Genomic DNA, 57,671 nt, shown 5'->3' on the forward strand with positions numbered 1-57,671 from the left:
GTGATCATCGACGATGGATTTAACGATACTGAGGCCCAGCCCCACACTGCCCTCTTCCTTCTGCTTCTGGCTCACCGAGTAGAACGGCTGGAAGACGTTTGCGAGCTCGTCATCCGGTATGGGCTCTCCGGGATTGTCGAAGGTATAACGAACGCTTCCGTCCACACGCTCAGCCTTGACGGTAATTTCCGATTGGGCGGCACTATATTTGATGGCATTATCCAGAAGATTGATAAAGAGCTGGCGCAGCCGATCAGGCTGGCCAATCACGAAGGAACCTTCCTCTGCTTCGCAAACGATGCTCTTTTTATAGCGCTTGGCCCGGAACGACATGGAGTCAACTACATCGCGCAGAATTTTTCCCGAATCCACAAGCTCTACATCCTCTTCTCCAGCGTTGTGCTGCGATACTTCCAACAGCCTTAGCACCATGCCATGCAGACGTCGACTCTCTTCAACGATGTGATTCATGCCCTTATCGAAGAACTCCCGATCATCATCCCCTTTCTCCCGAATGATCTCGGCATAACCCAGAATGGAGGTGAGCGGCGTTTTGAGTTCATGGGTCACATTGTCAAAAAAACGTTTCTCCTGCTCATTTAGCTCCTTCAAGCGATCCCGGTCACGCTCAATCGTGGATATCTGGCTACCGATCCGGTCGATCATGTCATTGAAATTCAGAGCCAGTTTGCCAATTTCATCTCTTCGCCGGAATCGGATTCGAACATCCAGGTTTCCGTTCTTTACTTCAGTGGAAGCGCGGGTAAGCTTCACTAGCGGTATGGTGATATTCCTGGACAGCAGGTACGAGAACAGGAACGCTGCTCCGAATATGGCAAGCGCAATGTAGAAAATAATGTCCATGATCCGGCCGCTTTGTTCGTAGAGCAGGGTAAAATCCTTGGTAAACCTCAATATGCCCACCTTGACTCCATCGATGATAACCGGATATGAATAGAGAACAGTTCCGCTGTTTCGACCATAGGTGATGGTATAGGCCGTCTTTCCCTCGATCGCTTGGCGAAGATCCGCATCCGAGGGTCCCGAGAATCTTCTCTCGTCCGATGAGAACAATAACTTGCCGTCGACGGTGTACGCGCTGACATGGCTAGAGGTAGCATGCTTCAAATCATTCACCATTTCCTCGGCCATCTGCCCGAAATAAAGCTTATTGTTCGTAAAATGATTGATAAGGAAAGCTTGCCTTACATATACATTGCTGTTGTTTTTAAGTCCAACCAGATCGGAAGTTACGATCTTCTGGTTGCTTGTCCGAATGATCTCCTTGACGGTTTGATTGAGTACGAGGAACGACAGACTGAATATCACAAAAAAACCAACAATAAACTTGGCTCTGATGGTCCGGATCATCTCTTATTCCGCCTGCTTCTCGAATTTATAGCCGATGCCGAATACGGTTGTGATCAAATCGCCGGCATCCAGTTTTTTGCGGAGCCTCTGAATATGCGTATCCACCGTCCGCGTATCCCCCATGAAATCATAACCCCAGACTAAATCCAGCAGTTCCGAGCGGGTATAAATCCTCCCCCGGTGACCGTACATGGTCATGAGCAGGTCGAATTCCTTCGGCGTAAGATCAACCGGCCTTCCGTCTTTCTTGACCAGTCGCTCTTCCATAACAATCTCGATGCTTTTAAATCGAATAACAGTCTCTTCTGCCCCTTCTCTATCCCCATGATTCGCTTGATCAAGCCGCCGGAGGATCGTACGTATTCGGGCAACAACTTCCCGCAGGTCAAACGGCTTCGTGATATAATCATCGGCACCAAATTCAAGCCCGAGTACTTTATCCGTAATGTCGGATTTAGCCGTTATCATAAATATGGGTATGTTATAATTAGCGGTAACTTTTTTGCATATATCGAGTCCGCTCTGGTCGGGCAGCATCCAATCCAGCAGGAGCAGATCGGGATTGAAATGCTCAATCTCCCTTAACCCTGCAGTCCCATTGGCTGCCGTCCGAGTCTCAAAGCCTTCCATCGTGAGGCCATAGGCAAGTAAATCGGCGATCGGCCCCTCATCTTCGATAATGAGAATTTTCGTTTTTTTCATGAAGTCTCCATTCCTAATTCACGAGCTATTTGATGATTCGATTTTAGCATATCCCCATAGGTATGATAACTGATCACCTACAAGCAGATTATGTCTGTGATTCAGGCAAATGCAGCAGATCCGGTACGGTGACAAAAGAATACCCTTGATTCTTCAAATCAGGTATTAACAGTGTAAGTGCCTCAATGGTGTTGGCAAGATGGTTCTGTCCGTTTGCGGAATGCTGAAGAATGATGCCTCCAGGCTTCAACTGATTGTGGATGATCCCCATGATCTCCTGAGTAGGCACACCTGACCAATCCATCGTATCTACAGACCAGTTCACAATGGCTAGATCCATATTCTGGATGGCTTGCTCCATGTCCTCATCCAAAGCGCCATACGGCGGCCTAAACAAGGATGGACGATAGCCGATAATGTCGTTCAGTTCATCCTGTGTATCCATGACCTGCTTCATCGCTTCATCCATAGACAACTCCTTAAAGTTGGGATGTGACCAGGAATGATTCCCTATGGCATGGCCTTCCTCAACAATCCGCCGGGCAATCTCAGGATGAGCCTTAGCCCGATCTCCCAGCAAGAAAAAGGTGGCTTTAATCTCGTTTTCCTTCAAAATATCTAGAATTTGGGGTGTAACTATGGCATCGGGGCCATCATCGAACGTTAAAGCTACCTGTTTGCCGTCTTTCGCTGAACCATTAAAATACACCTTCTTCTCTATGGACCGAATTCCGCTTTGAGGGGTATCGGGTGAGCTTTCTTCATCTAAATCACCCGTTTCTTGATGTTCGAGCGAGAGCTCCCGGATTCCCCAAAAATATTCTTTGAGCCCATCGACAATAGCCTGTGCGGCAAGGTCTTGTCCATCATCGCTCAGCAGGAAACGCTCATCCTCCGCATTGGTAAGATATCCAACTTCAACAAGCACTGCGGGCATCCTGGGTGTACCTAACACTTTTAGTTGTTCTTCCTTTACGCCGCGATCACGGAGTCCAATTCCCTGCGCCAAATGCGTCTGAACGGCTTGGGCCAATGGAATGCTGTCCTGGTTTCTGTATAAGGTTTCTGTTCCTGATACCATCGTATCCGTATAGGTGTTGCCATGGATGGAGATGAAAGCATCCGCATTCCATTCATTCGCGATCGCTCCCCGCTCCTCCAATTCTATGAATTGGTCATCCGTTCGTGTCAAGAGAGGCTCAAACATAGGATCCTCCTCAAGGAGGGCAGCAACCCGTCCGGCAAGGGACAGATTGAACGCCTTCTCATATGCGCCGCTGACTCCTGTAGCTCCAGGATCCTTTCCCCCGTGGCCTGGATCGATGACGATTCGAAATGTTTCTTGATGATTAGGCACAGCAGGGAGCGTCTTATAGTTCTCTGCAACTCTAGCAGACGATGCCGGCATCAACTCTACCGTTGATGAACCGACGTGCCATGCCAATTTGAAGCCGACAATAAGCAGGATTGCAATAAATAGAATATAGAAGATTCTCGTAAATTTCTTTCTTTTCTTGTGATAGACCATGGTTCCTCCTTCTTGGTGATCGTGCTGGATACGATTCCTTGAGAAGAATATAATCGCCGGATGTGACAACGATTTTACCAAGATGTCAACAACTTGTGTCCAAACGTGACTCTATGTAAATGACAGGAGTTTCATAGACATATAGACGTTCCTCGAATCCTGTTCTAGAAGCAAATCTTTCGATAGCTGCATTCTATACCTTACCTTTAAGCTTTATGATAGATATCGATCGGCTAGATTAGTAAAAAAAGAAGCAGGCTGCCAATGCAGCTTGCTTCTATCTTAACTTTACGATTCATTAATCGGCCCACCCTAGCCAGATTGACGGTTACACGTTCAACGAATAGGACGAGCGAGCGATTTCCGTGGCTTGAACCATGTTACGAAGGGATGCGACCGTTTCTTCCTTGCCGCGTGTTTTGAGGCCGCAGTCCGGATTGATCCAGAACAGCTTCGGATCCAGGACCCGCAGTGCGCGCTCGATCATGCTTGTCATTTCTTCCACTCGAGGTACCCGCGGACTGTGGATATCATATACGCCTAGTCCGATCCCTAATCTGTACGTATTGACCTCGAAGCTATGAATCAGCTCGCCATGACTGCGCGAAGTTTCAATCGAGATGACATCGGCATCCATCGCCTCGATTGAATCGATCATGTCATGGAATTCGCAATAACACATATGCGTATGAATTTGCGTAGTCGGCTGAACCGTGCATGTGGTCATGCGGAAGGCTTTAACAGCCCAAGCGAGATACTCCGCTTGATCTTCCTCCTTGAGCGGCAACCCTTCGCGCACCGCTGGCTCATCCACCTGAATCATCCCGATGCCCGCCTGCTCCAGCGCCTCTACTTCCTGTCTTAGGGCATAAGCCAGTTGATAGGCGATCTGTTCCCGCGAGATATCTTCGCGGACGAACGACCAGTTCATAATCGTAATCGGGCCGGTTAGCATCCCTTTCACGGGCCGGTCCGTCTTCGATTGTGCATATTTCGTTTCCTCCACCGTCATCGGTTTCTCGAATGCCACATCCCCGAAGATCACAGGCGGTTTCACGCAGCGTGAGCCGTAGGACTGAACCCATCCAAACTGAGTGAAGGCAAAACCTCCAAGCTTCTCTCCGAAAAATTCAACCATATCCGTTCTTTCGAACTCCCCATGCACAAGCACATCCAGGCCAATCTCTTCCTGCAGCTTGATCCAAACATCGATCTGCTCTTGAATGAAGCGCTCATACTGCTCATGGCTCCACTCTCCCTTACGCCACGCCTGACGTGCCTTGCGCACCTCGGCTGATTGCGGGAAGCTGCCGATTGTCGTGGTCGGGAAAATCGGCAGCTGCCATTTGTTCTGTTGAGCGACATGACGCTCCGCAAACGGCAGACTGCGAACCGGATTCTGTGAACTAATCTCAGCAACTGCCTGCTGAATGTCATGGCGATTCCGCTCTCCGGATTGTTTCAGCGCCTGAAGCGCAGCATCGCATGCTTCCAGTTCCTTGGAGATTCGGGCTGCTCCCGTGGAGATTGCTTTTGTCAAAAGAACCAGTTCATTCAGCTTCTCGTCTGCAAAGGCGAGCGCCCCTTTCAATTCTGGCTGCAATTTCGTTTCGCTGCTCACCGTCACCGGAACATGCAGCAAGCTGCACGAAGATTGAACGATCAGGCGTTCAGGGGCTACGTATTTCGTCAGCTCTTCCAATTGTGACAGCTTCTCTCGAAGAGACGCCTTCCAAATGCCCCGTCCGTCGATTATGCCGGCGCCCAACACCTTATTCGCAGGAAACCCTGACTGTTTAATGGCTTGCACATTGCCTTGGTATCCGTGCACCAGGTCAAGACCGATGCCGCTAACCGGAAGCTGGATAATATCCTGATAGTTTTCAACGGATTCAAAATAGGTTTGCAGCATGATGTTCAATCCCGGTGCCGAAACCGCAAACGTTTCATAAATGCTGGTTAACCGCTTAAGATCGTCATCGCTTAATTTTGTAACGAGTATCGGCTCATCGATCTGTACCCATTGAACGCCTTCTTGGGCAAGCTCTTGAAGAATCTGTACGTAGAGCGGTAACAATTTTTCCAGCCAAGCATCCGTCTCCGACGACTGATACCCTTTGGACAACTTCAGGAAGGTGAGCGGGCCCACAATAACCGGCTTGCCTTCTATTCCGAGTTTCTCCTTGGCCTCCCGATAAGCTGCCAACGGTCTGTTCTCCGTCAGAACCGGAGCAGCCCCATCCAATTCAGGCACGATATAGTGATAATTGGTATTAAACCACTTGGTCATTTCACTTGCCGTAGCATCCTTCGTTCCGCGTGCAATGCCATAATACACAGACAATGGCACAACGCCGCCCTCATAAGAGAAGCGTTTCGGTACGATGCCAAACATCGTCGCCGTATCCAGAACATGATCATAGTAACTAAAATCATTAACCGCAATAAGATCGATCCCGCTCTCCTGCTGCTTCCGTAAATGACTCAAGCGAATCTCCTGCAGCTGCCTGTGAAACTCCGATTCTTCCAGCTTGCCTGCCCAGAATGCTTCCAAGGCTTTCTTCCATTCCCGATCAGCGCCAATACGCGGATATCCCAGTACACTGCTTTTTGCCATCTATGTAACACTCCTATACAAATTGTTACAAGAAAGATATCATGTATTGGTCGGTATAGTGTAACTCATATAAGCTATATCTAGTTATAGCCTATGGCTATATCAAGATTGGTATGCCTGTAATGCTTGTCTCGCTTCAAGTCTCTTTAGCCATATCATTAAGATAGCAATTGTTACGCATGTTGAAACACCCTATAATTAAGTTTACTTCGGACTGTAAAGGAGCTTATCTATGAAAACAATTGGACTAATCGGGGGAATGAGCTGGGAATCCTCCATTGAATACTACAGAATGATAAATGAGCAGGTGAGAAGCCAATTGGGTGGCCTCCACTCGGCCAAATGCCTGATGTACAGCGTGAACTTCGAAGAGATTGAACGCTATCAAGCCGAGGGGAATTGGAAAAAAGCCGGTGAAACATTAGGTGAAGTTGCACTTTCATTAGAAAAGGGCGGCGCCGATTTTATTGTGATATGTTCCAACACGATGCACATGGTACTAGATTTTATAGAAGAAAGAATAAGGATCCCTGTGCTGCACATTGCCGATGCTACGGCTAATCAAATCCATGAACAAGGGATTCGTACCGTAGGCTTGCTTGGAACCAAATATACCATGGAGCAGAATTTTTATAAGCAACGATTAGAAACTAATGGTATTCAAGTGCTCATCCCCAATGAACAAGATCGAGGGATCGTAAATAAAGTGATATACGAGGAATTATGTCTCGGTAACATCCAATCAAATTCAAAAGCTTACTATAAAGAAGTTATTGAACGGCTGATTCAGGATGGAGCCGAAGGTATTATACTGGGATGTACGGAGATTGGATTGTTAATAAAACCCGAGGATTCCAATGTTCCCCTCTTCGATACTACCTCCATACATGCCAGTGAAGCTGTTCATAAATCATTGGGAGCAGACTCTTAATTCAAGAATCGGATATCGTTACAAGTTATCTATGCTGTTCAGCACTAGAATCAGCCCGGCAATACACAATACCCATGATAGAATCGATCCGGAGCTCTTCGCGATTGTCAGGCGCAGCTTCTCCAGCGGTCGCTGCATCATGCGTCCGAATACGAGGTGTAATCCAAGCAGTAGGATTGGAGGCAGCACCATCACGATATTGTATGCAGCCAGGATGGGCATCCATTGAACCGTTGTTAACTGAGCCGTAGTCATCAGCCCGATAGCCGCAAAGTACGGAAGGGCTGTTGCTACCTCCAGCAGGGACGTTGTGAACCCAAGGCCGATCATGGCTCCGAAGCTTTTGGATTTTGGACGGCGCGGCTCGGATGTTTTTTTCGTGGGGATAAAGAAACTGGCGACAAACAGGACAGCGCCGACAATGGTCATGATCCAGCTTACCGTTCGATTTTGAAAAATGCCGGTTACGGATTGCAGAACAGCATCCAAACCCAGCATAAGCGCAGCGCCTACCAAGAAGTAGAAGCCTGCCACTGTTAATAAATAAATGAATAAACGGGGGATTAACCGGTCCCGTTCGGTCAAGAGCAAATACACCGTTACGCCAAGTGTAGCTGGACTCAGCATGTCCAAGAGGGATAAGGCTCCAATGGAGAGCAGCAGTTCCAACGTCAAGATGTCTCCCCCTCTTCTACTTGTTCTTTGTCCTTGCGTAATACATAAATTTCGAATGCCTGTTCCATGAAATGAAGAAGGGCATCCTCGATGGGATATAATCCCATCTGCTCGGACTGCGCCGGCGATTTACGGATTTCCCACAGTTTATCTATGAAGGGATCTTCATCTTCAAATACCTCAAGTCGTTTCTCATCCATCCGTCGGACAATTCGCTGCACATCCGGTGAATCGGGACCGTCCTGCATCCGCCTTTTGAGCTGCCCCAACAGAGCGATCCACTCGAGAGAGTCGGGATCCGTGCTGTTCATATTAGGGAGTAGACTTAACAACTCTACTTCGCGCTTCTCAAACATCTGCTGCCTTATCGAGTGCTTTAACGATGGGTCTCTTCCGGAGAGGTGAATCAATTTCTGAATGACGTCCCAGCTTGTCTCACCTTCCATCGCAATGCTGTGAAGCACGGCTCGCAGCGCCGATTCCATCTGATTTAGCTTTTTTTGTTCGTTCATTACGAATTCCAACTGATTCATCAGGCTGGTGGACCAGTTCCATTCCGGGTTGGAAATCATATCCGATATCTCTTGCAAACTGAAGCCCAGCCTCTTCAGAAACTGGATTTGCTGCAGCTTCTTTAATTCCTCTTCACTGTATATACGATGTTTGCCCGGTGTTTTGGCGGCAGGAATCAGCAGGCCAATCTGGTCATAATAGCGCAGCGTTCTTACCGTAATCCCCGTTTGCTTGGATAAATCTTGAATGGGAATCAACTTCATCACCTGCTTTCCTAAAGTCTCGATAACTTCACTATACAGGATGACGCTACGTCACTTTCAAGCTTTTTTACGAGTAACGTTCAAAAAACAAATAACGCCTGTTGGAGACTCAGGGAGTCAACAACAGGCGTTAACTGATTTAATTTTCCTACCAAATCGAAAGCATAGTTACTGCGTCAGCCCTTTAGCCTGCAGATACGCTCTCTTGTATTCGGCTGCTTTATGGGCGATCAAGCTGTAATCCTGCCGCTTCAAAGCTTCGCTAGTCAGGTCCGATCCAATACCGACGGCTGTTGCCCCCGCCTTAATCCATTCGCCAAGATTATCAAGCGAGACACCACCGGTCGGCATGATATTCGCCTGCGGCAGCGGGCCTTTGATCGCCTTGATCATCGAGGGATCATACAGATTGCCGGGGAACAGCTTGACAATATCCGCTCCCAGTTCAAGTGCTTCCTGGATTTCCTTGATCGTCATCACGCCCGGCATGACCGGAATCCGATAGCGGTTGCACAGCATCACGGTTTCCCTGCTCAGGCACGGCCCTACAACAAACTCGGCGCCGCTCAATATCGCAGCACGCGCAGTTTCCGGATCAAGCACAGTACCTACCCCGATGATGGCATAGGAGGAAGGATCTTCGGCGTTCCAAGAATATTTGCGCGACAACGTTTCAATGGCCCGGAGCGCAAACGGTACGGTCATCGTCACCTCGATCACTTTAATGCCGCCGGCAATCGCCTGTTCGGCCATCTCCACAACCTGCTCCGGCGTTTCGCCGCGCAGGACCGCGACCACGCCTTCTTCTGCTATTTTTTGAATCAGCTGCAATTTCTTCATCTTAACTCCTCTTTTCTATTCGATAACTACACGGAATACGATTCAAACGTACATTCCACTCCGTTTATCGTTCTCGCTGAGCTGCCTGAAGCCATTTCCGTCAGACGCAGTCGATCCTCGGTCATCCACCCTGTATACGCAACCTCAAATCCGCCGTCTGTCATGAATTCCGGCCTGTGCCCGGACATTTGCCGTGCGAACGCCGCCAGTTGTCCAATCCCTCTGTTCTCAGCTTCCCGAACGGTTACCGCTTCTACGGTGAGAGCCATTCGAGGGCCACGGCAGACGGCCAGATGATATCCGGACTGCTCCCTAATGTCATAAGCAGTCCCGGGACTCAAATGTACGGCAAAATAAACCTCATCTACCTTGCCGTATAGAGCTTCCGCCTCATACAGCCATTCTCCTTCCGGTAGAACGCCGACAACTTCACCACCACCAACACCACACGCTGGTTCCGGCAGCGGATACAACGCAAGCACCACGTTTTTGTGGTACAGCACCTCCATCCACTCACTCTGGTGGCGGGGATCGCTTCCTGAGGGATCATATCCCTCTCCCGGGTGAAAAAAATACAGCTGATTTGCCTTGCCGCCATTGCGGACAGGTAGGCTGAACATCCAGCGCAGCTGCTCGTTGTCGAACTCACGAACCCGCTCCCACAATCCGCCCGCCGCAAAATATTCCGTCACATAAGCGTAGGAGTGCAGCTGCCGCATCTCGCCGTCAACCGATTTCATCAGAGCCTTGCGCACTTCGGTCGGTTCGCTTCGATCCAAGGCAAGACGACGATTCCCTTCCGGAGCTTCGTGGAATAGAAAACCGGCGTACTCCGTGCGCGGCATCTCCTCCGGCAGGCTAAAATCACCGAACTGGACATAATCGTGAAGCACATTGGCATCCCTCGGTGCATCATGCGGCCATCCTCTGGAGTGGGCTCCTACCCACGCCCCTTTCAAATAATAGGACGTGCGCAGGCTCCACAGCTCATCCAGAAGTTCATGAAGCTCCCGCTTTAATTCCGGTTCCTCCATTAGTTCCAACGCGCAGGTGAACGCCTGTATCCAATGCCAGAACCACGGCAAGCACCCGTATTCTGCCATACCTTCCCGCCGGAGCAAGCTCAGGGTATCCCGAAGACTTTGTTTTCCGTCCTCCAGAAGCTCCTTATCATCGAACCGATGGCCGAATATTAGCTTGGCTGCCGTATATTTGGCCTCATGATGATTGCACACCGTGAGCAGCTTCCGAAAAAATCCTCCGTGGTAGATATGTTCCAGTCCAGCCTCAAACTCAGCCGCCAAGCCCTCGCTCATCTCAGTTTCAAACTTGCGATGGAAAAAAACCATCAAGCTCCCCATTAATTCAACCGGCAGCGGATGTGGACTCGCCTCTTCCGGCTTCGGTCCCAGGTTCAGCGGCCAGTGTCCGTACATCGGACTCTTCGCGTCCTTGTTCTGCAATCGCAGCACACGACCCAGAACCTCCTCTGCCAGCCGCTTGCCTTCCTGCCGGTTAAACTTCGGATCAATCTCAAGGTCTAGCGAAGCCGCAAACAGATAAGAGGCATAGTAGAAGTTATCACGCACATCCCCATGAAACCACAATCCGCTGGGTAATAGAGGCTGCCTCCATGCTCGTTCCGCAACGTTCCGAACAATCCGGTTCATTCTCTCTTTATAATCGTTCATTTGTTCTCCTTTCCCAATCCGATGGTAAAGCAGCTTCCCAACATAATGAAATAAAAAACGAACTTAAAGAAACCTAATTCGAACCTATATAAACATTAAAAACCTAAATGAACAAAAAGGGAAGCTATTTTTCAGAACCCATGCCATCATTTATCTTGTTTGCAGTAAAAGCCCGACCAGAGGGATGTTCTGGTCGGGCATGTTGTACTCGATGAACTGTATTGTCCCTGTCGTAATGGACTATTTGTCTTCCCCATCCTGTACAAAATTGAGCACAGCTTCGTCCACTGCCGCTGTCTGTCCAAGGTCCGGTTGATCTGACAGCTCGACTTCGCAAGATTCGGGACCGCCATGCAGTTCAAAAAGGACCAGCTCGTTCTCCCCTTTACGCAATAAAGGGCCGGGAATATACAAGGCCTTCTGCGGCCCCGCGTTCCAGTACCGGCCGAGATTAAAGCCATTGATCCAGGCGGCACCTTTGGTCCAGCCATCAAAGCGAAGAAACGTGTCTCCGATGTCCTCCACCCGGAAGCTGCCGCGGTAAAATCGGGGCAGGCCCGCGTTTTCCGACTCCGGCATGGCCATCTCTTCTTGCTCCGCCCGCCCTTCATCCGTAACCGGTGTATAAGAGAGTGATGACAGCATCTCTGGCTCCAGTGGCAGGGTTCGGATCGTCCAGTTGTACAGGAACTGGTTATCGATTCTCACGCCTTCCGTGATTCCCTTGGAATCGCGGATTAGCGGCCCGTAATTGATCCGGCCCATGTTCTCGACAAGAATATCCAGCCTTGCTCCGCCTGCGGGTACGGTAATATCGAGAGGCTCTGATTTCCATCGTTCGATAACGCCAAGCGGCCGACCGTCCAGAAATAACTGCGCGCGATCACCAACCTCCTGAATATGCAGCTGCTGTCCTTGCCGCGGTCCCTGAATAAACGTGCTGTACAGTATAAAACCATAGGACTGACCGAATTTTTCCATCGTCTGGGTGCATACGCTTTTTATCGGTATTGAGAGATGCTCTAGATTGGCATCCGCAAACAGACCGGCCATTTCAGACAAAGCAACCTTTCCGTAAGCCGCTTTCGGAATGGGCTCCGGGAGGGGGCAACCCGGTTTAAAACCATGCTTGCTTAGCACTGTCCGCACCGCCTTATATTTCTCCGTCTGATCCCCCCATTCCGTCAAAGGGGCATCATAATCGTAGCTCGTCGTTGTTGGCTCGTATGCCTGGATGTGATTCGCTCCACTGTAAAAGCCGAAGTTGGTTCCGCCATGAAACATATACATATTAATCGACGAGCCCTTCTCCAGCATTTCATCCAATACTCCGGCGACATCGGCCGCATCCCGCACATGATGGTCCTCCATCCAGTGATCAAACCAGCCGTTCCAGAATTCCATGACCATCAGCGGCTCTTCCGTGCGATACTCCCGGTATTTGCGGAAGGATTCTTCTACCCGGGATCCGAAATTCACCGTTGCGTGCACATCGCCAAGCGTCCCGCCCAGCAGCATTTCGTCGGTTGGCCCATCCGAAGTAAAGAGAAGCACATCAACGCCGCGCCGAACCAGTCCTGCGCGCAAATATTCCAGATAAGCATGGTCGTTGCCGTAACTGCCGTATTCATTCTCGACCTGAACCGCCAGAATCGGCCCTCCGTGTGTGGACAACAGCGGAACCAGTCTCGGAATCAACTCGTCGTAATAATGATCCACCTTGCTTAAATAGAGCGGGTCACTGCAACGAAGCCGGATTTCTCCATAACCCAGCAGCCAGCCCGGCAAACCTCCAAATTCCCATTCCGCACAGATGAACGGACTCGGTCTGACAATGACATGCAGGCCCAGTTTCCCGGCTATTTCGATAAACGATACAATATCCGCCATACCGCTAAAGTGAAATTCCCTTTCTTTGGGTTCATGTACATTCCATGCGATGTATGTTTCAACGGTATTAAAGCCGCAGGCCTTTAATTTTAATAGCCTGTCCTCCCAATATTCAGGAACGACACGAAAATAGTGTATCGCTCCCGATATGATCCGGTACGGCTGCCCGTCCAGCAAGTACTGTCCGTTCTTCCATGTGAGCATTCCCATTACAAATTCCCTCCACACCTCATATAAATATCCAGCGTTTATGCCCCGCAGCGATAAACCGCCATGCTTTTGATTTTCGGACTTGCTGCCGATTTCAGTACACGCAAGCGCACCTTGTCGGAAGATACTGGAGCAAACGCATCGATTTTCTTGTGACCGATCGCGCTGCCGCGGGTAAGCTCGAGCCACGCTCCATCAATGAAGGCTTCCAGCACATATTGACTCACCCGTTCCCCGAAAGCAATGTCCTCCATAACAACGACATGATCGATCACGCATGTTCGGGGAAGGTTTAATTCAACGATCTCTCCCGATCCCGAGCTTTCGGCCAGGGCATGACCAAACCGGCGCTTGATCTCTTTGCCAAATGCCAGAAGCCGCTTTACATCGGCTTCCGGAAGCAGCCCGCGCTGGTCTGGTGCGACGTTGAGCAGCAATGTCGCACCATGCCCGACCGACCGATAATAGATTTCCATTAACTGATCCACGGACAACAGCAAGTGTTCTTCATCCGGATGCCAGAACCAGCGGTCTTTTCGGATGGGGACATCGCATTCCGCGGGCACCCAGCCCGGCGTCTCCGGCAGCCACTTCAACGATTCTTCGCTGAACATGCTGCCCCGCGAAGAATCGGCCGTGTTCCAGCAAGGATACGGAGCCACGCCATCCTCATTGCCGACCCAACGGATCGTGGGCGCGCCCATATTAAACACCATGGCGCCGGGCTGATACCTTTTAACAAGATCCATGATACGGGGCCAGTCATATTCGCGGCCTTCCGACCCAGCGCCGTCAAACCAAATTTCCACAAGCGGACCATAGCCCGTTAAGAGCTCCTCCAATTGTCTGCAATAAAAGTCATCATACTGTTGCGGGTCGGCATAACACGGCTCGTGCCTGTCCCAGGGGGATACATAAATACCGAAGCCGATGCCCTCTTCCCGGCAAGCATCCGCGCACTCTTTTACGACATCGCCCCGACCCTCCTTCCACGGACTCGAGGCTACGGAATAATCCGTTGTCGCCGTCGGCCACAGACAAAAACCGTCGTGGTGCTTGGCCGTCAATATGAAATAACGGAATCCGGCTTCCTTCGCGGACCGGGCCCACTGTTTAGCATCCAGGCGGTCCGGATTAAACAATGACGGAGCGTCCTTGCCCTCCCCCCATTCCTGGTCGCAGAACGTATTGATTCCGAAATGGCAGAACAACCCGAGCTCCATGTCCTGCCAGGCTAGCTGCTCCAGCGAAGGAACAACAAGCTGGTCCTTAAGCTTTCTTGATATGGACATAATTTCCCCTCCAACGCTCACCAGTCGTAAAAAAAGGGCTTTGGGGAAGCCCGTTCATTGGCCCCCCGAAACCCGTTTCCTACCAGGATTCTTATACCTCGTGCATTGCCCCGTTACTTGACAACGCCTTTTTCGTTAATGATTTTGGTGGCTTCATCGACCATCCATTGTTGAACCTCATCAATCGGTTCGTTGCTGAGCATGAATTTCGCAAAGCCGTCATTAATGATCTTGGTCAATTCCGAAGTATCCGTCATCATGACTTTGGATGCATCAAGATACTCGATTTCATCGCTAAACAGCGTATATTTCAACGACTCCATATCGTACTTATCCTCTTTACCGGCAACCAGCTTTGTCAACAATTCTTCGTTATTCGCTTTCTTGTAGCCAGAGAACTCAAGTCTGTTGTCCGAATCGGCTGTTGTCATGAATCTCATAAGCTTGAAGGATGCTTCCTTGTTGGTGGAATTGGCACCCAGTGCCAGCATATTGCCGCTGGTGAAGTATTTTCCTTCATACTCTTTAGGTTCCGATCCTGCAGGAGGCACAGGTACAGGAGCGAAAGCGGTTTTAAAATCATGCGGATATTGCTCAGTATTGCCTGGATCCGCTACCGTAAAGTTACCTGTAAGAATCATAGCAGCTTCTTCATTAAAAAATTCAGTACGGTAGTTCAGCTTCGCGGCAAGCACGTCACTGTAAGGTTTGGCCGACTTGTCCGTCTCCTCCATATCTTTGCGGAGCTGGAAGAAGTATTCGTAGGTCGGATCTGCCAAAATGGTTGTCCCGTCCTCATATACGAACGGATCTTTCATCATGGTTTGCGCAGGAGCGTTCATATATAGCTCCCATGTATGGAAGTAAGAACCGTAACGCTTGTCAACCCCTTCGCCCTTGGTCAGCTTTTTGGAATAGTCGCGGTAATCATCCCAAGTCCAGCCGAATTTCGGAACCTCGAGTCCCGCTTCATCCAGGGCATCCTTGTTGAGCATCACATAGTTCGTGCTCTTGGTGTACTGCATGCCATAATACTTGTCTTCTAGCTTGGCATTAACAAAGTATTCGTCTTCCGGAACGAGACTTTCCTGCTCATAGAACTCGTTCAGGGGAGCAAGGGCTCCACGTGAGGCCCGTTCGAGAACTCCGCCCAGGCTTGGGAATTGAATAACATCGATCGCTTCACCGGATGAGATCAGGAAATCCAACTTTTTCAACATTTCCACGGAATCGCCGGGAACCAGAACCACATGCTCGACCTTGATATTCGGATTCTGATCCATAAATTCCTGGAGCATGGCGTCCGTACCCGCTTGTTGGGCTTCGTTATCCCAGTTGTAGTACTTAACGGTAACCTGCTTGTCCGTCTGACCGCTTCCACCGTTCGTGCTGGCACCGCTTTCTGACCCGGATTTCCCGCAGCCGCTTAATACCAGGGTGCTCGCCAGGATCGTGCTAAGAATGACGGATAATCTGTGTTTACTTTTTTTCTTCATCTTACTTCCCCCTGCACAGATAAATTAGTTGTGGTGTTGTTTTCATGTTCATTATAGGCACCAGCATGGCTGATCAAGTGCACAATTTTGAGGTTCTAGGATTACATTTTTGACTTTCCGAACTTCCGAATTTTGGCTTTAGACACCGCATCACCCTTTTACCCCGCCCAAAGCAATGCCGTTTATAACCTGCTTTTGCAATGCGATGAACACAATGACCAGCGGAATGATCGCCGAGACTGACGCCATCATCATAATGGCATAGTTGTTGGTGTAATCATCGCGGAACAGCGTCATGCCCAGCGGAATGGTGTATAAGTCCTTGTCCAGCAAAAAGATGAGCGGATTCTGATAATCGTTCCAGGTCCATATGAATTTAATAATGGCTACCGTAGCCAGCACAGGCTTGCACAGCGGAACCATAATGGAAGCAAATGTCCGCAAATGACCCGCTCCGTCAATTCTGGCCGCTTCCAAGTATTCATCGCTGATCCCGTTCATAAATTGACGCAGCAGGAACGTAAAGTAAATCGAAAACATGCTCATGAAGATGATGGCCTCATGCGTATTGTAGAGCCCAAACCAGCGAATGAGCAGAAACCGCGGAATGAGCGTCGCCTGATCCGGAATGATCATGAACGAGAGCAAGGCCATAAAAACCAGATTTCGTCCCTTGAATCGAATTTTCGTTAGCGCATACCCTGCCATGGATGAGATAATCAGGGTGATTAGGGTCGTAATAATCGCAATTTTAAAAGAATTAAAATAGAAATCATAGAAGGGAACTCTTCCCATCCAGACCATCTTGAAATTGTACGCCAGATTCACCTTTTCCGGTATCCATTGAATCGGGAAACGCATAACATCCTTCTCATATTTAAAAGCCGCGGAAATCATCCAGATGAGCGGAACGAGAAACACAAGGGACAATGCCCCCATGATAAGGGTGACTACCACTTTGGACACGTTTTTTCGAAGAAGCTGCATGTACATTCCTCTCCCTCCTTATTCTTCATTTCTCATTTTCCAGGTGAGCGCGGTAATCAGACCGATAATCGCGAACAGCAGCCAGGAAATGGCCGAAGCGTATCCCATATTGTAATTTTGAAAGCCTTCCTCATAGATGCGGAATACAAGCACGGTAGAAGAATTGTTCGGGCCGCCTTCCGTCAAAAAGGCGATGATGTCAAACACTTTAAACGAGCCGATCAACATCGTAATTAACAGGAAGAAGGTTGTCGGACGGAGCATCGGAACCGTAATCGCAAAAAACTTTTTAATTGCACTGGCACCGTCAATATCCGCCGCTTCATAAATTTCATTCGAAATGTTCGTAAGCCCGGCCATATAGATAATGATCGTGTAGCCCAGGCCCGCCCAGGAACTGATGATCGAAATCGCCAAGAGTGACGTTTTCGGATCGACCAGCCATTTCGGGGGATTGCTGATCCCGAGATCCATCAGAAACTGGTTGATCGGTCCCAGCGATGGGTGGAATAATGCGCTCCACACCGCAGCAACAGCAATAATCGAAGAGATATAAGGAATGAAGAACGCGACTTTAAAATAACTCTTGAAGAACACGCTGTTGTGAATCAAAACCGAAAGCACCAGAGCGATGGCAATCGGGATCGGCACCGTAAGAACCATATAGATCAAATTGTTTTTTATCGCTTGAATAATGGTCGGATCATGGAACATCTTGATGTAGTTATCCAATCCGGTAAACTCGATCCCCTGGACACCCGACAGCATATCCCAATCGGATAAACTCAAATACAAAGAAAATCCAAGAGCAAACACGTTTAACAGCAGCATCCCGACGATTTCCGGGGCCAGAAACAGCCACCCGATCAAAGCCTCTTTCCGCTTGGGAGTCCAAAACTTCCGCCGGCTCTTGGACACTGGTTGTTGTACAGCCTCCATCTAGCATCACCTCAACAATTTGTAAGTTGTCATTATAGTAATACATCCGCCACCGGCAAGAAGGAGGGATTATGACCAGCCATGTGCAAGATTTTGACCAAAAGAAGCCCCACAAAGTGAAGCCTAAACTTCGATGCTTTTTCCATATACTTTGCGGGGACCCCAAAACAAAATGCCCCACAAAGTGGAGCCTAAACTTCGATCCTTATTCGAAATACTTTGCGGGGACCCCAGAACAGAAAGCCCCACAAAGTGGAGCCTAGACTTCGATGCTTATTCCAAATACTTTGCGGGGACCCCCAGAACATATAGCGAATACATTTATGGCTTATCGCTTCGCTAAAAACTCCTACATTCTATAATCGTAAAAAGCCGCCCTTGATAGGCGGCTTTGATGCTGTATAAGTGACCGAAGGGGTAACGGTCCGCTTATTTTCGTGCGGTGTATTTCGCTTTATATTCGCTGGGCGTGGTCCCCACGTATTTTTTAAACACTTTTGAAAAATACGTCCGATCCGAATAGCCTAATCCCATAGCTAAGGACTCCAGATTTTGTCCGGACATTCTAAGCATTTTGGTAGCCATCTTCATTTTGTATTGATGAACGTAATCCGTAAAGGTCAACCCCGTCATCCGTTTGAAATAGCGCGAGAAATAGCTTGGATTCAAAAACAGATAGCGTGCCATGTCGATCGACGTAATGTTATCGTCAAGATGCTGATCGATGTATTGCTGGATCACCTGCAGCTTCGGCTCATTCGTGGAGCTTCCCACTCCCGCTTGCCGGGTTCCGATAATCTGGGTCAGCTTTCTCTCCACCAGTTCCATCATATCCTCCAAGGTGCGTGCTAAAGCAAGATAGGCGAACAGATCCTCATCGAATTTGAGACTGGAGAACATCAGCTCGATACCTCGCAGCATGGAGGTAAGATCCCTGGCAAAGTCGGCCGGATCAATCGACAGCTCTTTTGCGGTGCCGGCGACTTTGTGCAGGGTCGTGCGGATACCGTCGAGATCCTGCTGGATGAGTTTCCGCTCCAGCTCCGAAACGTAGCTGTCAAGAAAGCCGTGAGGCGCGGCTTGAAACCACCGCGACCTTATTTGAGAAATTTCGGATATCGTATAGTCGGAATTTTCGTAAAACTCGCATTTGTCATGAAGAATTTCCTGATAAATGGAGCCAATCGAGCTTAGTTCCATTTTGTCCGTAACCGCAATTACGTTCGGTTGAATTTTGAGAAAATGGACGCACTGATAACGCAGCCGCTGCACATAATTATGGAGATGCAAGCTGGCATTCTGTGCGAGGTTCACCCTAAAGTTATGCAGAATCACAATGTTCCCCTGCTCCATGAACGGCGTGATCCCTTCATACGATTCGGACAACTCCATCGCGATATTGTATACAGCGTATAAAATCAGCGGAAATTCCGAATGTCTGAAACGCTTGTCAAAGCTGGAGAGCTGAATGCTGACCAGCCCCAGCATAAACCACGGATACGTCCAGGAGATGCCGATCTGAGCCGCATAAGCCAAAGTGGCTTCGGACGGAGAGCCATTGATCACCTTTTGCAGCAAATCCTGCCGAAAGAGCTGACTATTGTAACTCGCTGCCTCGCGATTAATCAGACCAGCCCGCGTCTTTAACAAGTGCACGGACTTGCCGAGACTCTGTTCCAGCTGCTCCGCCGTAAGCTGATCTTTGATCAAATAGTCATCCGCCTGCAGTTTTACGGCCTGCTGGGCATAATGAAAATCCTCATGACACGTCAGGAAGATAATCCGAACCTCCGCCTTCATGCGAATAAAATGGTCCGCCAGCTCAATGCCGTTTTTCTGTGGCAGTCCGATATCCGTAATGACAATGTCCGGCCGGACTTCCTCGAACATATGCATCGCTTTCGCGCTGGAATACGTACTGCCGGCAATCTGCAGGTTGTTTGCCTCCCAGTCAATCATCTGTTGCAGTACCTTAAGCATAGGAACATCATCGTCTATGAGCATTACTCTGTACATCATTCTTCCTCTCCCTCCGGTAAAAAACCATGATGATGACTTTGGGGCAAGTACAGGGAAACTGACATTCCACCCTGCGGAAGGTTGGCGAGTGTCAAACTCGCTTCCCGTCCGAAGGTTAATCGGAGTCTTTGGATCACGTTCATAAGACCGACCCTCTCATAAGCTCCTTCCTGCTCGCCGCTTGGTCTTCCAAGTCTACGGTTTAGACATAGGAGCATGTCTTCATCGGCCCCGAAGCCATTGTTGATAATCTCGATTCTGATTCCGTCCGGGTGCTTTCGGGAGCGGATCTCAATGCGTGGAGTTTGATGATCGACAAGCCCGTGGACGATGGCGTTCTCAACGATGGGCTGCAAAATAAGTTTCGGCAAGATGAGTCCCTCGGTTTCCGGATCCAGGTCAACCTCTAAATGAAGCGGGATTTCATTGCGAATTTTCATAATGTCAACATAGTGGCCCAGCAGCTTGCATTCCTCGCGTAAGGTGGCCGGCTCATTGACCTTGAGATAGGCTCGGAGCAAACTCATCAGGGAATCAATAATGCCACTGTGAAGCGTATCCTTCGTCAAGATCAGGCTGCATTTGATCGAATTCAGCGTGTTGATCAAAAAATGAGGACGGATTTGCATAAACAAGGCCTCAAGTTCCATCACTCGCTTCTGCTCCTGCTCCTGTTCGATATCATGGATCAGCCGCTGCAATTGATCGAGCATCGTATTCAGCGTCTGCCCCAGTTCGGCGATATCATCCTTGCCCTTGACCTCCAGTCTGACATCCAGGTTTCCCATGCCGAACTGGCGTACGACCCGCTGCAGCTTGAGAATCGGGCTGTGCAGCCTTTTGGCGATCAGGATGGACATCCCGGAGAACACGAGAAACAGCAGCAGAACACCGGCAAGACCGGTATAAAAAGTCCGGGAGATTTGCCCCGACCACTCTTTCTCCGAGGCCTCGTAAGCCAGCTTCCAGTTCGATTTCAATATGGTTCTGTCCGTTCGGACACTGCCCTTGGTTTCCGTATGATGCGGGATCAACCCGGGATTGCCTGCGATGAATTCCCCGTTTGCATCAAAGAGCGCCACCTTGCCGAAGTCGATCGTACCCAGCAGCTTGTTGAAGTACGAATCGGAAATGGCACTAAGCAATACGGACACTTGCCTCTTCTCTCGGCTGTCATAGATGACCCTGGCAATATAATAACTCTTGCCTTTCCCTGACGCGTCGCCGCCGGCCATCCCAAGCCATTGCAGGGTTTCCGGTTTACTGAGATCGACGCGCTCCATCAGTTTGTCGAGGCTTCCGTTATAGGCGGTCAAATCCTCCGTGCCGGATGAGATGACAAAATGCTGGCGGTTGACCAAGTACATGCGCACGTTATTATTCAGCGGCTTGGAATTAATCAGGGAAAATACGTCCTGAATTTGTCTGAAATGTACATAATCCTGATAAGTACCCAGCCGTTTGGTGTCTGCGAATGACTTCAGGATATTGCGAACATTCGTATCGTTCACGATAAAATGGGAAGCAAACGTGACATCGTCAATCGTCTTGCTCAGCTCATCCGTCATGACGTTCAGGACATTGTCGTTGCTGAGCTGCAGCTTCTCTACCATCGTATCCCGAATCAGAACAAACGAAATGATAGAAACCGCGATCAGCGGAATAAAGATCAGCAAAAGAAACGACAGCTGGATGCGTTTATAGTAGGTGAATTTGAACATTTTCTCTGCGCCTCTCTTATGCTCTTGTCCTCTTTATTCTATCAGTCCTCTGTGCTGGAAGCATTCATTAAATGATGACGGTTGCTTGCTTTTTTCCGCCTTGAAGGGTCGTCAGCACAACCTCCCCGAAGATCTGCATGTCCTCCACAACATAAGAATCATAATGGCCGGACGGCGCACGGTGACTAACAACGAGTATAAACTCCTCTTCCATTCCCGGGAGCTGAACACCGCATGCCTCCGCTTGCCCGTCATGAACCTGTTCACCCGTATGACGGTATACCGGAACCTTACGGACTCGCGGAGAAGCCGTTTCGCCTGGACGATGGGGATACAGCACCTGCATGATGCTGATCAACCCTTTTCCCGTCCGGGAGTAAGTCACGTTCGCATTCGGTTCCAACAGGTTATATTCGCGGGATATTACACCCTCGCCCACTTCTCCGCGCAGACCGTCTGTGCGTACGGGGATAATCGATAGATTCGCCTCCCCAGCCGTGTTTGTATGGCATATCAACGACTCCGCTTCGATCCCGACTTCTCCTGGCGGGTGCGGAAAATGAAAATGCTGAGTAAAGGTATGCTGCTCAAGGCACACCAAGCTGTCGATCAGCAGCCAAAAATAAGGCTTAACAAAAATGATCCTTCTTCGCGGATACAACGGTTCATCCCCATAGAGATAGCCGTCATGCGCCCCTTCGACATAGTCAAACTCCGGCCTACTGACCCATTTGCAGCCTAGCGGTGCGGCAATCCGGTCGAAAGACCAGGTGTCCTTGATTCCGGTAAACCCGATTCCGTCGACAACCGTTGTGTTATGCGCTGAGCTCTCTTTCAATGCTTCTCTCAGCGGTGTATGGTCGCTATAGTTGTACCTTCCAAGATCCGTGAGCAGATCTCGGCCGTAGGCATGAAGATCCACGTGCAGCATATCGGCGTGACCATGGCCTCCGCCAAGCGGGCCGCAGTGAAAATAAAGGTACAATGCTTCTTCGTCCCAACCCGTTCGCATCGTATAATGGCCGGAATGGGTAAAAGCCCGGCTCCGGGATGGCGGCTCAGTTGGAACCATAGCTTCGTACTCCCGGATTCCGTCCATGCCGAACAGCCAGGCATTGTCGTAATCCGGCCGAGCGTGTCCGCCATATCTCAGAACGGGATCCCCAAATAACCACGCGGCATAGGTCAGAATGCCACGAATGTCGCTATCGTCGCTGTCTCCCAGCATCGGCTGCCTGTGATTCGGCTTCGCCCAGAACAGGGAGGCTTCGGCCATCTCACGGACCGTACGCCGAAATGGACCGTCAAGCTCCAACCCGTTGAGATTGGCGAGGTGAATGCAGTCAAGATAACAAGCCAGCACCTCATGATGGTATGTAGGCGATTGCTCCCAATGAATGCCATCCGCCATAATCTGAAGCCTCGCTGTCTCCTTCAGTCTCTCTTCTCCCATTTCCCGCCACCGTGCCGACTTGCTGAACTCCGGGAAGAATAGCGCAATATGGTATACACCGCAAGTTTCCAGTACTCCCCAGTTGCTGATATGCTTCCAGCTGGTGAAGGAAGCAGCCAGATACTCCCCGTGCTCGTGAAGCGAAATCAGCGTTTTACCGAGCAATGACGGAGTCAGGGAAGGGCTACCGATCACGTATTGAAGTGCCTTAATCCAGTTCACGCTGCGCAGCCCCGCCTCGATCGGGCGCCATGTCAACGTATCCGTCGTAGGTTCTCCAGGAACCGGATTCCGATCGATCCAGTCTTCAAGCTGCCGGCTAAAGACCGCCGCATACTTCTCATCGCCTGTCATCGCATACGCTTGACCCAGCGCCACCCAATAGCGGTGGCGATTCAGCATATAAGCCCACTCCACGTCTTGATCGGGAACATGGCACCAGTCAATATCACCGTCAAAAGTAACGGGAATCACGCTCCGTTCCATATCCCATGGAAAGCGGAACAGGAACGTCTGCTGCACCACCTCATCCGCCGACTTCATGACGGTTTCCAGTTCATCTGCACAGAATTGCTTCACATAATCCGTAATTTTCTGCTTATCCTCACTGCTCATCCACCATCCCGGTGTGTTCCGACAGGAGAAGTGTTTATGCAGCTTACGCATCATATCGCGCCGATGGCCTTGATTGTCTGCATCCTGCATCGAACGCATAACGGGATCCTCCGGATTCAAAAGAGCCAATACGGCATTCACCGAAGCTTCCGTCGCATCAGCGTTCATACCAGTACCCCTTGCTCCCGGTCTCCATCCGAATCAAAGCTTCCAGGTAAAAATAATCCCCCCAGATCATGAAATCATCCGGTGATAATCCGCCGCGCACATGATAAGAGCCATGCAACAGCAGACCCTCCGCTTCCTTGCCGATCGTAGAGTAATTTCGTACCAGCGAGGTCATGGAAGCCTCCAGGCCTTGCTCAAAGTCGGTTCTTTCCGGATCCTCCTCATCCAAATGTCCAATCAGTTCCAGCAAGCCTGCTGCCACAATGGCGGAGGCCGAGCTGTCGCGGTAAGTTTCCGCGGTTACGGGCGTGTTAAAGTCCCAAAAGGCGACATGATCCTCCGGTAAGTGCTTCAGGAAATACTTCGCCATTCGTTTAGAAGTATCCAGGTATACACGATCTCCTGTATATTGGTATGCCAGTGCGAAGCCGTACACCCCCCACGCTTGTCCCCGTGTCCAGGTCGAGCCGTTCGTAAAGCCCTGATGCGTGGCGCCGCCGATCGGCTCCCCCTTATGCGGATCGAAGAAAAAGGTGTGGTATGAGCTGTCGTCTCCCCGCACCAGATAACGCCGTGTCTTCTCCGCCTGCATGATTGCGATGTCCCTATATACGGGATTGCCGGTTTGCTGCCCGGCCCAGAACAGGAGCGGCAGATTCATCAAACAATCGATAATGATGCGACCGCCCTCCTGTTGATCTCCTTCAGGGCCCCACGCTTGAATATATCCGCCGCCTGGACGCCAGCGTTTCAGCAGCAAGTCCGCAGCCTCAAGCGTCAATTGGCGGGCACTCTCGTTCTTCTCAACGATCCACTCCGCTTTGGAGGACAAGGAATACAGAAATCCGATATCGTGATGATCAAGCACCTTTTTTTCTGCATAACGGCGGCGAAAATGTTCAACCGTTCGTTTTGCCGCCAATCTAAAAGCTTCGTCGCCCGTATATTCATAACATAGCCAGAGAAGTCCGCTCCAGAAACCGTTCGTCCAGTCGTCATTGTCATTCAGCAAATAAGCGCCGTCCCTGCTGACGTGGGGAAATCTTGTCCCGAAAGTATCCATGTTCTTCCGGATTTTCTCTACAGCATCTTTAATCGCACTGCTCCACATAACGTCGTGCTCCCTTCACAAATCCATCATTATTACGATCCATGATAAGGAGAGTCACCCGGTTCTTGTAGAGCCGATTTTTGCTTTGATGTGCAATATTTTGACTTTTGCTCCCCTAAGGTGGTAATTAAGGAATAAACCCGTCCTTTTTCGTTCGAATTCAACAAAAAAAAACGATTCGAGGTAACCTCGAATCGTTTTGTCTGCCTAGCGATATGCGATATGGCTAGCCGGCATGCTTTTTCCACTTTCTGATTTTGGTTCTGAAGCTTTTGAACGGCGCGACGGAATTGATGTGCAGCCATTTCCACATCGGCCAGTTGGCACTGGTAACCGTCCACTTGCGAACGCCTGAATGAAACAACTCTTCCTCACGTAAGCCGTTGATCCATTCACACCATTCATTTGTCCTCTGCTTTAACAACGAACGTAATTCTTCCAAAGAATATCCATCATACGTATGATAGAATTGCTGATACAGCGCCCCCAACTGATTCCATTTTAAGTCAGGGGTTGGCGTCGTAACTTCTTTACCCGCAAGTTCATCCTCTTCCCAGCTCATCACCAGCGTTAGCCATCCCAGCTGATAGGCAATCATCTCTTGGGGTGTTCTATCGACTTCGTCAATACGAAGATTCCTTTTATCCTCTGGAATGTCATCAAACTCATGATCAAAAAGGCTATACGTTCGTTGAATTTCAGCGATGAAAGCTTCTTTGCTCTGATACGTTTGCAACGGTACACTCTCCTTCATCATTTACATCCATCATTTAAAGGCGAACATCCAAATGATACCATGACCAAGGATCATGTACGGTGATGAATATCATCGATCGGCCGTTCTTATCCCCTGGACTCAATCTCTTTCCGAAGCCTTGCGATCACTTCATCTAGGGCACTCTCTCCAAGTTCCCCCTCGCCCCGTTTACGGACGGATACGTGATCGGAATTCAATTCCTTCTCGCCAAGAACAAGCGTGTACGGCGTTTTCAGCAGACCCGCCTCGCGGATTTTATAACCCAGCTTTTCATTTCTTACATCGACGTTCACCCGTATGCCGGCATTTTCCAGACGTTTCTTCACCTTTAACGAGTAGTCGATATAATGGTCGGATACCGGTATGATCATAACCTGTACGGGAGCCAGCCACATCGGGAAAGCCCCGCCGTAATGCTCTGTAAGAATCCCGATGAATCGCTCGATGGATCCAAATACCGCCCGGTGAATAACAACCGGCCGATGCTTCTGGTTATCTTCTCCGATATACGAAAGATCGAATTTTTCAGGGAATTGGAAATCCAGTTGGATGGTACCGCATTGCCAGCTTCGCTTTAAGGAATCCAAGATATGAAAATCGATTTTCGGACCATAAAACGCCCCATCCCCTTCATTAATCCGGTACGGCAACCCCAGTTGATCCAACACCTGCTTCAGGGAGGACTCCGCCTGCTCCCACAATTCCTCGGAACCCATGGAATCTTCCGGTCTTGTCGATAACTCGATTGTATAATCAAAGCCAAACACTTGATAAACCTGGCTGATAAAATCGATAACCTGCTTGATTTCTTCCTGGATCTGATCGGGTCTTACAAAAATATGCGCATCATCCTGACAAAACGTGCGCACCCGCATCATACCGTTCAGCGCGCCAGAGAATTCATGGCGGTGCACCTGACCAAATTCGGAAATGCGAATGGGCAGCTCTCGGTAGGAATGCAGCGAATTTTTGTAGACTAACATATGCCCTGGACAATTCATCGGCTTCAGCGCATACTCCGTCTCGTCCACTTGCGTGAAATACATATTGTCTTTGTAATGATCCCAGTGACCGGACATTTCCCACAGCCGCTTGTTCATCATCAGCGGAGTCCGCACTTCATCATATTCGCGATGGAACTGAAGTCCTCTTGCGAATTGCTCCAGCTCATTGCGGATGATCATCCCGTTCGGCAAAAAGAAAGGCATACCCGGTGCTTCCTCCGAGAACATAAAGAGCCCCAGCTCTTTTCCCAGCTTCCGATGATCCCGTTTCTTGGCCTCTTCAAGCAGCAACAGATGCTCCTCCAGCCGCGACTTCTTGGGAAACGCCGTTCCATATATTCTTTGCAGCATTTTATTGTCCGAGTTCCCCCGCCAATAAGCGCCCGCCACACTCATTAATTTGAATGCCTTGATTCTGCCCGTTGAAGGAAGATGCGGCCCCCTGCACAAATCAATAAACTCTCCCTGCTCATACACCGATATGACCTCGTCCGCCGGTAATTCGCGGATCAGCTCCATCTTGTACGGGTCGTTTTGGAAGATACGTTCGGCCTCCTGACGCCCCACCTCCTTGCGAATAATCGGCAGGTCTTCCTGAACGATCTTCTGCATTTCCCGCTCAATGGCAATCAAGTCTTCAGATGTAATCGAATGCCCCAAATCCATATCGTAATAAAAACCATCCTCAATGACAGGTCCTACCCCCAAGTGGACGGACTGGCTGCCATAGATCCGTTTAACGGCCTGGGCCATCAGATGAGCCGCGCTGTGCCGATATACGTACAGTCCATCCTCTGAATCGAGCGTTATGATGCTTACTTCCGCATCCTCACACAGCTTATGATCCAAATCCACGAGTTTCCCATTCACTTTGGCTGCAACGGCTTGTTTCTTCAGACCTGAATGGATGGATTCCGCGATTTGATTCATCGTCGTTTGTGCGGGATACTCCTTTTTACTTCCCTCTGGCAGCGTTACTACGATTGACATTGTTATCCCTCCATCAAATTTAGATTGAACGCAAAAAAGCACTCGATCCCGAAGGGACGAGTGCGTTCAGCTCGTGGTTCCACCCTAATTTGATCCAGACTTACAGCGGCTAAATCGCAGCATGCTCATCGGATCCTCATTCAGACATCCGGTAACGGGGATGATTCGGTGTTTTCTAGTTCCATATCTCGATAGTCGAACGACCGATCAGGGTTCAAAAACACAGCTACAAAGGGGTAATTCAAGAAGCAATCACGGAGGAAGCTTTCACCAATCACTTCCCTCTCTGGGCAGGTCGTTTCAAGAATCATGTCTTTGATCATTGCTGATAGTAAAGTACTATAAGTCAGTTTTTTCTAATTGTCAAACATAAACTGACGGATAGACCATGTTAATATAGCTAACATTCGGTCTCCTCTAGTTCATCCTATGTAAACATCTCTATCACGGTTACTTTTCTTCATGGTTCCATGAGATTTTAATCATATATCCAACGCCCAAACCGACCAGAACTCCTGGAAACGCGCTGCCCAGCGCTAAACCGATACCCGCTCCAATGATGACGCAAGCGTAAATAATGACATCTCCCTTATTCATTCCATTCATCTCCTTTTGTATGTATTTGTGACATAGATCGTAATTTTCTATCACAACATACATCTTACAAGATGACGTGGCGTCGCTTTCAAGTGTTTGACGTAAAAAAGGTAAAGTTCTATGGGATCAGGGAGGGCTTAGCGGAATTTGCTCAAGTATCGTCAACCCCTCGAAATGGGCTTTTGAATCTCCCTTGTTTCTCCTTGAAGCCAAAACGTTTAATATCTTACCATATGACATAAACGCTGAAGGAGGGTTGTCCATGGATATGTTTATAGATTTAGGGATTAAACTAATCGTCAGCTTTTTCGGGTTATGGATCATCACATTTGTTACGGGGAGAAAAACCATCAGCCAGCTTACACCGCTTGACTTCTTGTCCTCCCTAATTCTGAGTGAAATCGTCGGGGCAAGCCTCTATGATGATAAGGTAAACCTATATCATTTGGTATTCGCTCTTGCGCTTTGGACAACGATGTCTTACCTCTTCGAAAAGGCAACCACCCACTTTGTTAAGTTCGGATATTTAACGGAAGGCCGGGCGGTACTCCTGATCGATAACGGAAAGCTCAACCAAAAATTGTTGAACAAATACGATATGGAATATAAACAGCTGTTATCCATGCTGAGACGGCAAAGCATTTTCTCGTTAACTGAAGTCAAATACGCCATTCTGGAAACGGACGGATCGCTGTCCGTCATGCGCAAACCCGAGTACGAGCCGCCAACGGCCCAGGATATGGGCGTAGCAGCCAAGCCGGACACCTTTACGGTGACGGTTATCGACAAGGGCAAGCTGCTCGAGGAATCGATGCTGGGCAAACCCATTGCACAGGGCGAGATCCAGTCAAAAGCTCGGGAACAAGGTTTTGACTCCCTGGAAGATATCGCTTATGCGGAATACGGAGATGACGGGAAGCTTTATGTTTATTCCAAGCGGGAGGTTCAGGACTGAACCTGTACCCATCGATTAAAAAACGAAAGAAGTCTGATAAATCAGGCTTCTTTCCCCTTGCTTCTAACTATAGACCGAATTCAACGATATACTGTTTGCACACCGTAACATATCCCAGAGACTGATATAAACGTACTGCGCTTAGGTTATCCTCCAGCACATTCAGATACACATGGAGAGTGGCTGCACGTCCCTTACGGGTCAACTCCGCACACACCTTTTTGCCGTACCCTTGTCTCCTCCACGCAGCATCCGTGCCGATATTCCCAAGCTCCACATAATCATCGCTATATATATGGTATCCGCCGACGGCGATGAGCTCCTGATCCTGAACAACTCCATAGAACGGATGATGAAGCTCTTCCCTTGCAAAAGCCATCGAATGGAACTCAGCCATTTTTGACTCAATCATATCAAAGTACGATGGGTCTAAACGAAACACCTCGTTATTCCCTAAAGGCAAATCTTCAAGATGGAGATGCTTCATGAGAAGAATGCCTGCGGGAGGTTTCGTCACATCAACCTCAGGATTTAGAACCTCCCATTCATCCTCACTCACGATAAAGCTACCTAATGCCCCCTCCGGTAATTTCAAATCTTGTATCATTCGGGTCAGCACGGACCGAAAACGAAACGATGTCTAAAGGGGATACACCGAAAAGGCGTAGAAAGGCAGACCCTTTAGGAAAGCCGCAATACCCAGCAGATCTCCATGTTCTGAGAAATGCCCATAGTGAACGGTATGACTCTTCCGAAATGTAAGATAGGAATAGTATAAGAAATGCCGCTCTCTGTTGATGGTTTCCAAGAGACGCTCCAGTTCTTCAGGCAAAAGTCTGCGAATTACCAAGTCTTCTCCCTTTCTCAAAAGAAATCCATGAGATAGGTTTGACCGGCGGGAATCATCGTTTCCAGTTGTTTTACAGTCTTTGGATTCCCGGATAGCCGGTGAATGGCATGCAGCGCCAGTGGTCTTTTATATCCCGTAAACAGAGCAGACAACGTCTGAATATCGGTAGTCAGATCAGCCTGCTCCCCTGCATCGGTCGGAAGCTCCGACAGCTCCGCTTTCCCCTCTTGATTAACGGACAACCTCCATCTGCCCGCATTCCAAGGCGCAGCGGAATCTTCCACCTCTAAGGTCATGACGGCTTCCTGATGAGCCTCAAAAGCGTAATGCTCCACAAAGGATTTCAAATCTACGATACGGGCCATGAAGTAAGGGACCACTTCCTGGGTAACGCGTGGATCCGGCAGCATGAACGGCAGCTGATCATCCCCAGGCACCATCGTCATCGTAACCTGCTCAATCCTGGAATCATGGTTTCCAAAAAAGGTCCAGAGTGCGCTTCGGGCTTCTTCATTCAGATATACAAATTCGTCGCACACAAGATCTTTGTCTTTGAGCTCATATAACGCGTAGCCCGTCGGTTTGCCTTCAGCTGAATAATAAACAACGCTGTGATTGTCGCCCTGCAGCACGGATCTTGTCCACCATGCCTCATCCCGCACAAGAGTACCATTATAGCGGCTGGCATAGGCTTGATACATGCCGTCCAGTGTTGGAATATCGGTTACGCCTCTTACAATGCGCCCAGGCACTTCCACCTTACGCGGGAATTTAGATACCGGAATGGTGTACTTTTTGTATTCCGCATAAAGTTCCCAGCCGAATTTACGATAGAACGGAATCGAAAACGGGTGCAGGAAGGAAAGGGTCTGGCCTTTGCTCTTCATCTCTTGCAACGCATGCTTGAGCAAGGTGGATACATGCCCCTGTCTGCGGTTCTCGGGCCATGTTGCCACACCGGCGATACCGCCCATATCGAATATGTCTCCATGCACATAAACTTGCAGCGGGATGATGGTCAGTTTCGCTTGCAGCTCTTCTCCATCAAAAATTCCCCAGAAGCGTTCAGGTTTAAAATGCTTTTGATTGGATTCTCGCTGCTCCGGTGTTAGCGTATATTGAAAGGCATATTCGGATAATTTGGTGCTGATCTCAAACTCGTCGGATCTTAATTGTCTAAGTTCCATACTTGCTTCACCTCTCCAATCTTTATATGTACTTTTGTTGCTTATCCCGGTTCAGAATGTTGTTCCAGGACACATGATCAGTATAACATTGCTGCTGTCTATGCGGAACAAAACACCGTCCGTTTTCAGGAACACATTCAGCCGTAAAGGGATCGTATTGGTACAAACAAAAAAGTTGGAATAATTTACACAAACTTTTTGTAAGCTACTTGACAAAGTTAACCCCCTGAGATTATGATTAGCTCATGCAAAATAACAAACACATCACGGTAAAAATAAATTTCAAATAATCAGGAGGTAACAGCAATGTCCAAATTGAATATCGGTATCATTCTAGGCAGCACACGTCAAGGCCGTTTAAGCCCGCAAGTCGGTGAATGGGTTAAACGTATCGCTGATGAACGCGGAGATGCAAACTACGAAATCGTTGATATCGCTGATTACAAGCTGCCGCTTTTGGGCGAGGCTGATGCTACAGAGCAAGCTACCGCTTGGAACAATAAGCTGAACAGTCTTGATGGCTTTGTATTCATCGTACAAGAATACAACCACAGTATTTCTGGCTCTTTGAAAAATGCACTCGATTTTGCTCGTGAGCCATGGAACAACAAAGCAGCAGGCATCGTGAGTTATGGTTCGGTTGGCGGCGCTCGTGCTGCCGAACATCTGCGTGGAATTCTGGGCGAATTGTCCGTAGCGGATGTTCGTGTACACCCGGCACTTTCGTTATTCACTGATTTCGAGAATGGCTCTGTATTCAAACCGGCTGATCTGCATCTCGTCAACCTGAATGGCATGCTTGACCAAGTGCTTGCATGGAGCGGAGCTTTGAAAACACTGCGTTAATCTTGGATTCAGGGACTGCCTTTCTTCATCATCCGATGGGGAGTGGGCAGTCTTTTTTTTCTGCATCCATAAATATATCTGCATCGTCGATCTTCATCATCAGTCCAATACGCAAGCCCGATTCTATTCCACGTCAATATGGAATACTTCCTGCAATCCCTTCTTCCCTTCGGGCGTAATTTTTATGGCTCTTGTGCTTGGAACGCGTTGTATCCAATGCAACTCGAGCAACCTTTCTAGCAGGGCATGGCCCAATGCCCCGGCCAGGTGATGGCGTCTTTCGCTCCAATCCAGGCATCGATGTGTGAAAGAGCGGCGTTTGCGCTTAACACGACTCAGATCGACCTGAAATGCCTTGAAAAAGTCCTCTCCTTTTTCTGTAACCGTAAATTGATCTCCCTCTTCGGAAAGGACTCCTGCGCTGAGCAGTGAATTCGTCAATTGGATTCCCAATTTCCCCGCAAGATGATCGTAGCATGTCCTTGCCTGACGTAAGGCTTCATTCTCCACAGCTTGGTTTAATGATCTTATTTCGACAGGAGGCGATATCGATAGAAGTGTCTCCATGATCTGGGCAACCTCCTGATTCTGTATCCCATAATAACGATGTCTTCCCTGCTGCTCAACGGTGACCAGATTCGCCGCCACCATTTTCGATAAATGGAAGCTTGCCGTTTGCGGTTTGATGTTTGCCATGTACGCCAGCTCGCTTGCCGGATGATATCGCCCATCCAATAAGACGGTTAGAATAGCCGCTCTAGAAGCATCGCTAACGAGTGAGGCTACTTGTGCTATGTTCGAATTCGCATTCATCTCGATCCCTCCTGATGTAATCCATATTTCGATGAGCATCGAACCTTTTCTATTTTACAATGATTTGGGATAGAACAGTTAATGGGAGGAACATTTTATGAAGGAAATGAAAGGCATGATCAACTCGGACATCATTAAACCGAAAATTCTGTACTATGGAACCCCGGTAATTTTACTCAATACGCTAAATGAAGACGATACCGTAAATATTAGTCCCATATCCTCTTCATGGGCGCTCGGAGATTACATTATTTTAGGAATTGGACTCGGGGGTAAGGCGATAGAGAACTTGGAAAGGCATCCGGAATGTGTCATCAACCTTCCTGACCCTTCCTTATGGGAAAATGTTGAACAATTAGCCCCTCATACAGGAAAATATCCGGTTCCTGATGGTAAGGCAAAGAACGGTTTTACATATGAAAAAGATAAATACGCGATAAGCGGTTTAACTCCTGCTGAATCTGTCACGGTGAAGCCTACTCGCATCATGGAGTGCCCCATTCAAATCGAGGCCGCAGTGAAAAACATTCGGATGCCTGACTATTCTCCCATGTTTGCCATTGTCGAAACACAGGCGATCCATGTACACGCCCATCGAAACATCATGTGGAATGAGCATCACATTGATCCCGCCAAATGGAGCCCGATCATATATAATTTCCGGCATTATTATGGACTTGGCACCCCGTTAGGCAAGACATTCCGGGCCGAGTCATAAGCCAGAATGATGAAGAATGAGAGAGAGGCCCGCAGCATATGCGAGCCTCTTCTGTACTTACACTTATTATGGCTTAATCGGAATGGTCATTTCCAGTTCCTTCAGATATGTTTTATCCCCTTGGCTGTTCTTTCCATGACCAACTACGCTCCAATCCTTGTTGTTAACGGTCAGGGTAAACGGCTTAATCGTAATGGACTTCGGAGTTCCGTTTACAGGACTGAACAATTGATCAATATGATATTCGGTCTTGGGCTTGCTGTTAAAGTAATCAAACTTCCGAGGAGTCAGCACATTTCCTTGATCATCCACAAGCTCATAATAGACCATGCTCGCGCTGTAATCGCCGGATTGCTCTGGTGAAGCTGGAACCGGACCTTGACTGTCCAGAACCAGACGGGTCGATACAGGTGAAATATCCAATCGCTTGACGGAATAACTGAATTGTCCATCCGATTTCGTAGCATCGTTTGGCTTCACGACAACCGATTTATTAGCGACATTCACGGGGACCTTGAATTCGAAGGTTTCATTCACTTGAGTTACGTTGGCCTGAATGGTCAGCTCGAACTGATCAGGCAATTTCAAGTCCTTGGTAAGCTCAACCATATAGGCATTGTCCTGTGGGGGATAGTCTCCGAACCCCCCTTCTCCAAACTCCACATCGCGTCCATCTACCAGGATTCGCGGTCTTTCGATATATCCTTTCACCTGGTCTTCCTTGGCAACTTTCCTCGACTTGATAAATTCGCTGTCGGGATTACCAATTATTGTTTCATTTTCACCTAAATACGGAGAAGCTGTACTCGGCAAATCCACTCCCTCGCGTTCCAGTACAAAGGACAGTCGGGTTCCATCATATAGAAGGTTAGCTATCTTTAAAGTCACACCATCGTGAGTCACGCTCAAGTTAGGTTCGGATAGAATCCCTTGCTTTATAGCGGTATGAACTGCTTCTTCGCTGGTTCCTTTGAATAGCACGCCGATCACTGGGATTTGCTTCAGGTTTGCCGCCATCACCGGCGATACAAATCCTGACCCGATCACGGTTCCTCCCAACACTGCAGCCGCGGATGCAACGAGTATCGTTCTTTTTAAACCACTCGGTTTCCGTTTGGATGATGCTCTTGTCATTTCACGTTCTCCAATCCTGTTCATAATTTGATAGCTCAAGCTATTCTTCGGTAAAGACGATTCTCGAATCATGTCTTCTAATGCATTCATTTCAGCGAATTCCGTTTGTTTTGGCGATTGTCCCACGTGCTACCTCTCCTTTTGTGCTTATTCGGTCCATCAGTTTACGTCGTAACCGTTCATACTTCTTTCGGATCGTTGCCGACTTGAGTCCCATAATGTCGCTGATTTCCTCAAAGGTATACTGTTCAACCGCCTTCAGCAGCAATATATGGCGTTCTTCCGCTGTCAGGTAGGTTAATAGCTCGTCCACAACCGGCTCGTGCTGAGATATTTGCGTAACCGGCTGCTGTTCCTTGCAATGCTCGATCAGGTTAAGAAAACGGCTCTGCTTCTTTTTGATATTGATCAAATGATGATAGGCCATTTTATACAACCAGGCGGAGAAAGACACTTGTCTCTTGTACTGATGAAGATGTTCATAGGCACGAATAAAAATTTCTTGTACCGCATCTTCAGTCTCCGTATGATTTTTCAGAATATAGTAGCAGTACGTGTACATCTGCCGCTCAAACTGGAGGATGATCGCTTGGTATGCGTGTTTATCTCCTGATTTGACTTGTTCTACAACCGCTTCAATGGCTTCTCTTTTTCCTTCCGCTTCCCCGGGGATGGTTGGCTGCAAGCGAGCTCACCTCCTTCTTTGTTTACCTATATAACAATCCCAACAAGCGGTTTTGTGACACCCATTATTTTATGTAGAGAATGATCAGGAACGAAGCTCCTGCCGTGTGATAGAGTTTGGATGTCGGGTAGGAGTCACATTCAGCTTCGCCTATAGAGCTACAGCTTGGGGTAATTCTTAACATAATCCAAGAATCGCTTCGTAGCGGGAGATATCTCCCGCATGGAATTTACGGCAATGCCGAGCGATCTAAAGCTCTTCTCCTTCAATTCGATCAGCCGTATTTTCCGCAGCTGCCCCCGCAGCACAAGTTCAGGAAGAATGCTGATACCGAGGCCCTTCTCCACCATGGCCATAATGGCATAATCATCACCAAGTGTATATCTGATATCCGGCTTCATTCGTGCCTTCTCGAGCATCCTATTCACATCATAATCGGAACCTTTGCTTGGCATAATAAACGGTTCATTCTCTATCTGGGACAATGTAATAGAGTCCTCAGAACTAAGCGGATGTTCCATGGGCAGTAATACAAGCATCGGGTCTTGATGCAGGGGAATCGCATCGAATGTATCCGACGTCGGAAGTGACAGGAACCCGCAATCGATCTTGCCCTCCGCGATCCAATCCTCGATTTCCCGGTAATCTCCTTCGACCAAACGAATTTCGATATGGGGATAATCCCGCTGAAAATCCTGAATTATCCCCGGCAGCCAGTGAACGCCGACACTGGTGAAGGTACCGATGTGAATGGTTCCCAGCTCGATTCCATGAATGGAAGCCACCTGCTGTTCCAAATGTTCGTTCCACTTCAATATTTCCCGTATCGTCTTCAGAATCTCTTCGCCATTGGTTGTCAGCTTCGCTCCTGAACGGTTCCGGATCAGCAGCGAGAAACCAAACTCGTCTTCAAGGCTGCTGATCATATGGCTGACACCGGACTGCGTAAATCCCATCACTTCGGCGGCTTGGGTCAAGCTTCCAAGCTCGACGACCTTTAATAGAACTTTGAATTTATTTATACTCAATGGAATTCCTCCTGCTCACTTATACATGAATTTTACTCATGTTTATTATTAGAAACATTCGTTTTACTTGTCTATTGTACGTGAGTATACTGATTCTGTTCAATCACTTGAAGGAGGAAATGGAACTTGAAACCACTGAAGGCCGATCTTATGATTTTGTTCATCACCATGTGTTGGGGCTCGTCCTATCTTTTTATGAAAATGGGACTGGATTCGCTAGGAGAGTTTAATTTGATAGCCCTACGCTTTGGATTGGCCTTTATACTTGCAGGCGTGATTTTTCTCCCCCGCTTGCGCCAGGTTAACGTAAAGACGATTCGATACGCCATGCTCCTAGGCTTTATATTATTTATCATGTTCTCGGCGCTTACCTTCGGTCTGAAGACCACGACAACATCCAATGCCGGATTTTTGGTCAGTCTAACGGTGGTGTTTGTCCCCTTATTACATACGTTTCTATTTAAGAAAAAAATAGAGAACAGAGTGGTTGTCAGTATTTTGCTGGCCTTAACGGGCATCGCTCTGTTAACCATCCAGCTTCCTTTTACATTTAAGATCGGTGATCTGTTCTGCATCGCGGCCGCATTATGTTATGCGCTTCATATCAATATGGTAAGCACTGCCGCACAGAAGGTCGATACGCTTAGCCTTGGCATCCTGCAGCTTGGATTCACCGGATTGTATGCGTTCATCTCGTCTCTGCTCTTCGAAGCTCCAGTATGGCCAAACACGACCAACTCGTGGATTGCCGTCCTTGTTCTTAGCGTGGTGTGCACCGCGGTCGGGTTCATCTTTCAGACGATTGCCCAAAAATATACGACGGCTGCCCGGACGGGACTTGTATTTTCCCTGGAGCCTGTATTCGCGGCGCTGGTCGGATACTGGTTTGCTCGCGAGATCCTGAATTCCAATCAATATTTGGGTGCTGCCCTAGTGTTTCTTAGCGTTGTTATATCGAGCGTTGATGTAAACGTGAGGAGACGCTCTACAATCAAGAATGGCCCCGTTCCGATGGAGTCGTATTCTGCTGAGTTCAAGTAAAAAAAGCTTGACTAATCCCTCAAAAATTTATATCTTTAAATCACGGCTTAACTGATAACGATATCAGTTATGCAGGAACGTGATTAAAGGGGAGTAGCTGACACAACAAAGTCGTCATTCCGGGAAAGTTCCCCGGCTTTGTTGGCAACGATACGTTGTTTGCGAGACCTTTACCACACTCTGTGGTGAAGGTCTCTTTTTGATTATAAGGGGCCTTCACCTGCCGGTGGAGGTCCTTTTCTTTTGTGCCTTCAATTAAATAATTGGGAGGAATTGGTATGGAGCTTTTATTGGAGTATGCGTGGGTACTGTTGGTACTCATCGCACTGGAAGGGTTGCTCGCAGCTGATAACGCGCTGGTGCTTGCCATTATGGTGAAGCATTTACCCGAGGAGCAGCGTAAAAAGGCTTTATTTTACGGATTGCTCGGAGCGTTTGTATTCCGCATCGGATCCCTGTTCTTAATCTCGTTCCTGGTTGACGTATGGCAGGTGCAAGCCATTGGCGCACTCTATCTTCTCTACATTTCGATCAATCACACATTGAAACACGTGATCAAAGGCAAGAAACCGACGGAAGACGCCCAGCCTCTACCGGATAAACCCAAGAAGCAATCCGGCTTCTGGATGACCGTCTTCAAAGTCGAAGTTGCAGACATCGCGTTTGCGGTAGACTCGATACTTGCAGCCGTAGCACTGGCTGTAGCACTGCCTCCAAGCGGTCTGGCGAACATCGGCGGCCTGGACGGAGGTCAATTCATCGTCATCTTCCTGGGAGGATTCATTGGTCTGATTATCATGCGTTTTGCGGCATCCTACTTCGTGAAGCTGCTGCAGCAGCGCCCCGGACTTGAAGTGGCGGCATTCCTCATTGTCGGTTGGGTAGGGGTCAAACTTGCCGTCATCACCCTTGCGCATCCCGATGTTGCCCTTATCGACCATCACTTCCCTGAGAGCTCGATCTGGAAGTCCTCCTTCTATATTGTTCTTGTGCTGATTGCCGTTATCGGATGGTTTAGTTCTTCGAAGGGGAAAGTCCAAGACGAGGACAATGCAATCAAGGAAGTGGAAGACCAACAGCCTGGAAAAACGCTTCAAGGTTAATTTCCGTTTTTCGATTGAAACAGGACACGTAACTAACAGATCAATAGATCGATCCAACAATAGGAAAAGGCGGTTTGCTGACGGTGCATAAACCGTTCGCAAATCGCCTTTCCTCTTATATGGTTAATTGCATATTGTATAAATTCGCATACGCGCCTTGACGGGCAATTAATTCATCATGCGCTCCCTGCTCCTCAATTCCATTCTCGGACAACACGACGATTCGCTGCGCATTCCGTACCGTTGTCAGGCGATGAGCGATGACAAGTGTTGTGCGATTGCTGCTCAACCGTTCCAGCGAATCCTGGACGGCTCTTTCGCTTTCATTATCCAGGGAGCTGGTCGCTTCATCAAATATAAGGATCGGCGGATTCTTCAGGAACACACGTGCAATGCTGAGCCGCTGCTTCTGTCCTCCGGACAGCTTGACGCCGCGCTGCCCGATGTCCGTATCATAACCGTCCGGCAGTGCCATGATGAAATCATGGGCATTCGCTCTTTTCGCAGCTTCGATGATTTCCTCCTCGCCGGCCTCCATTTTGCCATACCGGATGTTATCGAAGACGGTTCCCGCAAACAAATATACATCCTGCTGAACAATCCCAATATGCCTTCTTAACGAGTGCTGCGTGATATCCCGGATATCGCGTCCATCCAGCATAATGCGTCCTTCGCTTACTTCATAGAAACGCGGAATCAACGAACACAACGTCGTCTTGCCGACGCCGGAGGGACCAACCAGTGCCACATACTCGCCAGGCTTGATGTCCAGCGACACCTGTTTCAGCACATATTCGTAGTTTTCTTTATATCTGAAGCTGACGTCCTGAAATGTGATATTCCCCTGAACCTGCGTGATCGCCGCAGCATCGATGGAATCCTCGATATCCGGCTCTACCTCCAGAATGTCCATGAACCGGTCGAATCCCGTAATCCCCTCCTGATACAGTCTGGCGAAATTAACCAGTCTCTGGATCGGTTCGATCAGAATGCCAATACACAAGAAAAAAGTCAGCAAATCCGCCAGTTCCAGCGAGGCATCGACGATTGCAGCTCCGCCAAACACAATGACCGCTATGGTAAGGAGTTGGGTAAACCCAACCACCCCTTCGTGGAAGTAGGTTTCACTTTTATACCCCTCCCTTCTGCTGTCAACGAATCGCCCGTTAGCGTAGGCGAACTTTTCCCTCTCTACGTGTTCGTTCGTAAATGATTTCACCACGCGGATACCCGACAGAGAATCCTCCACTTGGGCGTTGATATCCCCAATTCGGTCCTTGCTAACACGCAGCGCCACATTCATCTTCTTATTAAAATAAAAAGCAAACACGGCCATGACCGGCAGAAAGAGAAACACGATCAGGGCAAGTTTCACGTCAATATACATTAAGATGATGAATGCACCCAGAAACTTCAGAACGGATATGACAATATCTTCGGGTCCATGGTGATACAATTCGGTTAGCGACAGAATGTCATTGGTGGTGCGTGTCATGAGCTGCCCTGTTTTGTTCTCATCGTAGAAACCAAAAGACAGCTTCTGAAGATGGTCAAACAGCTCCCGTCTCATGTCACTCTCCATGTAAGCCCCCATCATATGTCCTTTATAGGAGATGAACATGTCGCAGAAGGTGTGGATGAGGACCATGGCCAGCATGATCGCACCCACCGAATAGATTTGGTTCAGTGGATTCGGGGAATTCCCTTCCAACACGTTGATGGTGACATACCGGATACACAGCGGAAGCATGAGCGTAATAGCCGAGACAACGAAAGCGCATGCCAAGTCTGCAAATAACAACCCTAGATACGGTTTATAATAGGACAAAAATTTCTTGGTTCGCGAATTCAAATCAATCTCCTCCATAATGTCGGAGGGTTACGTATTCATATCCCTCCAAACTTGATTCATGATGTCATCCATCGTTTTTCTCATTCTAAACACCCTTCCTTTTACTTGATGATTCCATCATATCCAAAAACGTCACGACCGCGGAGTGTAAGAATCATTTATACTCAAAAAATCCCCTTAGGGCATAAAAAAAAGCAAGCATGGATCATAACCAAGCTTGCCTTTCGGGAAATTCATGCTTACCGATTCCAACGTTCGTTAAGCAGCTCACCATTGATGGCGGCCGCTGCCATGGCTCCCATCGAAGCGGCGGCAATGGCCTGGTACATTTCCGTGGCTGCATCACCGGCGCTGTAGACGCCAGGCACGTTCGTTTTACCGAAGGCGTCATTGACCACACTTCCGGCTTCATTGATGTCACATCCGATGGCGGCCGGCAATTCAGAGCCGGAGACCAGTTTCGGCGCGAAAAAGATGCCTGTGCAAGGAATGATCTCTCCATCCTCCAGCACAACTTGCCGGACCATGCCCTCGTTCGATTCGATGCGATGAATCGGGGTGGTGAATACGGGGATGTCATGCTCCTTTAACTCTTGGCGCTGTTCATCCGTCAGTTCATCCGGTCCGTTCGTGCAAATCGTGTAACGATCACTCCAACCTGCAATGACTTTTGCAAAGTGCGCTGCCCCCGCACCCTTGGCAATGACAACAAGCGGCTGATCCCTCAGTTCCCATCCATCGCAATATGGACAGACGAAAGCACTCCTGCCATATACGTCCGCCAAACCGTTAATATCCAATGGGCTATCTTTCTTGCCGACGGCAAAGAGCAGCTTTTTACTGCGGTAGATCGTCCCGTCTCCCGTTGTGATCCGAAAATCACCGTCCACGCCTGCAACGGCGGCAGCCGTCCCCTCTACGAAACGGACAGAAGGATACGCGCTAATCTGTTCCCTTGCAATGCGGCGAAATTCCGATGGGCTGACACCGTCTCGGGTAAGAAAACCATGAGTCTCACGGGTAACCTTATTTCGCGGCTTCCCTTCGTCAATCAACACCACATCTTTTCTCGCTCTTCCCAATACCAGCGCAGCATTCAAGCCCGCCGGACCTCCGCCAATAATAAGGACATCATGCAATTGCTCCGTCATGTATACCATCACCCTTCTGGATCTTTAATGTCCATAATAATAAAACAAGAAGTCCTTACTTCTGGTGGATTTTCACCATTTCCTCAAGGAAGATTGCCACGGACAAATATTATTATAGACTCTTGATGTCTATTATAGACAACTGAAATCCATATTGCAACTCAAATTGTTATTTAGGTTTACGAACATATAAAATTTACGTTTTTCTAACGATGAAAATCGCCCCGTTACCCGGCTGCCGCGAGCTTTTATTTGCAATGGTATATATCCTCTCTATCAAGCTTTCACAAATTGCTCAGTCGACCTTATCTTCTTCGCTCAATCCGCTGACTTGAAACGCTTGCGCTTTCCCATCATAGCGTGCCAAAGAATGCACCTTGCGATCCTTAACGCTAAATACCGTAAATACGATCGCTTCTCCCTTGATATGTCCATCCTCATGAAGCCAAGTACCGTGCTGCTCCAGTACGATTCGTTCATCCTTTGCGTAACGGTTTATCGTAGCCAGCTGCAGATTCGCTCGTTCCAGCCACTCACCCAAGTCCGCGTTATTCATGAGTCCGGAACCTTGGGGACCTATAATCTCGATTTGAGGTGCGGTGAGATCCATCAATCCTTCCAGGTCTTTATGGTTGGATCGCTCCACCCATTGCTCCGCCGTTTCGATTGTCATCAGCGTTTGGTCATGTGCCGGATTACATTCCATTCCAATTTCACTCCTTATGCTCGAATGCTGTTCAAATAATGAAGCGTTGTATACTTTACAAAATCAGCATGTGTCATGCTATCTTCCCTGACTAGTAAGGTGTAAACGAGGGGGTCCAGGACCTGCATAAGCTGCAAGGCAGAGAAATGCGTCGGCAAATCTTCGGTGAACACCCGCTCCCTCTTCCCTCGCTCAATGATCCGCTCAAAACAGGCGATCACTTTATCCTGAATACTTTGGAGCTCTTTGGCTTTAGCCTCTGCAAAGATGGCCCCCATATCTGGGAAACTCGTCAACACGAATGTAAAAAACGAACTGGATAAAGCTTCGTCTATGATCCGTTCCACCTGTTGAACCGGATGAAAATCCTCGCTAACTGTCGATTCTACGATCTCCCGAAATTCCGTCATTTTAGGTTTGATCAGCTCAAATACAAGCTCCTCTTTGGATTTATAATGGAGATACAATGTACCCTTCGCAATCTCTAACGTGTCTGCGATGTCACTCATTTTTAAGGCATGATAACCGCTGTCCATAATTAGCCGCTCAGCTGCTTGAAGGATTAGCTCATTCCTCGCCTCAAATTTCTTTTCACGTTTATTCAACTCACTCACCCTGTCCTTCTCTAAAATGACCGAATAGTCATTTTTGACTCAAAAGTCATTTTATTTTATATCAGCTCTCTTGTCAAATTTAAGCTTGTACACCTTACCACCTGCATGTCACAATAAACTAGAGACTGTCAGCATGGACCTATTCACCTATGTAGTTTCGCTACAAGTTCTCAGCTGCCCCTGCAACTACAGCGAGGTGGACGCACAATCAACCTATTTTTGAATTGGAGGACCGTAATCATGAAAACGATGAAGCTTGGAAACAGTTCACTAGAAGTACCGGTTGTAGCCGTGGGTTGCATGCGTATAAATTCGCTGGAAAAAGCGGAAGCCGAGCGTTTCGTATTATCCGCACTGGAGGAGGGCGCTAACTTCTTCGACCATGCCGACATATACGGCGGCGGAGCTTGCGAGGAAATTTTTGCCGATGCAATACATATGAATGCAGAAATCCGCGAGAAGATCATTCTGCAATCCAAATGCGGGATTCGCCAGGGCATGTTCGATTTTTCCAAAGAGCATATCTTGAATTCCGTTGATGGCATCCTGAAAAGACTCAAAACCGAATATCTCGATGTACTCCTTCTGCACCGTCCGGATGCGCTGGTTGAGCCTGAAGAGGTGGCTGAGGCATTCGATAAACTCGAAAGCTCCGGTAAAGTGCGTCATTTCGGCGTATCCAATCAGAATCCGATGCAAATCCAGCTGCTGAAAAAAGCTGTGAAGCAGCCGCTCGTGGCCAATCAGCTGCAGCTTAGCATCACGAACACCACCATGATTCAAAGCGGGATCAACGTCAATATGGAGAATGACGCCGCGGTTAACCGTGACGGCAGCGTACTCGATTTCTGCCGACTTCACGATATTACGATTCAGCCTTGGTCTCCTTTCCAATACGGTTTCTTTGAAGGCGTATTCCTTGGAAGCGACAAGTTCCCTGAGCTTAATCAGAAGATCGATGAGATTGCGGAAAAATACAACGTAACCAACACCACGATTGCCATCGCATGGCTTCTTCGCCATCCTGCACACATGCAGCCGATCATCGGGACAATGAATATCAGTCGTTTGCAAGACTGTATTAAAGCCGGCGATGTAGCGCTCACCCGCGAAGAATGGTATGCCATTTACCGTGCGGCGGGCAACATCCTTCCTTAAGGCCATTGCAAAACAGCCTCCTATCGTCTACGATAGGAGGCTGTTTTCATTATATTGGCGCGTTTTTTGAAGATGATGATGGTTTGCGCTTGTTCACCGTGCTTAGACAAACAGGGATCATAACTAGTGACAGTAAACCTCCTGCAATGGAAAGGGTACCATAACTGGTATTGGCAACCACCATACCGGATAAAGCGCCGCCCGATGCTCCCGCCAAAGCAATCAAGACATCCACTGTTCCCTGCGTTCCGGCGCGGGCGGATGGATGGGTTGCATCGATGATGAGCGCCGTTCCGCTGATAAATCCAAGGTTCCAGCCCAGCCCCAGCAGAGCCAGCGCCGTTATGATCAGCGCCATGGATTCGGCGGGAGCCGCAGCGGCTAGAATCCCGGAGCTCAAGAGCACGATGCCCGATGCGATTGACATGCTGATACGGCCGATTTTATCCACGAGAAAACCTGTGAATAACGAGGGCAGGTACATCGCTCCGATATGAATGCCAATCACCAAACCTACCTCTCCTAGATCATGTCCGTGATGTTTCATATGGACGGGCGTCATGGTCATGATTGAGACCATGACCACCTGAGTCAATATCATCACGCAGGCTCCAACCAGGATCCCCCGTTTGTTTCGTTCTGATCCGTTCAACTTGCCGGCGGAAGAATCACCGGAAATTTTCGTTTTCGCTTCCTCAATTGCTTGGGCTATCGCATAAGGATCCGGGCGCAGGAATAATAGCAGGATCAGGCCTGCCAGAATAAAAGCCACGGAAGCCAAAATAAACGGTCCGGCCAACGCAGGAATCCCGAAGGATTCGGCAACATTCCCCATAACCCCCACCAGATTCGGACCCGCAACGGCACCGAAGGTGGTGGAAACCATCGCCATGCTGACCGCTCCTGCGCGCTGCGAAGGTTTTGCCAAATCCGTACCTGCATAACGAGCTTGCATATTCGTTGCGGTACCTGCACCGTATATCAACAACGAAGCGAATAACAGATAAATATTGTGATAAACGGCGGCCGATATGACTCCGATCGCGGCAATTCCACCCGCCAGGAATCCGGCAGCCAAACCCGGCCCCCTTCCATATCGCTGGGTAAGCCGGCCAATATACCAGGCACCCAGTGCGGAACCGACCGTGATAAGCGCAACAGGGATTCCTGCATAGCCGTCCGTCTTGAGCATATCCTGTGCCAGAAGCGCACCGACCGTCAATCCTGCGGCCAGACCAGCCCCACCGAATATTTGCGAGAGGATCACAACGATGAGGGTCTTCTTATACAGCTTGTTCTGCAAGTCGGGCGAATCGATGTAAGATTGAATATGGGATTGCCGCTTCGTGTTGGTTTCAGCAATATCCTGATCATGGGCCATGGACATTCTCCTTTCATGTGCTACCAAACAGAATACCATAAACCGTTCTACGGTAAGAGGAAAATTTCAATTGTCCGTCTATATAGAGTCTGCCAATCGCGTAGATTTCGGGCACCGAATCGCCATTTGCATTCCGTCCCCGCCCAGATCAATCCGTCTGTAATCCGCACAGCGTTTCCCATTTCCTGCAAATTAGAACCGTGTAAAACGCATGCCGCTTTCATAAAGTGTATGCCTTCCCTGTACTGCAAACCTGTTTGACACCAAAAAAAGTGAACCTCATGTGGATAAGGGTTCACTCCTAATGTTAGCGTATTTGCGTTTCGTTCCTGTTATCCTGTCCGTTCCTCCGCCTCCGCAGCCAGTTTCAGGAGCTGATCCCTCACTCGCACAACTTCGCCAATGATCAGAAGCGCCGGATTCTTCACGTTCATAAGAAGAGCGATCTTGTGGATGGTTCCGAGCGTTCCCATTATGGTTCGCTCCTCTGCCCGAGTCCCCTGTTCAACGATAGCTACGGGAGTCGACGACGGCTTGCCATGAGCGAGCATCTCCTTGCAGATTTCGTTCATTCTGCTGACGCCCATGTATACCACAAGCGTATCCACACTGTGAGTCAGCAAGTCCCACCTGACGCCCCGCTCATTTCCATGACAGCTCGTTCCGCTGACAAAAGCTACCGAAGTGCTGGCTCCGCGGTGGGTCAGAGGTATCCTAGTGGAGGAGGCTGCGCCCAAAGCCGAGGTAATGCCGGGCACGATCTCGAAGGGAATGCCTCGTGCAGCCAATTCGCAAGCCTCTTCGCCGCCTCGTCCGAAGATCAGCGGATCACCTCCCTTGAGCCGGACGACGTCATGACCTGCAAGGGCAAAGTCAATCATGTTCTCGTTAATCCTCTCCTGTGGAACGGAATGGCTGCCGGGTGCCTTACCGCAGTATACGAGCAAAGCATCCTTCTTCGCGTAACTCAACAGCTCATCGTTCACCAGTCGATCGTACATAATGACGTCCGCTTCCTGAATACGCCGCAGGGCTTTCAGCGTGATCAGCTCCGGATCTCCCGGACCCGCCCCCACAATATACACCATGCCCGCCCTCATCGTCTTTTCTCGACCGAAACCGCGGTCGCCTCCATAACCCTGAGTCCATGATGAACCTTACCAATCGGTTTAACCTCGCTGCGCTTTCCGAGTCCGAAATGAGATAAGTACAACATCGCCCCGGTAAATACCGCTCCACCAATAAAATTACCTATTAATACGGGGATTTGGTTCCAGAGCCACCAATCGGCCATGCTGACATCCGCCCCCAGCATCATGCCCGCCGGTATCACAAACATATTTACCACGGCATGCTCGAATCCTTGACCGAAAAAGACCAGGATGGGCAGCCACATCGCAACGATTTTCCCTATCGTTGAGCTTGACGTAAACGCCATGACAACGCCTAGCGTCACCATCCAGTTGCAGAGCATAGCCTTGATCACCACCAGCAGCATGCCGCTCACGCCCAGTGCCTTATAGCCGAGCGTCTTTGTTTCACTGGTGTCGATGACCATCTGAACAAGCGGATGACTCATATCCGTCCCCATCCTGGTCGCGGTCAGTGTATAGAGCCCCCCATATATCAGACAGCCTATCACATGTCCGAGAATCACCCATCCGTAATTCGCAAGCATAGAGGCACCTGAAGCCTTCTTTTGCAGGACGGCTAATGGCAAGAGTGCGAAGCTTCCAGTCACCAGCTCTAAGCCCAGCAGTACAATCATCACAAGGCCAACCGGAAACAGGAGCGCGCCTACCATCGGTATATTCGTTTGGTCCGAAGCGGAAAAAGCCAGCGTGGTGGCGCACGCCAGGATGGCGCCCGATAACATGCCGCGGATGAGCATCTGCGAAGTCTTCAGCCGGGCTTTCGCGGCTCCGGCCTCGATCATGTCATCCATTACCTGATTCGGTTTCACATAATCCATTTCGTGCACCCCCTTTAATGAATCAATCACTCACCTTATGAAACGCCTCTGAAATTACAGCCATTCGGTAACTGGTTCGCGTCAAGCCGTACGATCCTGCAGGTAAATCGCGCCGCTTACCGGATCAACTTCAACCTGGTAGGTGTTAACATGACCCGTATCCGGGTCTTGAACCTGCCCGCTGCATAGATCGATCTTCCAATCATGCAGCGGACAGTGCACCTGCTTCCCGCACACCATTCCCTCCGAAAGCTTTCCTCCTTTGTGCGGGCACTTGTTCTCCACAGCCAGAATATCCCCATCCGATAAACGGAACAGCGCGATTTCCGTTCCGCCGACTTCAATGGTCCTTGAGCCCTTATGATCAATTTCGTTTACATATCCTACATGAAGTTTCGTCATCACTGGATTCCCCCTATTTCGTCACTGGTTCAGCATCAGTCAAAGGCACGAAGTTTTTACGAAGCCCGCTGTCCGACGTAATTTCCTTCCACGGATCCTTCTGCTTGCTTAAAGCCAGCTTTATTCTAGAGAAGAGCGCGACGCGGTCCTCCTTCTTCTCTAATGCTTTTTTCACATGGTCCAAGCCTACTCGCTCGATCCAAACCGATGTTCGCTCATTCCACTGCGCGTTTTCCCGATAGTATTGGATAAATGCCCCAGCCCATTCGAGCACCTCATCTTCCGTCTTCACGATGCACAATAACTCCGTAGCCCGAACATGAACGCCTCCATTGCCGCCGACGTGCAGTTCCCATCCACCATCAATCGCTACGACTCCAAAATCCTTGATGGTCGCTTCTGCGCAATTTCTAGGACATCCGGAAACCGCAAGTTTCACTTTCGCTGGGGTGCTCAGCCGCTCAAACTCTTTCTCCAAGCGTACGCCCATGCCTATGGAATCCTGGGTGCCGAATCGGCAAAACGTGGACCCCACGCAAGTTTTAACCGTACGGAGAGCTTTACCGTAAGCATACCCGGAAGGCATATCGAGCTCCTCCCACATCTTCGGCAGGTCCTCCTTCTTAACGCCAAGCAGGTCGATCCGCTGTCCACCTGTAATCTTAACCATCGGCACATCGAATTTTTCCGCAATCTCCGCGATTTTCTTTAGCTCCGACGGCGACGTCACCCCGCCATATATTCTGGGAACGACGGAATACGTGCCATCCTTCTGAATGTTGGCGTGATAACGCTCGTTCGTGAAGCGGGATTCCTTCTCATCCACGTAGGATTCCGGAAACAGCATGCCCAGATAGTAGTTCAACGATGGCCGGCATTTGGAACATCCCTCCGGATTTTCCCATCCCAGCACATTCATCACTTCTTTGACGGTTCCAAGCCCAAGACGGGTAATTTCTGCGATAATTTCATCCCGTCCTAGGGAAGTACACCCGCATATCCCTTCTTTTACGGGTTCCCCTGCTGCATCTCCGGCGTATAACTGAACCAGTCCCTCAACAAGAGGTTTGCAGCCGCCGCAGGATCCCGATGCTTTTGTACAAGCTTTAACGGAAGCAACGGTGTTGCAATTCTTCGTGAGAATGGCATCTTTTATCGTTTCTTTCGACACACCGTTACAGCCGCAAATGATCTCATCATCCGCTAGCTGAGCCAGCCGCTGCTCCGTCGATACGGCACCGGCGTTGCCCGTGAAGCCTAACAGAAGCTCCTTCTCCCGGCCCTTGATGGATTCGCCGCTTTTCATGAGCGAGAACAGCTTTGGCCCATCCCCCGTATCGCCGAACATAACAGCTCCGATGAGCTGGTCATCGCGGATGACAATTTTTTTATATACACCTTCAACTTCGTCCTGGTACCGCATGGACCTGGATCCTTCCGGGTCTGCAAAATGACCTGCCGAGAATACATCTACACCGGAAATCTTCAATTTGGTAGAAAGTACGGAGCCGGCATAACCACTTGTCTCCACACCTGCCAGATGCTTGGCAAGCACGGCTCCCTGCTCGTAGAGCGGAGCGACAAGCCCATACGCAATCCCACGATGCTCGGCGCATTCACCGACCGCGTAGATCCCCGGGATGCTCGTCTCCATATAGTCGTTCACGATAATTCCACGGTTGACCTCAATTCCCGCGGATTGTGCCAGCATGACGTTGGGCTTGATCCCGACAGCCATGACAACCAGATCTGTTTCAACACGCGTCCCATCCGTGAAACGGAGCTCCTTGACCCGCTTTCGGCCCACAATGGCCTCTGAATTTTTACTAAGCAGGAACTTCATGCCTTGGGCTTCCAATTCCAGCTGCAGCATTTTCGCTGCGGTCTCATCTAATTGACGTTCCATGATATAGGGACTAAGATGAACCACCGAAACATCCATCCCGAGATGGAGCAGCCCTCTTGCTGCTTCAAGACCAAGCAATCCTCCGCCGATGACCACGGCTTTCTTATATTTTTTGGAAGTCTCCACCATAATCTCGCAATCCTTAATATCCCGAAAGGCGATAACTCCCTCCTTGTCCGCGCCAGGCAGAGGAAGCATAAACGGATTCGAACCCGTTGCGATGATCAATGAATCATATTCGGCCGCAGCTCCTTGATCGGAGTACACTTTACGTTTCTTGGTATCGATCCGGGTTACGGTGTGGCCGGTATATAGATGGATGTTATTCTCTTTGTACCAATCCCAATCGTTGATTATAATTTCCTGCATGTCGGCTCCGCCTGCAAGAACGGAAGACAGCATAATCCGGTTGTAATTCGGATGCGGCTCAGATCCGAATATCGTGATTTCATATGCCTCCGGCGTAAGCTTAATCAAATGCTCGACTGCCCGTACCCCTGCCATACCATTCCCGATCATTACTAACTTCTTTTTTGTCATGGTTTGCGCTCCCCTCCGTCTAACACCTTAGAATAAACTTGTTGATTCATCAGAAGCCTTAAAGAGACCAAAATAGCCTGCATTCGCTCCAGTAGAGTAGGCACACTCTTACCGGGAACGAAAGCAGGCTTCTTTGCCGCTAATGGGATACACCGTTGTATCCGGGACATTTTAAAGTTCTTGAGGGAAATATACAATACCCCCGCGCCATCTGTCAACATATTTGACATTGGATGAAGAAAATTAATTAAATATCGACATCCACTTGTGATATATGTTATATAATTTAACATAATATCTATTTTTACTGACAGCTTATATCTGACGGATATCATTTATGAAAGGAGCGTCAATCCATGCGTTCATTGCTGGTTATCCACCATCCGGTCCCTGCTTCAGAGCGAAGTGACACAGATGCCAGGGCGCTTCTTCCGGAGTTTATCCTTCGTTCTTATGGATACAAGGTCCTCCTTGCCCGAAGTGAGAAGCAAGCGCTGGCTGGAATCATGGAAGCAGATGGAACGGTTCTCCATCTCCCGGTTGCCGCAATCAAGTCGTGGTCCAGCACCCTTGAACAACAAAAGCGCGTTCCGGTTCTGTGGTGGTGCAGCGATCATGCCGCTTCGCAATCTCTCGAAGCATGTGAGGATGATGTTATCATTGATGGACTTTTATTTCCCGCCATGAAGGAGCATGAGCTGCATTGGACGCTGCATTTTAGCTCCAAGCATTTTTACGAACGAGAGCAGTGGCATAACGAAAGAACGCAGCTCCTTGCTCGCATTGAAGAGCGTAAATGGATTGATATGGCCAAAGGCATTCTATGCAAGATGAAAAACATTTCGGAATCCGAAGCATACGATGTCCTGCGCAAACAGGCGATGAATGAAAGAAAAAGAATGGTGGATGTCGCAACCTCGATCGTCAAGTTGTATCAATTGCTGCAGGAGACCGGTTCAGGAGGTGCAAAAAAATCATGATCCACTTACTAAAAGAAGTCGGCCGCGGCAAGCGGGGCGCGCGTGACCTAACTTACGAGGAAGCGCTGCAGGCTGCAGAATCGATTCTCGGATTGCAGGCAACCCCTGCTCAGATCGGAGCCTTTTTCATTGCGGAACGCATCAAAATGGAAAGTGTGGAAGAATTGGAGGCATTCGTGCAGGTTTGCCGTGAATATGCGGACCGTTCGTTTGTACATGAGGGTGTAGACTGTGCAGGACCTTATGATGGCAGAAAGTCCTCTTTTTTCTCTACGTTAGCCACCGCGTTTGTACTGGCTGCTGCTGATCTGCCTGTCACTCTGCATGGAACCGCATCACTGCCCCCGAAGTGGGGGATCACATTATCGGATATACTCGCGGCGAAGGGGATATCCGAATCGTTACTGGCAAAAGAATCATGCATCCGCGCAGCCCATCAATCCGGCGTATTATATGTACATGCTGAGGAATGGTGTCCCCCGCTTAACAATCTTCGCCCGATCCGGGAGGAGCTCGGTATGCGGACCGTGCTCAACACGGCCGAAAAGTTTGTGGATTACGCCCATTCCCCTTTCCTAACTTTCGGCGTATACCATAACACGGTCTTTGACCGTTTAAGCCGACTGATCCTAAAGCTCGGTTATCGGAAAGCGATCATCATTCAGGGAAGTGAAGGCTCCGATGAACTGTTCATTCACCGGCCCACGCGGACTTACCGGGTTGAGAACGGTGAAGCCAGCCTCCATATCATCGATCCGGAAACGTACGGACTTGATACGCCCGTTCCGGACATAAGCTGGACCCCGTCCGAACAAGCTAACGTTACCGCAGAGGTTCTGCAGGGTAAGGGGGATATCGCTTTTATGTACCAGGTTTTGCTGAATGGAGCTGTTCGCTTACACTTGGCGGATAAGGTCAGATCCGTCGAGGAAGGGATCTATACTTGCAAGGCACTGCTGGATTCGGGTAAACCGTGGGAGTTATACGACAAATGGTTGTCCTTGCTTGTAGAGCCTGTCCCACATGATGGTTGGACCTCACCAATCGTATGACAGGTTTCGCATTAAAACAGAAGAAACCCGCACCGGGCAAGGGGTGCGGGTTTCATTCATTAATACCTATTAAACTCCAAATCCAAATCCGAATGCAGAAACGATGATGACCAAGAGAATGAAGAGTACCAGTACTGCTCCAACGGAACCATATCCACCGCCATATCCACCAACTTCACCCATTGTTCTAACCCTCCTTTACTTTTCCGAACACAACATCCTATGCTCGATATTTCAAAGAGCTTAGACTATAGAGAAATAAAATAAAAACAGACTGGCGTTGAGTCAAAATGAATATGGATTCTTAAAGGTAATAACTTATTTCGCAATCATTTTCTTGGCATAGTTCAGCACATCCGATTTTGCGCTCTCCGCCCAAATGCTGTACCGGATCTGCTGCTCTTCATCCACCCAATCCAGGTGATCCCTTCCCTTGGAATCGGCTGTGTAGACACATTCTACTCCATTAATGACGATGGTTTCCTTCATCTCGTTCGGTTTCTTCTGCGGCACAGGCGTTCCGCCCATTGGACAACCCATACCTCAAGTATGAATCGTTTTGATGTAATGTCGATCTTTTCTTTTATCGGTAACGAGGTCTTCGAACGTCTGGATGATCCCACTTCTCGCTTATATACTTGAAGGCATATGCTCCTGCCATAAAATATATTTTTAATTATATATCTTATCATCTAAGATGAAATCACAGAAATCAATGGATAAGGCCGAAGAGGTATCCGCCCATAATGCAGTACAAATAAAAGGAGGTTATTCGCAATGTCCAACATCCAGGATAATCACAAGGTATTAGAGGAGCAGGAAGGTCGCTTCATTAGACAAACGATTGCCGATATGGAATCGGCATTTAATCAACATGATGCCGATGCCTTGGACCGTCACTTTACCCAAGACTCCACTTGGGTCAATGTTATGGGGGAGATGCTCTCAGGCTGGGAGCAAATAAATAACGCACATAAAGTTGTTTTAAAAGGGCCGCTTCTTCATTCATACGCAAAGTATTTCGTTGAGAAACTTGTATTCATACGCCAGGATGTGGCCATCGCGCATATACGACAGTATCCGGCTACATCGAGGGGGGAACTCATCGAAGACGGACAAGGAAGCCTTGCAATCTATGTGATGGTCAAGGATCAAGACACTTGGCAACTTGCTGCGGGTCAGAATACTTTAATCCAGTCGCACCGTAAAGGACAATCACAATAAGATTGAATCTATCAGCCACGCAGCTTAAACAACATTTCCCATATTAAAACCCAGATTCCCGATCATAGGATTGGGGACCTGGGCATCATCTATTTTTAAATATCGGCTTAAACGGCTATGTCCGCTTTGAGTCAAACTGAAAGATCAACTTCTCATTGTCGTCCCTCGCAGCCAAAAATTCCTGCACGCGTGAGTCCGAAACATAGTTGCTCATCGTCTTTCTCCAGAATGCCTGCGCTCGCGTATTGCGATCCGTGGCATTCGTCTGGACTTCCCAGCTGCCGGCATGCTTGCGGAACACTTGTGATGCAGCATTCTCCGCAACATGTTTGCCTCGAAAGGGCTTCATAACAAAAAACTCATTCATGTAAAATTCACTGCCATATGTATATGGCGGGGTTGCTACCAGAGCAAATCCTGCCGGGATGCCATCCACTCGAATCAGGTAAGGATACAAAATCGTTGGCTTCTCCCACCATATATCAAAAACTTGATTCTGGTCATTCAAGGTTTTTGTGTCATCTTCCTCATAGACGCCATATCGATTCGGCTTCCATCCCCATATCCCTGATAAATCATGCAAATACAGCGGATATATATTATTAATGATAAATTTGGTGGAAGAATCGGTTAACTCCACGGTAACTTTCATATGTTCTCCTCCGTTCTAGACATAACCCAAACTCTTGAAATACTGCATTTTGCGATCTATAAAACCTTCATCATAGTCGGCAATGCCTGCAAACTCCGAATCTTGAAAACATAATCCAAAGAGCCAAAGCTGCCGAATGGCAACAAAAACAGGGACAGCGGCTAGATCATTTTCGCCGAGGGATCTGACACTGCCATATCCTCTCAAAAAGGCGTCCCATAATCCTTCCACTTCCTTCGGGTCATGCCCGCTATGTATCTCCCTGGCCAGTCTGAACTCGGCAAGATCGTAAGCTCTCCAGCCGTAACCGCATAAATCAAAATCGTAATGGGTCAGCTCTCCATCCTTCACAAATGCGGCATTCGTGTTGCCATGCAGATCTCCGTGGCATACGCCCCAATCTAAACCTCTAATCTCGAGTTCCGAGATTCGTTTCTTTAGTTCCGCTGCCCATTCACCTAGGTAGTTGTAATCCATCAACCGATGCTCCATATAGGGTCTGATGATGGATAAAGGTCGATCAATAAGAAACTCCATATTCAGCTGTTCCCTTGCATGAACACATTCAAAATGATCCGCCGCCTTATGCATATGGCCAATGGATTCGCCGAATCGATAACTGTCCGCAATGGCGTGAATCGGCCTTTCGTGCCCTTCGGCATATTGAAATAGAACTCCGTACCGAGTTCCCTCCATGACGTTAAACCCTCTAAGGTATACGCCGTCTTTTCCCGGAATCGGCTCTGACACGCTGATCCCGTTCGCACCGAGAAACTGCAGCAATTCCAATTCAAACTCGATATCAGACCGGCTTCTTCGATCAGCCCTGTAGATACGAAATATATACTTATCAACGTCCGTTTCCACTTCATACGTATCGTTCATGCCCCGCAGAAAATACTGAATTTTCACAACGTTGCCGATATCATAATGGTGTTGGATATGTAACCCTACCGCTTGCTTGGACAGAAGCGAGTAGCTGACAGGAAATAAACTCATACGAAATCCCTCCTTGCACTCAAGGGTATCATCCTCAGCCACCGCTTCCATATAGGCTGTATGATTATAATTATTTTTTATATAATCCGCGGTGCGTCTTCATCACAAAAAAAGCAATAAGCTCTGTCTTCATCCGGGCAGGCTTACTGCTTGAAATTCATTTAATTAATTATGATTTTCTTGTAAATCCCATGAGCTCTTTCACATGCAGGGTATTTTCCGAGGATGTCAGCTTCTCCAGTAAAGTGAATGCCACATCAAAAGCCGTTGCCGGGTTGCATGAGGTGATCAGGTTTCCATCCACAACAACCTGTTCGTCCACGACATGGGCACCGAATTCCCGCAGCTGCGATTTTCTGATGCTGGTCGGGTGATCATACGTCGTGGCTCTTCGTCCCTCCAGCACACCGGCTTTGCCAAGCGTAAGAGCTGCAACGCAGATCGTGGCAATCCACTTGCCCTGCTCATGAAATTCCCGAATGATCTTGGAGAATCTGGAGTCATATCCATCGTTATAAAAGCCCGCTTCCTCGAACCCGCCAGGAATCGCCAGTGCATCGTAATCCTCCACCTTCACCGAGTCCAGCGTGACCTCAGGAATGACGGTAAAATTCCACGTGCATTTCAATCTGTCATGCAGTCCCGCAGTCACAACCTGGGTTGTCCCGTCTCCCTCCAGATTGTTCCACCCCAGAACATCCGTAAATACACTCGCTTCCACAGCTTCAAACCCATCCGCCAACAACAAAAGCACTTTTTTCATAAGCCATCCTCCCCCATCCTTCTCACTATATACGATCTTAAAGATATCCCCATCTTTCGGATTGTGTTCTATCTTAACGATACTTATCTCTAAATTCAACAAAAAACAAATAAAAACAACCAAAAGAAGCAGTCCGGTAACTGCCTCTTTTGGTTCAATAGCCTGCATATCCACACAGATGAATTACTGATTTAAATCGTATAACCCAGGTGCATGTTCGTTGGCCAGCTCAGGCATCACAGGTAACGGGAACCCCTCTGGAGGTTGAGCCACTTGCAGTCCCCCCCCATTTCTGCTTGGGGTTTGACCGCTAAAGATTTCGCCGATTCGCGTCTCATCCAGCCTGAAGTTGAACTGTGCGTTATGGAAGCCCATATCTACGTATTTTTGACACTCCGGATATTTATGGATGTCATAATTCGGAACGGGAAATATTTTGCCCCATTCAACGCCCAGCGTCTCCAGCGCTTTGGCAAACGCATTTTGATGCGCGTTATCCCGTACAATCAGGAAAGCCAACGTCTCGCGGAAGGTTTTGTTTGTGCTCATCTCGTAGATTCTCGTTTTTTGGAGCACTCCCGTTGATTCGAGCACGACATTATCAAGTAAATTGCTAACCAAATTTCCGTGATCGTACACGTAATTCCCCTGCCATGGGTTTCCTGCGGCATCAACAGGCAAAGAACTTTGGGCTCCCATAATGAAGTGATGCGGATTCGCATGCTTAATCGCTTCGTTCAGAGGAGCACCGTCCGCTCCAGCATTACCTGCCCCTTCTGCGCCCGCACCGGTCAGCAGCTGGTTGATCGTATGTTGAACCAACTCGACATGGCTTATCTCCTCCAAGAAAACGCCACGGATCAAGTCACGGTATTGAGTTGCGTTCCCTCTGAAATTGTTGCTTTGGAAAAAGAACTGCATCAACGTCCGCATTTCGCCGAATCGGCCGCCTAACGTTTCCTGCAGCACTTTTGCAGCTGCTGGATCGGGTTTATCCGGAACGATCAGATTGATCAGATCCTCTTTGTAAAAATACATGCAATTTCCTCCCGCTTCCTCAATATTGTCACGAATCCAGTTTGTGTTTATGATGTATTTTCCATGCATCCGTACTTTAGACAATAATTTCCTGCAAATTCCTGTTAGTACCCTACCTCGAAAGAATTAAAAGGTACTCTCCTGCACATAATGACTCTGTTTGCATTAAACACAAAAGGAGAGAATAACTTGGGAATTCTAAGCGGTAATCCAAAGGATGAACCTATGCATTATGGAGAGATCTTCAGTGTATGGGAGGCGTCCATGATGGCAAAAGGCATGGTTTCCTGCTACGAGGCTTATATGAATCACGCAGGCGATAAAGATCTCAAAAAAATGCTAAAAGATCTGTTGGATCAAGCAAAACTGGAGATTAAGGAATGTGATGAACTGCTTACAGATAACGGAATTGCCCCTGCACCGGGACTTCCGGAAAGACCCCCGGCCAAACTTGAGGATATTCCAGCAGGCGCAAGATTCACGGATCCTGAAATTGCTGCCAAAATCGCCGCAGATACATCACTCGGGCTCGTATCATGCA

The 57,671-nt window shown here is 48.7% G+C and carries 52 protein-coding genes (2 of these 52 cut by a window edge); 11 read left to right on the forward strand and 41 right to left on the reverse strand.

The window, feature by feature from the left end; all coding sequences use genetic code 11:
- From DP091_RS09165 to metE, 4 genes are all read right to left on the reverse strand, one after another.
- Positions 1 to 1,371: the 5' portion of a sensor histidine kinase gene (locus DP091_RS09165; RefSeq protein ID WP_113058044.1), read on the reverse strand. 87 nt of this gene lie to the left of the window's left edge; the window shows 1,371 of its 1,458 coding nt (coding positions 1-1,371); its start codon is at positions 1,369 to 1,371; the stop codon falls past the left edge of the window.
- A 3-nt stretch (positions 1,372 to 1,374) separates the two neighbouring features.
- Entirely contained in the window at positions 1,375 to 2,073 is a 699-nt protein-coding gene (locus tag DP091_RS09170; RefSeq protein ID WP_113058045.1) for a response regulator transcription factor, read from the reverse strand.
- Positions 2,074 to 2,161: 88 nt separating this feature from the next.
- Positions 2,162 to 3,601 (reverse strand): N-acetylmuramoyl-L-alanine amidase, encoded by a 1,440-nt coding sequence (locus DP091_RS09175; RefSeq protein ID WP_113058046.1) that lies wholly within the window; start codon positions 3,599 to 3,601, stop codon positions 2,162 to 2,164.
- A 328-nt stretch (positions 3,602 to 3,929) separates the two neighbouring features.
- A complete protein-coding gene (metE, locus tag DP091_RS09180) occupies positions 3,930 to 6,218 on the reverse strand; it encodes a 5-methyltetrahydropteroyltriglutamate--homocysteine S-methyltransferase (protein ID WP_113058047.1) in 2,289 nt (762 codons plus the stop codon).
- A gap of 232 nt (positions 6,219 to 6,450) precedes the next feature.
- On the opposite strand from metE, the gene DP091_RS09185 reads away from it, so the two are divergent.
- Positions 6,451 to 7,149 carry an aspartate/glutamate racemase family protein gene (locus tag DP091_RS09185; protein ID WP_113058048.1) on the forward strand — a complete coding sequence of 233 codons (699 nt, stop codon included), beginning with the start codon at positions 6,451 to 6,453 and terminating at the stop codon, positions 7,147 to 7,149.
- Positions 7,150 to 7,167: 18 nt separating this feature from the next.
- On the opposite strand, the gene DP091_RS09190 is transcribed toward DP091_RS09185, so the two are convergent.
- The 16 genes from DP091_RS09190 to DP091_RS31305 all read right to left on the reverse strand — a co-directional run bounded on the left by DP091_RS09190 (position 7,168) and on the right by DP091_RS31305 (position 28,380).
- Complete coding sequence (locus DP091_RS09190) at positions 7,168 to 7,824, reverse strand: GAP family protein (protein ID WP_113058049.1); 657 nt, start codon at positions 7,822 to 7,824, stop codon at positions 7,168 to 7,170.
- Positions 7,821 to 8,594 (reverse strand): MerR family transcriptional regulator, encoded by a 774-nt coding sequence (locus DP091_RS09195; RefSeq protein ID WP_373456909.1) that lies wholly within the window; start codon positions 8,592 to 8,594, stop codon positions 7,821 to 7,823. The genes DP091_RS09190 and DP091_RS09195 overlap by 4 nt, the downstream gene beginning before the upstream one ends.
- Positions 8,595 to 8,768: 174 nt before the next feature.
- On the reverse strand, positions 8,769 to 9,440 hold the full coding sequence (locus DP091_RS09200) for a bifunctional 2-keto-4-hydroxyglutarate aldolase/2-keto-3-deoxy-6-phosphogluconate aldolase (RefSeq protein ID WP_113058051.1): 672 nt from the start codon (positions 9,438 to 9,440) through the stop codon (positions 8,769 to 8,771).
- Positions 9,441 to 9,466: 26 nt separating this feature from the next.
- Positions 9,467 to 11,131, reverse strand: a complete 1,665-nt coding sequence (locus DP091_RS09205; protein ID WP_113058052.1) for a hypothetical protein — start codon at positions 11,129 to 11,131, stop codon at positions 9,467 to 9,469.
- A gap of 240 nt (positions 11,132 to 11,371) precedes the next feature.
- A complete protein-coding gene (locus tag DP091_RS09210) occupies positions 11,372 to 13,231 on the reverse strand; it encodes a glycoside hydrolase family 35 protein (protein ID WP_113058053.1) in 1,860 nt (619 codons plus the stop codon).
- Positions 13,232 to 13,269: 38 nt separating this feature from the next.
- Positions 13,270 to 14,523, reverse strand: coding sequence for an alpha-L-fucosidase (locus DP091_RS09215; RefSeq protein WP_113058054.1), 1,254 nt, complete (start codon positions 14,521 to 14,523; stop codon positions 13,270 to 13,272).
- A 113-nt stretch (positions 14,524 to 14,636) separates the two neighbouring features.
- Positions 14,637 to 16,019, reverse strand: coding sequence for an ABC transporter substrate-binding protein (locus tag DP091_RS09220; protein WP_113058055.1), 1,383 nt, complete (start codon positions 16,017 to 16,019; stop codon positions 14,637 to 14,639).
- 150 nt (positions 16,020 to 16,169) lie between these two features.
- Positions 16,170 to 17,006, reverse strand: coding sequence for a carbohydrate ABC transporter permease (locus DP091_RS09225; protein WP_373456910.1), 837 nt, complete (start codon positions 17,004 to 17,006; stop codon positions 16,170 to 16,172).
- An 18-nt stretch (positions 17,007 to 17,024) separates the two neighbouring features.
- Positions 17,025 to 17,945 carry a carbohydrate ABC transporter permease gene (locus tag DP091_RS09230; protein WP_113058057.1) on the reverse strand — a complete coding sequence of 307 codons (921 nt, stop codon included), beginning with the start codon at positions 17,943 to 17,945 and terminating at the stop codon, positions 17,025 to 17,027.
- Positions 17,946 to 18,374: 429 nt separating this feature from the next.
- Positions 18,375 to 19,964, reverse strand: coding sequence for a response regulator (locus DP091_RS09240; protein ID WP_113058059.1), 1,590 nt, complete (start codon positions 19,962 to 19,964; stop codon positions 18,375 to 18,377).
- A complete protein-coding gene (locus DP091_RS09245; protein ID WP_113058060.1) occupies positions 19,961 to 21,685 on the reverse strand; it encodes a cache domain-containing sensor histidine kinase in 1,725 nt (574 codons plus the stop codon). Before DP091_RS09245 ends, DP091_RS09240 begins: the two co-directional genes overlap by 4 nt.
- A 67-nt stretch (positions 21,686 to 21,752) precedes the next feature.
- Positions 21,753 to 23,921 (reverse strand): alginate lyase family protein, encoded by a 2,169-nt coding sequence (locus DP091_RS09250; protein WP_113058061.1) that lies wholly within the window; start codon positions 23,919 to 23,921, stop codon positions 21,753 to 21,755.
- Positions 23,911 to 25,032, reverse strand: coding sequence for a glycoside hydrolase family 88 protein (locus DP091_RS09255; RefSeq protein ID WP_113058062.1), 1,122 nt, complete (start codon positions 25,030 to 25,032; stop codon positions 23,911 to 23,913). Before DP091_RS09255 ends, DP091_RS09250 begins: the two co-directional genes overlap by 11 nt.
- 226 nt (positions 25,033 to 25,258) lie before the next feature.
- Positions 25,259 to 25,768, reverse strand: a complete 510-nt coding sequence (locus tag DP091_RS09260; RefSeq protein WP_181469764.1) for a ClbS/DfsB family four-helix bundle protein — start codon at positions 25,766 to 25,768, stop codon at positions 25,259 to 25,261.
- A 107-nt stretch (positions 25,769 to 25,875) separates the two neighbouring features.
- A complete protein-coding gene (thrS, locus tag DP091_RS09265) occupies positions 25,876 to 27,783 on the reverse strand; it encodes a threonine--tRNA ligase (RefSeq protein WP_113058064.1) in 1,908 nt (635 codons plus the stop codon).
- A gap of 450 nt (positions 27,784 to 28,233) precedes the next feature.
- A complete protein-coding gene (locus DP091_RS31305; protein WP_181469765.1) occupies positions 28,234 to 28,380 on the reverse strand; it encodes a hypothetical protein in 147 nt (48 codons plus the stop codon).
- 262 nt (positions 28,381 to 28,642) lie between these two features.
- Between DP091_RS31305 and DP091_RS09270 the strand changes: the two genes are divergently transcribed.
- Positions 28,643 to 29,335, forward strand: a complete 693-nt coding sequence (locus DP091_RS09270; RefSeq protein ID WP_113058065.1) for a DUF421 domain-containing protein — start codon at positions 28,643 to 28,645, stop codon at positions 29,333 to 29,335.
- A gap of 67 nt (positions 29,336 to 29,402) precedes the next feature.
- On the opposite strand, the gene DP091_RS31780 is transcribed toward DP091_RS09270, so the two are convergent.
- Together DP091_RS31780 and DP091_RS09280 are read right to left on the reverse strand one after the other, a co-directional pair.
- On the reverse strand, positions 29,403 to 29,894 hold the full coding sequence (locus tag DP091_RS31780; RefSeq protein ID WP_258394453.1) for a GNAT family N-acetyltransferase: 492 nt from the start codon (positions 29,892 to 29,894) through the stop codon (positions 29,403 to 29,405).
- A gap of 305 nt (positions 29,895 to 30,199) precedes the next feature.
- A complete protein-coding gene (locus tag DP091_RS09280) occupies positions 30,200 to 31,372 on the reverse strand; it encodes a GNAT family N-acetyltransferase (protein WP_113058066.1) in 1,173 nt (390 codons plus the stop codon).
- A gap of 306 nt (positions 31,373 to 31,678) precedes the next feature.
- On the opposite strand from DP091_RS09280, the gene DP091_RS09285 reads away from it, so the two are divergent.
- Positions 31,679 to 32,218: an NADPH-dependent FMN reductase gene (locus DP091_RS09285; protein WP_090911314.1), complete on the forward strand. Its 540-nt coding sequence runs from the start codon at positions 31,679 to 31,681 to the stop codon at positions 32,216 to 32,218.
- Positions 32,219 to 32,341: 123 nt separating this feature from the next.
- Here DP091_RS09285 and DP091_RS09290 read toward each other — a convergent pair whose 3' ends face one another.
- Entirely contained in the window at positions 32,342 to 33,031 is a 690-nt protein-coding gene (locus DP091_RS09290) for an ArsR/SmtB family transcription factor (RefSeq protein WP_113058067.1), read from the reverse strand.
- Positions 33,032 to 33,128: 97 nt separating this feature from the next.
- Between DP091_RS09290 and DP091_RS09295 the strand changes: the two genes are divergently transcribed.
- Complete coding sequence (locus DP091_RS09295) at positions 33,129 to 33,749, forward strand: flavin reductase family protein (protein ID WP_113058068.1); 621 nt, start codon at positions 33,129 to 33,131, stop codon at positions 33,747 to 33,749.
- 66 nt (positions 33,750 to 33,815) lie between these two features.
- Here the strand turns inward: DP091_RS09295 and DP091_RS09300 are convergent, their stop codons facing one another.
- The 3 genes from DP091_RS09300 to DP091_RS09310 all read right to left on the reverse strand — a co-directional run bounded on the left by DP091_RS09300 (position 33,816) and on the right by DP091_RS09310 (position 36,596).
- Complete coding sequence (locus DP091_RS09300; RefSeq protein WP_113058069.1) at positions 33,816 to 35,009, reverse strand: DUF4179 domain-containing protein; 1,194 nt, start codon at positions 35,007 to 35,009, stop codon at positions 33,816 to 33,818.
- The gene (locus DP091_RS09305; protein WP_113058070.1) at positions 34,975 to 35,568 is read right to left on the reverse strand and encodes an RNA polymerase sigma factor; all 594 of its coding nucleotides are present in this window, start codon (positions 35,566 to 35,568) and stop codon (positions 34,975 to 34,977) included. Before DP091_RS09305 ends, DP091_RS09300 begins: the two co-directional genes overlap by 35 nt.
- A 158-nt stretch (positions 35,569 to 35,726) precedes the next feature.
- A complete protein-coding gene (locus DP091_RS09310) occupies positions 35,727 to 36,596 on the reverse strand; it encodes a LysR family transcriptional regulator (RefSeq protein WP_113058071.1) in 870 nt (289 codons plus the stop codon).
- Between the two features lie 126 nt (positions 36,597 to 36,722).
- Here DP091_RS09310 and DP091_RS09315 point away from each other — a divergent pair, with 126 nt between their 5' ends.
- Positions 36,723 to 37,637 carry a DMT family transporter gene (locus DP091_RS09315; protein WP_113058072.1) on the forward strand — a complete coding sequence of 305 codons (915 nt, stop codon included), beginning with the start codon at positions 36,723 to 36,725 and terminating at the stop codon, positions 37,635 to 37,637.
- A 278-nt stretch (positions 37,638 to 37,915) separates the two neighbouring features.
- Positions 37,916 to 38,740: a TerC family protein gene (locus DP091_RS09320; protein WP_113058073.1), complete on the forward strand. Its 825-nt coding sequence runs from the start codon at positions 37,916 to 37,918 to the stop codon at positions 38,738 to 38,740.
- Between the two features lie 115 nt (positions 38,741 to 38,855).
- On the opposite strand, the gene DP091_RS09325 is transcribed toward DP091_RS09320, so the two are convergent.
- The 4 genes from DP091_RS09325 to DP091_RS09340 form a co-directional block, all read right to left on the reverse strand.
- Positions 38,856 to 40,592, reverse strand: a complete 1,737-nt coding sequence (locus tag DP091_RS09325) for an ABC transporter ATP-binding protein (RefSeq protein ID WP_113058139.1) — start codon at positions 40,590 to 40,592, stop codon at positions 38,856 to 38,858.
- A gap of 239 nt (positions 40,593 to 40,831) precedes the next feature.
- Positions 40,832 to 41,743: an NAD(P)/FAD-dependent oxidoreductase gene (locus DP091_RS09330; protein WP_113058074.1), complete on the reverse strand. Its 912-nt coding sequence runs from the start codon at positions 41,741 to 41,743 to the stop codon at positions 40,832 to 40,834.
- 295 nt (positions 41,744 to 42,038) lie between these two features.
- Positions 42,039 to 42,449: a hypothetical protein gene (locus tag DP091_RS09335; RefSeq protein WP_113058075.1), complete on the reverse strand. Its 411-nt coding sequence runs from the start codon at positions 42,447 to 42,449 to the stop codon at positions 42,039 to 42,041.
- Between the two features lie 14 nt (positions 42,450 to 42,463).
- A complete protein-coding gene (locus DP091_RS09340) occupies positions 42,464 to 43,054 on the reverse strand; it encodes a TetR/AcrR family transcriptional regulator (protein ID WP_146746993.1) in 591 nt (196 codons plus the stop codon).
- A 249-nt stretch (positions 43,055 to 43,303) separates the two neighbouring features.
- Here DP091_RS09340 and DP091_RS09345 point away from each other — a divergent pair, with 249 nt between their 5' ends.
- Positions 43,304 to 44,221, forward strand: a complete 918-nt coding sequence (locus tag DP091_RS09345; RefSeq protein WP_113058077.1) for an aldo/keto reductase — start codon at positions 43,304 to 43,306, stop codon at positions 44,219 to 44,221.
- Between the two features lie 49 nt (positions 44,222 to 44,270).
- Here the strand turns inward: DP091_RS09345 and DP091_RS09350 are convergent, their stop codons facing one another.
- From DP091_RS09350 to nirB, 5 genes are all read right to left on the reverse strand, one after another.
- Entirely contained in the window at positions 44,271 to 45,602 is a 1,332-nt protein-coding gene (locus DP091_RS09350) for an MFS transporter (RefSeq protein WP_113058078.1), read from the reverse strand.
- A 332-nt stretch (positions 45,603 to 45,934) separates the two neighbouring features.
- Positions 45,935 to 46,690: a uroporphyrinogen-III C-methyltransferase gene (gene cobA / locus DP091_RS09355; protein ID WP_258394454.1), complete on the reverse strand. Its 756-nt coding sequence runs from the start codon at positions 46,688 to 46,690 to the stop codon at positions 45,935 to 45,937.
- 8 nt (positions 46,691 to 46,698) lie between these two features.
- Positions 46,699 to 47,574 (reverse strand): formate/nitrite transporter family protein, encoded by an 876-nt coding sequence (locus tag DP091_RS09360; RefSeq protein WP_113058080.1) that lies wholly within the window; start codon positions 47,572 to 47,574, stop codon positions 46,699 to 46,701.
- Positions 47,575 to 47,655: 81 nt separating this feature from the next.
- On the reverse strand, positions 47,656 to 47,976 hold the full coding sequence (nirD, locus tag DP091_RS09365; protein ID WP_113058081.1) for a nitrite reductase small subunit NirD: 321 nt from the start codon (positions 47,974 to 47,976) through the stop codon (positions 47,656 to 47,658).
- 13 nt (positions 47,977 to 47,989) lie between these two features.
- Positions 47,990 to 50,422, reverse strand: a complete 2,433-nt coding sequence (gene nirB, locus DP091_RS09370; protein WP_113058082.1) for a nitrite reductase large subunit NirB — start codon at positions 50,420 to 50,422, stop codon at positions 47,990 to 47,992.
- A 356-nt stretch (positions 50,423 to 50,778) separates the two neighbouring features.
- Here nirB and DP091_RS09380 point away from each other — a divergent pair, with 356 nt between their 5' ends.
- A complete protein-coding gene (locus DP091_RS09380; RefSeq protein WP_113058084.1) occupies positions 50,779 to 51,402 on the forward strand; it encodes an ANTAR domain-containing response regulator in 624 nt (207 codons plus the stop codon).
- On the forward strand, positions 51,399 to 52,454 hold the full coding sequence (locus tag DP091_RS09385; RefSeq protein WP_113058085.1) for an anthranilate phosphoribosyltransferase: 1,056 nt from the start codon (positions 51,399 to 51,401) through the stop codon (positions 52,452 to 52,454). Before DP091_RS09380 ends, DP091_RS09385 begins: the two co-directional genes overlap by 4 nt.
- A 69-nt stretch (positions 52,455 to 52,523) precedes the next feature.
- Here DP091_RS09385 and DP091_RS31565 read toward each other — a convergent pair whose 3' ends face one another.
- Both DP091_RS31565 and DP091_RS09390 read right to left on the reverse strand, forming a co-directional pair.
- A complete protein-coding gene (locus DP091_RS31565) occupies positions 52,524 to 52,637 on the reverse strand; it encodes a sporulation protein YjcZ (protein ID WP_194542276.1) in 114 nt (37 codons plus the stop codon).
- Between the two features lie 135 nt (positions 52,638 to 52,772).
- Positions 52,773 to 52,982, reverse strand: coding sequence for a hypothetical protein (locus DP091_RS09390; RefSeq protein WP_258394455.1), 210 nt, complete (start codon positions 52,980 to 52,982; stop codon positions 52,773 to 52,775).
- A 249-nt stretch (positions 52,983 to 53,231) separates the two neighbouring features.
- Here DP091_RS09390 and DP091_RS09395 point away from each other — a divergent pair, with 249 nt between their 5' ends.
- Complete coding sequence (locus tag DP091_RS09395) at positions 53,232 to 53,678, forward strand: SgcJ/EcaC family oxidoreductase (RefSeq protein WP_113058086.1); 447 nt, start codon at positions 53,232 to 53,234, stop codon at positions 53,676 to 53,678.
- Between the two features lie 115 nt (positions 53,679 to 53,793).
- Here DP091_RS09395 and DP091_RS09400 read toward each other — a convergent pair whose 3' ends face one another.
- The 4 genes from DP091_RS09400 to DP091_RS09415 all read right to left on the reverse strand — a co-directional run bounded on the left by DP091_RS09400 (position 53,794) and on the right by DP091_RS09415 (position 57,130).
- The gene (locus DP091_RS09400) at positions 53,794 to 54,330 is read right to left on the reverse strand and encodes a GNAT family N-acetyltransferase (RefSeq protein WP_113058087.1); all 537 of its coding nucleotides are present in this window, start codon (positions 54,328 to 54,330) and stop codon (positions 53,794 to 53,796) included.
- Between the two features lie 15 nt (positions 54,331 to 54,345).
- Positions 54,346 to 55,329: a phosphotransferase gene (locus tag DP091_RS09405; RefSeq protein WP_113058088.1), complete on the reverse strand. Its 984-nt coding sequence runs from the start codon at positions 55,327 to 55,329 to the stop codon at positions 54,346 to 54,348.
- Positions 55,330 to 55,498: 169 nt separating this feature from the next.
- Positions 55,499 to 56,092 carry a DJ-1/PfpI family protein gene (locus DP091_RS09410; RefSeq protein WP_113058089.1) on the reverse strand — a complete coding sequence of 198 codons (594 nt, stop codon included), beginning with the start codon at positions 56,090 to 56,092 and terminating at the stop codon, positions 55,499 to 55,501.
- A gap of 183 nt (positions 56,093 to 56,275) precedes the next feature.
- Positions 56,276 to 57,130, reverse strand: a complete 855-nt coding sequence (locus DP091_RS09415) for a manganese catalase family protein (protein ID WP_113058090.1) — start codon at positions 57,128 to 57,130, stop codon at positions 56,276 to 56,278.
- 189 nt (positions 57,131 to 57,319) lie between these two features.
- On the opposite strand from DP091_RS09415, the gene DP091_RS09420 reads away from it, so the two are divergent.
- Positions 57,320 to 57,671 carry the 5' portion of a DUF3231 family protein gene (locus tag DP091_RS09420; protein ID WP_113058091.1) on the forward strand. The gene runs 161 nt beyond the window's last position, so 352 of the gene's 513 nt are visible here — the first part of the coding sequence; its start codon is at positions 57,320 to 57,322; its stop codon lies off the right edge, out of view.

Source organism: Paenibacillus sp. MDMC362, from assembly GCF_003269305.1.
Taxonomy (GTDB): domain Bacteria; phylum Bacillota; class Bacilli; order Paenibacillales; family Paenibacillaceae; genus Paenibacillus_AQ.

Excerpts from the sequence above, each read along its gene's own strand:
- DP091_RS09170 (WP_113058045.1), bottom strand. The coding sequence starts at position 2,073 with ATGAAAAAAACGAAAATTCTCATTATCGAAGATGAGGGGCCGATCGCC.
- DP091_RS09175 (WP_113058046.1), bottom strand. The coding sequence starts at position 3,601 with ATGGTCTATCACAAGAAAAGAAAGAAATTTACGAGAATCTTCTATATT.
- metE (WP_113058047.1), bottom strand. The coding sequence starts at position 6,218 with ATGGCAAAAAGCAGTGTACTGGGATATCCGCGTATTGGCGCTGATCGG.
- DP091_RS09185 (WP_113058048.1), top strand. The coding sequence starts at position 6,451 with ATGAAAACAATTGGACTAATCGGGGGAATGAGCTGGGAATCCTCCATT.
- DP091_RS09200 (WP_113058051.1), bottom strand. The coding sequence starts at position 9,440 with ATGAAGAAATTGCAGCTGATTCAAAAAATAGCAGAAGAAGGCGTGGTC.
- DP091_RS09205 (WP_113058052.1), bottom strand. The coding sequence starts at position 11,131 with ATGAACGATTATAAAGAGAGAATGAACCGGATTGTTCGGAACGTTGCG.
- DP091_RS09210 (WP_113058053.1), bottom strand. The coding sequence starts at position 13,231 with ATGGGAATGCTCACATGGAAGAACGGACAGTACTTGCTGGACGGGCAG.
- DP091_RS09215 (WP_113058054.1), bottom strand. The coding sequence starts at position 14,523 with ATGTCCATATCAAGAAAGCTTAAGGACCAGCTTGTTGTTCCTTCGCTG.
- DP091_RS09220 (WP_113058055.1), bottom strand. The coding sequence starts at position 16,019 with ATGAAGAAAAAAAGTAAACACAGATTATCCGTCATTCTTAGCACGATC.
- DP091_RS09225 (WP_373456910.1), bottom strand. The coding sequence starts at position 17,006 with ATGCAGCTTCTTCGAAAAAACGTGTCCAAAGTGGTAGTCACCCTTATC.
- DP091_RS09230 (WP_113058057.1), bottom strand. The coding sequence starts at position 17,945 with ATGGAGGCTGTACAACAACCAGTGTCCAAGAGCCGGCGGAAGTTTTGG.
- DP091_RS09240 (WP_113058059.1), bottom strand. The coding sequence starts at position 19,964 with ATGATGTACAGAGTAATGCTCATAGACGATGATGTTCCTATGCTTAAG.
- DP091_RS09245 (WP_113058060.1), bottom strand. The coding sequence starts at position 21,685 with ATGTTCAAATTCACCTACTATAAACGCATCCAGCTGTCGTTTCTTTTG.
- DP091_RS09250 (WP_113058061.1), bottom strand. The coding sequence starts at position 23,921 with ATGAACGCTGATGCGACGGAAGCTTCGGTGAATGCCGTATTGGCTCTT.
- DP091_RS09255 (WP_113058062.1), bottom strand. The coding sequence starts at position 25,032 with ATGTGGAGCAGTGCGATTAAAGATGCTGTAGAGAAAATCCGGAAGAAC.
- thrS (WP_113058064.1), bottom strand. The coding sequence starts at position 27,783 with ATGTCAATCGTAGTAACGCTGCCAGAGGGAAGTAAAAAGGAGTATCCC.
- DP091_RS31305 (WP_181469765.1), bottom strand. The coding sequence starts at position 28,380 with ATGAATAAGGGAGATGTCATTATTTACGCTTGCGTCATCATTGGAGCG.
- DP091_RS09270 (WP_113058065.1), top strand. The coding sequence starts at position 28,643 with ATGGATATGTTTATAGATTTAGGGATTAAACTAATCGTCAGCTTTTTC.
- DP091_RS09280 (WP_113058066.1), bottom strand. The coding sequence starts at position 31,372 with ATGGAACTTAGACAATTAAGATCCGACGAGTTTGAGATCAGCACCAAA.
- DP091_RS09285 (WP_090911314.1), top strand. The coding sequence starts at position 31,679 with ATGTCCAAATTGAATATCGGTATCATTCTAGGCAGCACACGTCAAGGC.
- DP091_RS09290 (WP_113058067.1), bottom strand. The coding sequence starts at position 33,031 with ATGAATGCGAATTCGAACATAGCACAAGTAGCCTCACTCGTTAGCGAT.
- DP091_RS09295 (WP_113058068.1), top strand. The coding sequence starts at position 33,129 with ATGAAGGAAATGAAAGGCATGATCAACTCGGACATCATTAAACCGAAA.
- DP091_RS09320 (WP_113058073.1), top strand. The coding sequence starts at position 37,916 with ATGGAGCTTTTATTGGAGTATGCGTGGGTACTGTTGGTACTCATCGCA.
- DP091_RS09330 (WP_113058074.1), bottom strand. The coding sequence starts at position 41,743 with ATGACGGAGCAATTGCATGATGTCCTTATTATTGGCGGAGGTCCGGCG.
- DP091_RS09335 (WP_113058075.1), bottom strand. The coding sequence starts at position 42,449 with ATGGAATGTAATCCGGCACATGACCAAACGCTGATGACAATCGAAACG.
- DP091_RS09345 (WP_113058077.1), top strand. The coding sequence starts at position 43,304 with ATGAAAACGATGAAGCTTGGAAACAGTTCACTAGAAGTACCGGTTGTA.
- DP091_RS09350 (WP_113058078.1), bottom strand. The coding sequence starts at position 45,602 with ATGGCCCATGATCAGGATATTGCTGAAACCAACACGAAGCGGCAATCC.
- cobA (WP_258394454.1), bottom strand. The coding sequence starts at position 46,690 with ATGGTGTATATTGTGGGGGCGGGTCCGGGAGATCCGGAGCTGATCACG.
- DP091_RS09360 (WP_113058080.1), bottom strand. The coding sequence starts at position 47,574 with ATGGATTATGTGAAACCGAATCAGGTAATGGATGACATGATCGAGGCC.
- nirD (WP_113058081.1), bottom strand. The coding sequence starts at position 47,976 with ATGACGAAACTTCATGTAGGATATGTAAACGAAATTGATCATAAGGGC.
- nirB (WP_113058082.1), bottom strand. The coding sequence starts at position 50,422 with ATGACAAAAAAGAAGTTAGTAATGATCGGGAATGGTATGGCAGGGGTA.
- DP091_RS09380 (WP_113058084.1), top strand. The coding sequence starts at position 50,779 with ATGCGTTCATTGCTGGTTATCCACCATCCGGTCCCTGCTTCAGAGCGA.
- DP091_RS09385 (WP_113058085.1), top strand. The coding sequence starts at position 51,399 with ATGATCCACTTACTAAAAGAAGTCGGCCGCGGCAAGCGGGGCGCGCGT.
- DP091_RS31565 (WP_194542276.1), bottom strand. The coding sequence starts at position 52,637 with ATGGGTGAAGTTGGTGGATATGGCGGTGGATATGGTTCCGTTGGAGCA.
- DP091_RS09390 (WP_258394455.1), bottom strand. The coding sequence starts at position 52,982 with ATGGGCGGAACGCCTGTGCCGCAGAAGAAACCGAACGAGATGAAGGAA.
- DP091_RS09395 (WP_113058086.1), top strand. The coding sequence starts at position 53,232 with ATGTCCAACATCCAGGATAATCACAAGGTATTAGAGGAGCAGGAAGGT.
- DP091_RS09400 (WP_113058087.1), bottom strand. The coding sequence starts at position 54,330 with ATGAAAGTTACCGTGGAGTTAACCGATTCTTCCACCAAATTTATCATT.
- DP091_RS09405 (WP_113058088.1), bottom strand. The coding sequence starts at position 55,329 with ATGAGTTTATTTCCTGTCAGCTACTCGCTTCTGTCCAAGCAAGCGGTA.
- DP091_RS09410 (WP_113058089.1), bottom strand. The coding sequence starts at position 56,092 with ATGAAAAAAGTGCTTTTGTTGTTGGCGGATGGGTTTGAAGCTGTGGAA.
- DP091_RS09415 (WP_113058090.1), bottom strand. The coding sequence starts at position 57,130 with ATGTATTTTTACAAAGAGGATCTGATCAATCTGATCGTTCCGGATAAA.